The organism is Pseudomonas sp. S49, from assembly GCF_009866785.1.
Lineage (GTDB): Bacteria > Pseudomonadota > Gammaproteobacteria > Pseudomonadales > Pseudomonadaceae > Aquipseudomonas.
On sequence record NZ_CP019432.1, the window covers coordinates 5637501 to 5693844 of the forward strand.

The following is a 56344-nucleotide window of genomic DNA, read 5'->3' on the forward strand; positions in this document are numbered from 1 at the left end:
AGCGCAAACGATAGATACGCTCCTCCAACTGGTAAGGCTTCATGAAGTCTTCCAGCGCATAGCGCCCTGGCTTACCCACCTCCCCGTCGATCACTACGCTCCATGGTTCGGTTTTCAGTGAGCCGGCATTAGCTGCCGGATCACCCTTGTCGGTTCCGAACTCATAGAAGTTGTTGTAATGGGTGGCGTCTTTATAAGGCGTGATCGCCTCATCCTTAACGTTGACCGCTCCCCATTTAGTAGAGGACAGCTTGTCGTTAAACCATGCAGGCGCCTTGCCCGGCTCGACATCGGCATACCGCGCCGCATCGTCGGCATTGGCCCAACGCGGCAGGCTGCTGACGGCGATACCGGCAGCAGTGGCCCCCAACAATTGGCGGCGAGAGAGATAAATGGCTTCAGGCGTGACATCCGACTCATGGCAGTCGGACGCTTTGGGGACTTTGATCAACATGGCAACTCCGCAGCTTTGGAGGACTGATGCACCCATAGACTGCGGAGTATGCGGGAAATTACATCACTCGGCTTTTTTGTGCCGACGAAGATGCAACAGGTACTGCACCGGGCCAGAAGCGGCGTAGGCGAGGAACACCAGCAGCAGAATGCGCGGTGGATCGCTGAAGACCACGGCGAACACCAGCACCACCGCAAGGATCGCCACGAACGGCACGCGACCTTTCAGATCCAGCTCCTTAAAGCTGTTGTACTTGATATTACTGACCATCAGCATGCCGGCCGCCGCAACCATCAGTGCGACCAGGAACGACATCTTCGAACCCTGAATGCCGTAATCGCTGAACGCCCAGACAATCCCCGCGACCACACCGGCAGCAGCCGGACTGGCCAGACCGATGAAATAGCGCTTGTCAGCCGTACCCACCTGAGTATTGAAGCGCGCCAGACGCAACGCCGCGCCCGCCACATAAATGAAGGCGACCATCCAGCCGACCTTGCCCATGTCACCCAGCGCCCAACCGAATGCCAGCAACGCCGGTGCAACGCCGAAAGCGACCATGTCCGACAGCGAGTCGTACTCGGCGCCGAAGGCACTTTGCGTATTGGTCATGCGCGCCACGCGACCGTCGAGGCCGTCGAGCACCATGGCGACGAATATCGCGATCGCGGCGAACGCGAAATACTTGCTCGCATTGGCTGAGTCGCCAGCGCTTAGAGCAGCCTGAGCGCTCATGGAGTTGATGATGGAATAAAACCCTGCGAACAGGTTCGCAGTGGTGAACAGATTCGGCAGCAGATAGATACCACGATGCCGGACTTTACGACCTTCTGCGTCGTGCCCTTCTTCGATGTGTTCATCGATGGGCAGCAGGCTTTCGGCGTCAGAAGCCTTGTTCGGCTCTTCGGGACGTTCGCTCATGGACATTACCTTGCAACGGTTTGGAGAAATTTCGACAGGTGCTTGAGGGCGACAGTTCGGCCACAAACGCTGCAGCTTTATACCAGAACCACACGCTCAAACGAAAAAACGCGGCCGAGGCCGCGTTTTCCGTACAAGAAGGACGACTTAGTTTTTGGCTTTGTCGACGATCTTGTTGGCACCGATCCACGGCATCATGGAGCGCAGTTGCTCGCCGATGACTTCGATACCGTGAGCGGCGTTGTTACGACGCTTGGCGGTCATCGAAGGGTAGCCGGTTGCGCCTTCGCTGATGAACATTTTGGCGTATTCGCCGTCCTGAATACGTTTCAGGGCGTTGCGCATGGCCTGACGGGACTCGGCGTTGATCACTTCCGGACCGGTCACGTACTCGCCGTATTCGGCGTTGTTGGAGATCGAGTAGTTCATGTTGGCGATACCGCCTTCGTACATGAGGTCAACGATCAGCTTCAGTTCGTGCAGGCACTCGAAGTAGGCCATTTCCGGCGCGTAGCCAGCTTCAACCAGGGTTTCGAAACCGGCTTTGACCAGTTCAACGGTACCGCCGCACAGTACGGCTTGTTCGCCGAACAGGTCGGTTTCGGTCTCGTCCTTGAAAGTGGTTTCGATGATGCCGGTACGACCGCCACCAACACCTGCCGCGTAGGACAGTGCAACGTTTTTGGCGTTGCCCGAGGCGTCCTGGTAGATCGCGATCAGGTCAGGGATACCGCCACCCTTCACGAACTCGGAACGTACGGTGTGACCCGGAGCTTTCGGCGCGATCATGATCACGTCGAGGTCGGCACGCGGAACAACCTGGTTGTAATGGATCGCGAAGCCGTGGGAGAAGGCCAGGGTGGCGCCTTTCTTGATGTTCGGCTCGATTTCGTTTTTGTACAGGGAGGACTGGAACTCGTCCGGGGTCAGGATCATGACCAGGTCGGCAGCAGCAACAGCGGAAGCAACGTCGGTCACTTTCAGGCCGTGAGCTTCCGCTTTGGCAACGGTGGCCGAACCTTTACGCAGACCAACGGTAACGTCGACACCGGAGTCTTTCAGGTTGCACGCTTGGGCGTGGCCTTGGGAACCGTAACCGATGATGGCAACTTTCTTGCCCTGGATGATCGACAGGTCGCAGTCTTTATCGTAGAAAACTTTCATGAATTTCCCCTTTATATCCAGGCCGTTCAGGCCATTCGCTAATTTGGTTTAGATGCTGAGTACTTTGTCGCCGCGGGCAATGCCAGTCACGCCGCTACGGACGGTTTCCAGAATCGATGCGGTGCCGATGGACTGAATGAAGCTGTCGAGCTTGTCGCTGGTACCGGTCAATTGAACGGTATACACGCTGGCGCTGACGTCGACGATCTGTCCACGGTAAATATCGGTGGTGCGTTTGATCTCGGCGCGCTGGGCGCCAGTGGCCTTGACCTTGACCAGCATCAGCTCGCGCTCGATGTGAGCGCTTTCCGACAGGTCCACCAGCTTGACCACTTCGATCAGCTTGTTCAGGTTTTTGGTGATCTGCTCGATGACTTCATCGTGGCCCACAGTGGTCAGCGTCAGACGCGACAGGGTCGGGTCTTCGGTCGGGGCCACGGTCAGGCTTTCGATGTTGTAGTTGCGCTGCGAGAACAGGCCGACTACGCGAGACAAAGCGCCGGGTTCGTTTTCCAGAAGCAAGGAAATAATGTGCCGCATGATTAAGTACGCTCCGTCTTGCTCAGCCACATATCGCGCATCGAGCCGTCTTTGATCTGCATCGGATAGACGTGCTCGCTGGTGTCGACCGAAATATCGATCACGACCAGGCGATCCTTCATGGCGAACGCTTCTGCCATCTTCGACTTCAAATCTTTCGATTCGGTGATGCGTACGCCGACGTGGCCGTAGGCTTCAGCCAGCTTGACGAAGTCAGGCAGCGATTCCATGTAGGAGTGCGAGTGACGGCTGCCGTAGCTCATGTCCTGCCACTGACGCACCATCCCCAGAACACCGTTGTTCAGGATGACGATTTTGACTGGCAAGCCATACTGCAGGCAGGTCGACAGTTCCTGGATGTTCATCTGGATACTGCCTTCGCCGGTGACGCAGGCAACGTCGTCATCCGGGAAGCTCAACTTGATGCCCATGGCCGCCGGGAAACCGAAGCCCATGGTGCCCAGACCGCCGGAGTTGATCCAGCGATTCGGCTTGTTGAATGTGTAGTACTGCGCAGCGAACATCTGATGCTGACCCACGTCGGAGGTGATAAAGGCATCGCCCTTGGTCACTTCGCAAAGGGTTTCGATCACGGTCTGCGGCTTGATCAGGCTGCCGTCGCCCTTTTCATAAGGGAACAGGCCGCGATCACCGCGCCATTCATCCACCTGCTTCCACCAACTGGCCACGGACTCCTTGTTCGGGGTCTCGCCGATTTCCTTGAGGATCGCGACCATTTCGGTCAGGACGCTCTCGACCGGACCCACGATTGGCACGTCGGCCTTGATGGTCTTGGAAATCGAAGCCGGGTCGATGTCGATGTGGATGATCTTGGCGTTCGGGCAGAACTTCGCCGCGCCGTTGATCACGCGATCGTCGAAACGCGCGCCGACCGCGAGGATCACGTCAGCGTGGTGCATCGCCAGGTTGGCGGTGTAGCTGCCGTGCATGCCGAGCATGCCGATGAACTGACGATCAGTCCCCGGGAAACCACCCAGGCCCATCAAGGTGTTGGTCACGGGCAGGTTAAGCATTTTCGCCAGCTCGGTCAGCGGTGCGGAACCGTTGCCGAGAATCACGCCGCCACCGGAGTACATGACCGGACGCTTGGCCGCCAGGAGCATTTCTGCTGCCTTGCGGATTTGCCCGGAGTGACCGCGAACGGCCGGGCTGTAGGAACGCAGCTTGGCTTTCTTCGGGAAGATGTATTCGAACTTCTCGGCCGGGTTGGTCATGTCTTTCGGGATATCGACCACGACCGGGCCCGGACGACCGGATTGCGCCAGGTAGAAGGCCTTCTTCATGACTTCCGGGATTTCCGAAGCGTGCTTGATCATGAAGCTGTGCTTCACGATCGGCCGGGAGATACCGATCATGTCGGTTTCCTGGAACGCGTCGGTGCCGACCATAGTGCTTGGCACCTGACCGGAAATGATCACCATTGGAATCGAGTCCATATAGGCGGTCGCGATACCGGTAATGGCGTTTGTGGCGCCAGGACCGGACGTCACCAATACCACGCCGGCTTTACCGGTGGCACGGGCATAACCGTCAGCCATATGGGTTGCGGCTTGTTCGTGACGAACCAGAATGTGAGTCACTTCCGGTTCTTTGAACAGGGCATCGTAAACATGCAGGAGAGCACCACCCGGGTACCCGTAGATATATTTGACGCCTTCGTCACGCAAAAAGCGGACGAGCATCTCACCGCCAGATAAAAGCTCCACGTTGTTCACCTCTAAAACGCCAGAATACCGTCCACAAAAAAGGGGCGGGTCTTAATAGGTTTACTTCTCGGCAGAGCATGAGCGACGGTGGTCGCCGACTACGTCAGCACTGACTGAGCAAGTATTGGGATCGTCCCAAGTGTTGCGGGCCTTTCCCACCCAGCGCGAGGTAACGCGTTGCGGGTGTAACAGGTCGGCGCGGATGTGCGCCTCATGATCTACCGAGTGGGTCTGCTTCTGGCAGTCCCTCTACAGCGGACTTTGGATTCTTCTGTTTCGCCCTCTCCAAGTCAAGTCGTCTATGTGGTTAATTGTGGGTAAGCACATGAGAACGCAAGAAAAAACCTGAAAACCGCTACTCTGTTAGTGTCAATTGCGCATTTTTGCCAAGGAATCAGCATGCGAACGCTCCTCCTTACTCTGCTGATCGGCCTCAGCCCGTGGTGCATGGCCGCTCAAATCTATAAATGGGTCGATGCTCAAGGCGTCACGCACTTTGATGCGCAGCCGCCGCAGGGTCAGCCATCGACGACAATGCAGACGCCCTCCTCGCCTCCGCCGAAACCGGCGGCAATGCCGGGCAGTGGCGTGCTTGGTGATCAGAAGGCGATTGATGACAAGGTGAAGAAACAGGTCGCCGACCAACAGGCACAGCTCAAGCAGTTTTGCGAGCAAGCACGCACGAATCTGGCGCAATTGCAGAACAATCCACGATTGAGGGAGGAAGTGGAGGGACAGTTGCGGAGGCTGAATGATGCGCAGCGGCAGGAGCGCATTGTCGAGGCGCAGAAGCAAATCGCGCAGAATTGTGAATAGACACCTGTAGGAGCTGCCGCAGGCTGCGATCTCTTGATTTTGCTTTCAAAAACAAGATCAAAAGATCGCAGCCTGCGGCAGCTCCTACCTATCCGGTGTCAGTCTGGCTCAGCGCGAGGCAGTGATCAGCAGGTCAAACTCTTTGAGCAGCACCTGCAACCGACGATCCTTGCCACCCAGGTTGCGCTGGGCGAAGACCATTTCAGCCATTTCCTGAATCCCCGAGGCATTCGGCAACGGCAGATCCTGCTCGAGGATCATCTTCATGCGAGGCAGGAAGATCCATTGCAGCCATTGCTCGAAGTCCAGCGTATCGACCGAAAACGGCTCGACACTGCTCAACGCTTCGGCCGACGGCGAAACTTCGTCCCACCAACCCTGAGTGCGCAGTTCACGCTCGATCAGCAATAGCTGATCGGCGATTTTCGGGAAACGAGCATCCATCACAGTGAAACCTTGGCCTTCTGACGGGCCAGAGCAGCACCGGCCGAGTCGCCTTGTTTCTCACGGGACTGGGCAATGATTTCCCACAGGTTGGCTTGCAGGTCCGGGCGACCGTTGGCCATGGTCAGCGCGCGGCGGGCAAACTGCTCGGCTTGCGGCGCATCACCTTGAGCCATGCGCACCTGCGCCAGGCGATAAAGCACTTGCGGCTCACGCGGCGCAACGCGCTGTGCACGTTCAAGGCTGGAAGACGCACCGTTGAGGTCGCCGCCGGCCTGCTGCTGTTGCGCGGTGGTCAGCAAAGCGAGAACCGGGCCGTCAAGTTGCTCATCGGCCGACAAGCCGCCACCACTGCTGGCGGAAGGAATCCCGCTTGGCGTGGATGGCATGCTGTAGCTGCCCGTGTTGACCGGCGCCGAGTCAACCGCTGAAGGGTTGTACGGGCCCGCCGTGATACCACCGGATGCAGGGCCCGGCACGATCGGCGAAGAGCTGATCGGCGCGGACGTTGTTGCGCCGCCACCCGGCACCATGACCACCACGCCGGTATCGCCTTGCGGAATCGCTTGAGTTTGCGCTTGCGCAGGACGCTTTACGGTTGTTTGACGGAAACCGCCATTGGCCGAAATGCGCTCGCTGTTGGACACCGCAGTACCGGAATCGACCACCGGAATCGAACCACGCTGTACGGTAGAGCAGCCGCTGAGCAAAGCCACGGCGGTCACCGCTGGAATCAACCACTTGTTCACTTGAAACCCTCTTTGCTTAATTCATCCAGCCCTTGACCCAATCCATCACCGACTCGCCGGAAGCAGGCGTTTCGCTTGCACAGGCAGCGCCGGGTGGCGGTTCGCTGCCGCGAATATACGGCATCTGTACCGCCCCCGGGCAGTTGGCATCGGAGCCCTGCCCGGTACGCGAATCGACCCATGCCTGCACGACGTTGTCCGGTTGCGGCATGTCCAGCGGCAGCGGATCGGCCTTGCGCATGAAACTGGTCCAGACCTGCAGCGCACCAGTGGCACCGGTGAACGGCGTCTTGCCATTGTCATCGCGGCCCAGCCAGACCACTGCCAGCAAGTCCTGACTGAAACCGGCGAACCAGCTGTCACGGGAATCGTTACTGGTACCGGTTTTGCCGGCCAGTGTCAGAGTCTTGGGCAGCACGTTATAAACCGAGCTGCCGGTACCTTCACGCATCACGCGCTGCATGGCGTTCTGGATCAGATAGATGGACGCCGGATCGAAACGCTGTTCGATCTGGAAAGGATAACGCTTGAGCGGTTCGCCCTCAGCGGTCAGCACGCTGCGAATCCCGCGCATCGGCGTATTGAAACCACCGTTGGCCAGCGTCTGGTACATGGTCGCGACTTCGATCGGGGTCATGCCACCGGCGCCCAGCAACATCGACGGGAATGCCGGGAACTCACGCGTCACGCCCAGACGACCCAAGGTCTTGAGCACGTTAGGCACGCCGACTTCCAGACCCAGACGCGAGGTCGACAGGTTGTAGGAATGCGCCAGGCCTTGATAGAGGAACACGGTACCGTGGGAGCGGCGGTCATAGTTCTGCGGTTTCCACACCTGACCGTTCGCGCCTTTGACCGACAACGGATCGTCGGACAGCCAACTGGTCAGTGTGTACTGGCTCGGTTTTTCCAGCGCGGTCAGATAAACCGCCGGTTTGATCAACGAACCGATCGGCCGCACCGCGTCCAGTGCGCGGTTGAAACCGGCATAACTGGCCTGACGGCTGCCGATCATCGCCTGGACTTCACCGGTTTCCGGATTGGTCACGACCATCGCCGCTTCGACATCATCGGAGCCTTTACGCCCGGACAGACGCTTAAAGGTGTCGTTGACCGACGCCTCGGCTTTCATCTGCAGGATCGGGTCGAAGCTGGTGAAGATGCGCAGGCCTTCTTCGGTCAAGTCTTCGTCGCGGTAGTCTTCACGCAACTGGCGCTTGACCAGATCGATGAAGCCGGGGAACGAGCTGTCGGCGAGCTTGCCGCGCGTGGTCACACCCAGTGGCATTTTCTTCGCCGCTTCGACCTGTTCGGCCGTCGCCACGCCTTGCTGCTCAAGCACATCGAGCACCAGGTTACGCCGCTCCAGCGCGCGCTCAGGATTGCGACGCGGGTTGTAGTAGGACGGACCTTTGACCATGCCGACCAGCATCGCCACCTGATGCAGCTTCAGCTCGGACAATGGCTGGCCAAAGAAGAACTGGCTGGCCAGACCGAAGCCGTGCACCGCACGTTGACCGTCCTGGCCGACAAAGACTTCATTGAGGTAGGCCTCAAGGATTTCCTTTTTGTCGTAATGCAGTTCCAGCAGCATCGCCATCATCGCTTCGGTGAGCTTGCGGCTCAGGCTGCGTTCGTTGGTCAGGTAGAAGTTTTTCACCAACTGCTGGGTCAGCGTACTGCCGCCCTGCGTCATCTTGCCGCCAGAGGTATTAACCCAGACTGCGCGGGCAATCGACTTCGGCGACACGCCCCAGTGGCTATAAAAGTCGCGGTCTTCGACAGCGATCAGGGTTTCGAGCAGATACGGCGGCACCTGATCGAGTTTGATCAGAATGCGGTCTTCGAGATTTTTCGGATAAATGCCGCCGATCATCAGCGGTTCAAGGCGCACCACGGACAGCTTCGACCCGTTGGTCGCCGACAGCTCAGCGACGTAATCACCAGAGAAACGCACGCGCACCGGCTGCGGTTTTTCCAGGCCTTCATAGAACTGGAAGCCACGGGTATTCAGATCGACCGTATTGCCACTGACGGCTGCGGCGCCGGGGCCATTGCTCACGGCTTCGCGGCGATAGCCGAGGGCATCGAGTTCGGTAAGGAAGTCGTCCTTGCTGAGCTTTTGTCCGACGAACAGCTCGAGCGGCCGCGCGTAAACCTTGGCCGGGATGGTCCAGCGCTTGCCGGAGAACTTCTCCTGCACCACGGCATCGAGGTAAACGGCGAAGCCGGCCAGCACCACAAGGCCGACCAGACTGAGTTTAATGGCCCAGCTCAACCATGGGCTGAGGCCCTTGGAGGGTGGTTTTTTCTTGGTACGGGGGGATCGAGTTCGAGTCATGGCGGCGGATTATACGCACTTTATTCATACTCAACAGGAGCGCTCCGAGGTTTGCGTCAGGCTGGCGAGCGGCCATAATGGCGACCTCGAATTTCCCCCAGTCTCTGAAGGATCGCCCGTGAGCCAGTCACTGATCGCTGCCCTGCAAAACCCGGCCCTCTACCCGCACCCTGTCGAAGGGTTTCAGGTCATCGAAACGCATATCTCGTGGGTGATCCTCACCGGTCCCTTCGCTTATAAAGTGAAAAAACCGGTTAACTTCGGCTTCCTCGACTTCACCGGCCTCGAATCACGCGCACATTTCTGCGCTGAAGAGCTGCGTCTGAACCAGCGCCTGACTGATGATTTGTATCTGGAAGTGTTGCCGGTAACTGGCAGCGTTGAAGCACCGCAACTGGGCGGCGACGGCCCGGCCATCGAATATGTGCTGAAAATGCGCCAGTTTCCGCAGACCGGTTTGCTCAGCACCCTGCAAGCCAACGGCGAGCTGACCACCCAGCACATCGACGAGATGGCGCAGCAGATCGCTCACTTCCACCTCACGGCGCCAAAAGTCCCCGCCGAACACGACGCAGGCACCCCGGACAGTGTGATGGCGCCGGTCTCGCAAAACTTCGAGCAGATCCTGCCGTTCCTCAGCGACAAAAACGATCTGCTGCAACTCGATGCACTGAAAGCCTGGGCCGAAAGCAGCTTCGAGCGTCTCAAGCCACTGTTCGCGCAACGCAAGGCCGAAGGTTTCACCCGTGAGTGCCACGGCGATATCCACCTGGGCAACGCCACGGTCATTGACGGCAAAGTGGTGATCTTCGACTGCATCGAGTTCAACGAACCGTTCCGCTTCACCGACGTCTGGGCCGATACCGGTTTCCTCGCGATGGACCTGGAAGACCGTGGCCTGAAATCCCTGGCTCGCCGCTTCATCAGCCAATACCTGGAGCAGACCGGCGATTATCAAGGTCTGGAAGTGCTGAACTTCTATAAAGCCTACCGCGCACTGGTTCGCGCCAAGGTTGCACTGTTCAGCATGCCGGCGGACGCGTCCCCGGTGCAGCGCGCCACCACCCTGCGCCAATACCGCAACTACGCCAACCTGGCCGAAAGCTACAGCACCATTCCTTCGCGTTTCATGGCGATCACTCACGGCGTTTCCGCTGTCGGCAAGAGCCACGTGGCCATGCGCCTGGTCGAAGCGCTGGGCGCGATTCGTCTGCGTTCGGACGTAGAACGCAAGCGTCTGTTCGGTGAGCAGACTGTTGCCAATGATGTGCAGGCCGGCATTTACAGCGCCGACGCCAGCGCCGCCACTTATGCGCGTCTGCATGAGATCGCGGAAGTGATCCTGCACGCCGGTTTCCCGGTGGTGATCGACGCGACTTACCTCAAACGCGAACAACGCGACAACGCGGCGAAGATCGCCGAAGCCACCGGCACGCCGTTCCTGATCCTCGACTGCAACGCGCCGCAAGCGGTGATCGAGAGCTGGCTGGCGATTCGTCAGGCGGACAAACAGGATCCGTCCGACGCCACACTGGCCGTGATCGAAGCGCAGCAGGCCAACCGCGAAGCGCTGACACCAGAAGAAATTCTGCGCAGCAAACGCGTGCAGACCAATGAATCCGGAACCCTGGACACCGTGGTCGCGCAGATCCGTCAGCGCTTGCCGGGCCTGTAAGAAACTATTTCGGCCGTGAAGCCCTCGCTTGCTTCACGGCCGTCAAATAGTGGCACTATACTGGCGTCATAAAACCAACGGTGATATGACATGAGCCAGCCGAAACTTCTCGACACCCCGCTATATGCCTTGCTGCACAAAGACGACATCACAGGCTTCAACAAGGAGCGTCCACAGGACGGCCCGATCGATATGGTCGGTGGCGATTTCCGTGGTCTCGATCTGCGTGAACTGAATGCCGATGGCGTGGATTTCCGGGACGCGTACTTCCGATCCGCCGATTTGCGCGGCATCGATTTCCGTAACGCATCGCTGGAAGGTGCAAGCCTGGCCCATGCGCAGATTTCCGGGGCGTACTTCCCGCCGGAGCTGAGTGCCGACGAGATTCTGATGTCGATGAATTTCGGTACGCGGTTGCGTTATCGCACCCGCTGATCGTCTCATCGCTCCCTGACACAACGCCTTCCCTGTGGGAGTGAGCCTGCTCGCGATAGCGGTTTAAATTCAACACATGTGTGCCTGCCAGTCCGCTATCGCGAGCAGGCTCACTCCTACATTGATTTGTGTTCCCCCCTCCTCATCTGCGTTCGCAGGCCGTTCAAGCGCCATTTCTTAGAAGCGTTTGCGTTGAATCCGACCAAACAACCACGCTTTTCCTACTGATGGCTACACTCCTGAGAAGCTCGCCCACGCACCATTCGGCCGTCGCAAGGAGGCTTGATGAATGATGAACTGCAACACCTGAAGAATCTTGGCAAGACGTCGGCGCAATGGCTGCATGCCGTGGGCATCCACAGCGCCTCGGACTTGCGTCGCCTGGGCGCGGTGGACGCCTACCGGGCCGTGCGTACCCGCGGGTTTCGCGCATCGAAGGTGTTGTTGTATGCGATCGAGGGCGCACTGATGGATGTGCACTGGAATGACATCCCCGCCGAACGCAAAGACGCCCTGAACAAACAGCTTGAAGCCATCTCCTCGCGCCACAAGAACTGAACGGGCATAGACCGTCATGTATTTACTGGGGGAACAATCGGCTCACGTCGATGCCTTGATCAACCGTTTGCAGAGCTTGCCCGCGCTGTGGCTGCGCGATCTGTTGCCTTGCGGGCCGGTTCTGCAACTTGAAGCGACGGACGATCTGATACCGCAGTTACCCGCTGATCAGTTGTTTCTGCTCAATGACGGTGTGATCAATGGCTGCATCGGAACCCGGCCACTGTTTTATTGGCAGGAGGGCGATGTGATCGGCCTTCAGCAGGGAGACGACTGGACGGATTGCCGCTTATGCAGTGAGGGCACGTTACGTTTGACGCCCTATCGACGTCCGGAAGTCTTCCAGCATTTATTTGCTGACTCTCGTCGGGCAGAACAGTTTCTCGAGTATCTGCTGGGGCAAGTGGCGATCCTTGCCCATGCTGTCGCGGAACTGAAGCCGCGAGAGTTTCGCAGTACCAACGGTTTTAAACGGGTTGAGGCGGGGGAAACACTGATCAACCAGGGTGACGCTGCTGACCATGTGTTTGTGATCATCGATGGGCATGCCGAGGCGTTTGTGGACGGACTTAAGGTGGGAGACGTGGCCAAGGACGAGATTTTCGGGGCCATGGCCGTGTTTACCGGCGAGCTGCGCAATGCCACGGTCATTGCCCGGGAGCCAAGTACGGTGATGCTGATTCCCGGTGAGCAATTCTTGAGCATGACCCGCACCAATCCAAAGATCGCACACAGCCTGATCGAGAGCATGGCCCGACGAATCGGCCAACTGAACAAGCAAGTCACCCAATTGAGCGCAAACAAAAGCTAAGGCCACGCCCCTTGTTTTCGAGCCATTGCGGCCATTTCCAAGTCTAATTCAAAGAAATGAGAAAACAGTTGTTGACGCGGTAATGAGAATCGCTATGATTATCACAACTGGTCGCGAGATCAGTCGATATTCTGAAAAGCCCTTGGTTCGGACTCTCAGATTATCTCCTCATCAGGCTAATCACGGTTATTTGACCCGGTTTTTACCGGGTCTTTTTTTTGCCTGTAGAAAAGTCATTTGCCGAACTGTTTGCGCATCTGCTCGCAGTAATCCTGCTTTGGTGTAGCAGGCGTATACCAAACGTAATCAGCCATCACCGCGGTCACTTCGCCGCCCTGCTCTGCCAGCATCAGCACTGTCGGTGACTCAGTGGCGCCCAAATCCACAACGTGCAGCGGCACGCCAACATCCTTGCGCGCATGCCACGCACCGGCCAGCAACAGAGCAGGTTTCGGTGCAGCCAACATGCGTTCGGCCATCCGCCGATCACGCTGTTGCTGAACGGCGAGCATCGCCGGCATCTGTGATTCAGGCAGTAAACCGCAGTGAGATTCTGCGATCTGTTCCAGCAGCGTTTCTTTCACCGACGGCACGTTACTGTACGCACCGTTCAGAACGGGTGGATTGCGGTAAAAGGCGCGGATTTCGCTGCTTTCAAGATTGGCCGCCAGCAGCGGATAAGTTTGCGTAAGGGCGAAACGAATGATCGGGCCATAAAGGTTCCAGTCCCAGCCATCCTGCCAAGCCAATGCGCCAGGGAGGTCAGCGGGTGGCGTTGTCGCCTGGCGCACTAGATCAACGCGAGGCTGCTGATCCGGCGTGAGCATTTCCAGTAGCAGACTGCCCTGCGGCCGCTGCTCACCGAGTGAGCGCAACAACCACAATTGCGCGGCGTGATGATCGGCGTTGTCATGCTGTTCACCGATAATCAGCCGTTCAGACTCGACAAGACGCGTCAGCAACTGCTGTGCCGTCAGCACTTCACCGCTGCGCAGATCGCGAATCTCGCCATTGATCGGCGGCGGCGCCAGAGCATGCTGACACCCCGCAAGCAACACCACCGCCAACAGCCACAAGCCACGCATGCAATCACCTCAATGATCCAGTCAGCGGGCGATAATCAGCGGATGCCCACGCTCCGGGTGCGGCTGCACCAACACTTCGAGACCGAATACGGCTTGGAGCGTGTCCGGACGCAAAACCTGCTGCGGTGTATCCAACGCCACCGGCCGCCCGCCCTCAAGCAGCAGAATGCGATCACAATAACGCGCCGCCAGATTCAGATCATGCAGGATCACCAACACCGCCGCGCCACGATCGGCAAACTCGCGCACAGCCTGCAGCGTCGTGTGCTGATGCAGCGGATCAAGCATCGAAGTCGGCTCATCCAACAGCAACGTCTGCCCGGTCTGACCCGGCCACAATTGCGCCAGCACCCGCGCCAGATGCACACGCTGCCGTTCGCCACCGGACAGCGCCAGATAACTGCGCCCGCTCAAGTGTCCGGCATCCGCCGCGGCCAAAGCCGCCGCGATGATTTCGTCGTCACGCACCCGACCGCTTTGATAAGGCAAGCGGCCCATGCCGACCACTTCTTCAACGCGAAAGGCGAAATCCAGGGTCGACACTTGTGGCAACACCGCCAATCGTTGCGCACGCTGCGGGCCAGACCATTGACTCAATGCCTGCCCGTCGAGCGAAACCTCGCCCGCACTCGCCGCCAACTCACCGCACAAGGCGCCCAGCAAGGTACTTTTGCCAGCGCCGTTCGGCCCTAGCACACCGAGCACTTCACCCGGTTCAAGTTGCAGCGTTACATCGCTGAGCACTGCCTTGCGCCCACGCTGGATGTGCAAATTTTGCGCACGCAACATCAGGCGCGTCCTCGCAGCAGCAAATAAAGGAAGAACGGCGCACCGATAAACGCGGTGACAATACCGATCGGCAACTCCGCCGGCGCCAGCGCCAACCGCGCGACCAGATCAGCCAACAGCAATAGGCTTGCACCCGCCAGCACCGAAGCTGGCAGCAATACTTTGTGATCCGGCCCCGCCAGCAACCGCACCAGATGCGGCACCACCAGCCCGACAAAACCGATCATGCCCGCTGCTGCCACCGCTGCGCCAACACCCAGCGCCGTGCAGAACACCAGTTCACGCTTGAGCCGCTCGACATCAATGCCCAAATGCCCAGCCTCGGACTCCCCGAGCAGCAAGGCATTCAGCGCTTTGGCGCGACGTGGCAACCACAACGCCACGCCGGCGCTGATGATCAGCAATGGCCACAGCCGCGCGTAACTGGCGCCGTTGAGACTGCCGAGGTTCCAGAACGTCAGCGTACGCAGGGTCGCGTCATCCGCCAGATAAGTGAACAGGCCGACCGCCGAACCGGCCAGCGCGGTCAGGGCAATACCCGCAAGCAACATGGTCGCCACATTGGTCTGACCGTTACGGCGACCGAGGCGATAAACCAGCGCCGTCACCCCGAGGCCGCCGAGGAACGCGCAGGCCGACAGCACATACGGCCCGAACCACTCCGGCAAGCCACCAAAAAACGAACCACCGACAATCGCAATCGCCGCACCCAGCGCTGCGCCGCTGGAAACCCCCACCAGCCCTGGATCCGCCAGTGGATTACGGAACAAGCCCTGCATCGCCACACCGGACAGCGCCAGCACACCGCCAACCGCCAACCCGAGCAAGGTTCGCGGCAGACGAATCTGCCCGAGGATCAGCTCAGCCTGCTCCAGACCGTCCGGCGCCAGCGGCACGCCGAGCATGCGCAACGCTGCGCGCAACGTATCGAACAGCGGCAGGCTCACCGGCCCCAGCGCCAATGACAGCCAGATCGCCAGCAGACAGAGAAGCGTCAGGCCAATGAACAAGCCACGGGGTTTGACCAATGTGGTCATTGGCCGCTCTTGGTCGGGTAGAAACCGTCAGACAGGGTTTTCAGCGCTGCCGGCAAGCGTGGTCCAAGACCACCAACCAACAGGGTCGGGTCCAGTTCCAGCACTCGGCCGGCCTTGGCCGCGCGACTTGAATTGAGAATCGGGTTTTCCTTGAACAGCGCCGCTTTCGCCGCGTCTCCGGTCAATGCACGGTCGGCGAATACCAACACTTCAGGATCGAGACTGGCGAGGGATTCCACGGAAAACGGTTTGTAACCGGTATGCGTCGCCAGGTTATGCCCGCCCGCCTGCTGCAGCAGCCAGTCGGCAGCGGTGTCCTTGCCGGCGATCAATGGCTTGCCACCGGCATGCCCGAGCAACAACAGCACACCCGGCGTTTTTTGTTTGGTTTGCACCTGAACCACCCGTGCCTTCTGCGCATCGAGTTGCTGTTGATAACTTTGCAGTAGCTGCTTTGCCTGGGCTTCTGTGCCGAGCAACTGGCCCAGATGGGTGACGTTTTTCTCCAGTGTCGGCAGATCCGGCTGAGCCGAGAACAACTCCACCTGAACCTTGGCGGCCTTGACCTGTGACAGCACCGGCGGCGGGCCCATTTCTTCGGTACCGATAAGAATGTCCGGGCGCAGACTGAGAATGCCCTCAGCGGAAAGGCTGCGCTGATAACCAATGCTCGGCAGCGCCTTCAACGACTCCGGATGCTGGCTGGTGGTATCAACGCCGACCAGCTTCGACTCGCCGCCCAACGCACCGACCCATTCCGACAGCGCACCGCCGGCGCTGACCCAGCGTTGCGGCAACTCGGCCGCGGCAGCCTGATGGCTGACGAACAGTCCGGCACACAGCACAACAACGCGGGTACTCAGGCGCATACACAGCTTCCTTGAAAGACGTTTTTCCCGGGCATCCGGATGGCAGGCCAAGTATCCTCGCCCCTGCCAGCCGCCCTGCGGACGAAGGCCGCCATTTGATAATTGTTTGCATTTAAACGTCAAGCTCGGACATATCCAGACACGAGCGGACATTAGAGGATAGCCATGAAGTTTCTCTGCACGGGCACTGAACTCGCCGAAGCGGCCAGCCGTGGCTTTGAAGTCGACGGGAACAAGCTGTTCGCCGTGCGCCGCAATGGGCAAGCGTACGTTTATCTCAATCGCTGCCCGCACCGGGGCGTTGGTCTTGAATGGCATCCCGACCAATTTCTCGACCCAAGCAACAGCCTGATCCAGTGCGCCACCCACGGCGCACTGTTTCTGATCGAGGACGGTGAATGCGTCGCCGGGCCTTGCGCCGGGCAATCACTCACCGCCATTGCGTGCCGGGAAGACGCGCAAGGCTTGTGGATCGATGTTTAACCGTTGAGCAGCACGTCGAGACGCCGGTCGATGACCATCTCTTCATGGTTCAAGCGAACGCCGTAAGCCAGCACTTCAACACCACACGCCACCGCTTCACGCAGCGCCTCGGCGTAGGCCGAGTCGATCTCCTCGGCCGGTCGCACCGCTTCAATTCCGCCCAGATTGACGCAATACAACTGCACCGCCCGGATCCCGTCACGAGCCAGATGTGCCAGCTCACGCAGATGCTTGGCGCCACGCTGGGTCACGGCATCGGGAAACGCCGCTACTGCCGTTCCGTCGAAGCCCAGGGTGACGCTTTTCACTTCCACATACGCCGGACCGCTTGGGTATTCGAGGCGAAAATCGATGCGGCTTTTTTCCTGCCCGTAGGCCACTTCACGCTTCAACGCGGTAAAGCCGTTCAACTCAGTGATAACGCCAGCCTGCAACGCCTCCTCAACCAAACCGTTGGCCCGGGCGGTATTCACGCAAAACAAGCGGCCCTGCGGTGTTTCACCAATTTCCCAAGTGCCCGGTAATTTGCGTTTCGGGTCATTGGAGCGGCTGAACCAGACCTGCCCGCCTTCGACCTGGCAATTGAGCATCGAACCGGTGTTCGGGCAGTGAATGGTCAGCAACTCGCCGCCAACGGTTTCGATATCGGCGAGAAAACGCTTGTAACGACGGATCAGTCGCGCCTCTTCCAGAGGGGGATAAAAGCGCATCAGCCTTGCCAGCTCTTCAAGCCACGTGCGATGCGCTCCACCGCCTCCTGTAGGCGAGGGAGGTTTTGCGTGTAGGCAAAACGCACATGGTGACTGGCCTGATAGCGACCGAAATCCAGCCCCGGCGTGAACGCGACATGTTCGGTTTCGAGGAAATGTCGGCAGAACGCGAAGGCATCGCCGCCGAACTGGCTGATATCGGCGTACAAATAGAACGCGCCCTCAGGCTCCACGGCGATGTTGAAACCCAACTCGCGCAGGGCCGGCAGAAGGAAATCCCGACGACGGCCGAATTCCGCGCGGCGCTCTTCCAGAATCAAGAGGGTGTCCGGCTCGAAACAGGCCAACGCCGCGTACTGCGCCATGCTCGGCGCGCTGATGTAGAGGTTCTGCGCCAGTTTTTCCAACTCGCTGACCGCCGCATCCGGTGCCACCAGCCAGCCCAGGCGCCACCCGGTCATGCCGAAATACTTGGAGAAACTGTTCAACACAAAAGCGTTGTCATCGACTTCCAGCACGCTGGCGGCATCGGTGCCGTACGTCAGGCCGTGATAGATCTCGTCCACCACCAGATGTCCATGCTTAGCCTTGATGGCTGTGGATAACCCGGCCAGTTCATCGCGAGTCAGAATCGTGCCAGTCGGGTTGGCTGGCGAGGCGACCAGTGCGCCGACGCTGTCGTGATCCCAATGGCGCTCGACCAGATCCGGGGTCAGTTGATAGCGCACGTCCGGACCTACAGGAACAAGCTGCGCCGCGCCTTCGACCAAACGCAGGAAGTGCCGGTTGCACGGGTAGCCCGGATCCGCCAGCAGCCAGTGTTTGCCGGGATCGACCAGCAGCGCGCTAGCCAACAGCAATGCACCGGAGCCACCCGGCGTGATCAGAATCCGTCGTGGATCGATGTTCAAGCCATAACGCGATTGATAAAACCCGGCAATCGCCTCGCGCAGCTCCGGAATGCCGCGCGCGGCGGTGTAGCGGGTCCTGCCTGCCGTCAGCGCCGCTTGCCCGGCACGGATGATCGGCTCGGCGGTGGTGAAGTCCGGCTCGCCGATCTCCAGATGGATCACATCGTGGCCTTCAGCCTGCAATTCATTGGCCCGCGCCAGCAGCGCCATCACATGGAACGGTTCGATCGCACGACTGCGCGCACTGTAGGGCTGAGCCATTGGTTTTCCTTCGGCAGGGAAAAAGAGACGATTCTACCCATCTGCCGGAACGAGCGAGAACCCGCAGCGGTCACAGCCTCAAGAACGCTGGACTGTAACGATATGAGCGTACGCTCCAGGATTGACTAAAATCAGTGATTGAACAGGTCTTCAACACCACCAGACACGGCTTGCCAAACATTTGCAAGCGCCACCCGCCGGGGCCTCGACATCCGGGAGTAGCGCAGGCCGATTTGATCTGGTAAGTTCGCCCGCTTGCAGCCGCAGGGCCGGCAGGTGTCGGTGATGGAGCAATCCTGCGCAATGGATTACAAGAGTAGAGGCGGTCCATTTCATGCCCACCCAAGCAAAGCAACAGCAGCAAACGACGATCAGCGGTTTCGAACCTTACGTTCCGAAAGCCGGTGAAGAGTACATGGGCGCCCCGATGCGTGCGCACTTCACCAAGATCCTGAACAAGTGGAAACAGGACTTGATGCAGGAAGTCGACCGTACTGTTGATCACATGAAGGATGAAGCGGCCAACTTCCCTGACCCGGCCGACCGTGCCAGTCAGGAAGAAGAATTCGCCCTCGAGCTGCGCGCCCGCGACCGCGAGCGCAAGTTGATCAAGAAGATCGACAAGACGCTTGAACTGATCCAGGACGAAGAATACGGCTGGTGCGAATCCTGCGGCATCGAGATCGGCGTCAAGCGCCTCGAAGCCCGTCCTACTGCGGATCTGTGCATCGACTGCAAGACCCTGGCGGAAATCAAGGAAAAGCAGGTCGGCAAGTAATCTCGACCTGAACGAAAAACGGAGCGTGCGAACGCTCCGTTTTTGTTTCTGCCTTTTGCCTTTTGCCTTTTGCCTTTTGTAGGAGTGAGCCTGCTCGCGATAGCGGTGGGTCGGTCAATATCGGTGTTGAATGTCACACCGCTATCGCGAGCAGGCTCACTCCTACAGGTTGACCTGCATATAGCCTGAAAAGTAGTTTCGTTTCCATGACTGCCAAGACACCCCCCGCCTACATCGGCCGCTTCGCCCCAACCCCCAGTGGCCACTTGCACTTCGGTTCGCTGGTTGCCGCCCTCGCCTCGTATCTCGACGCCCGTTCGGTCGGCGGTCGCTGGCTGGTGCGCATGGAAGATCTCGATCCGCCCCGCGAAGAACCCGGTGCGCAGACGGCGATCCTCAAGGCGCTGGAAAGCTACGGCTTTGAATGGGACGGCGAGATGGTGCGCCAGAGCGATCGGCACGATGCCTACGCCGAAGTGCTCAATAGCCTGTTCAATCACGGTCTTGCTTACGCCTGCACCTGTTCGCGTAAACAGCTCGAACCTTACAACGGCATCTATCCGGGCCTGTGCCGCAATGCCGGCCACGACCAGCAGAATGCGGCCATCCGCCTGCGTGTGCCTGAACTGGAATATCACTTCATCGACCGCGTCCAGGGCGAGTACCGCCAGCATCTGGGGCGCGACGTCGGCGATTTCGTGATCCGTCGCCGCGACGGCCTCTACGCCTACCAATTGGCCGTGGTGCTCGACGATGCCTGGCAAGGTATCACCGACATCGTCCGCGGTGCCGACCTGCTCGACTCGACACCGCGCCAGCTCTATCTGCAGGAATTGCTGGGAATGCGCCAGCCGCGTTACTTGCACCTGCCGCTGATTACCCAACCGGACGGCAACAAGCTCGGCAAGTCCTACCGCTCGCCGCCGCTTGAAGCGGATCAAGCCACGCCATTGTTACTGCGAGCCCTGCGCGCCTTGGGGCAAAACCCCGGCGCCGAACTGGCCCACGCTTCGCCGCAAGAGTTACTCAAGTGGGGCAGCGCACACTGGGATGCCAGCAAGATCCCGCGCACACTGACCCTGCCCGAGGCGCAACTGCTATGACGACACTTGCAGTCGTGCGCCCATCCGTTACCATCGCCGCACGTTTTCGGGCACGCGCATAAAAAAGAGAGGCCGGGATGTACATCTATCGCTTGGTCCTGCTTTTAGTCGTGGGGATCTATCTGTTTTCCCCCGCCATCATGGATTGGTGGATCGACGCTACGGGCGCCTGGTATCGCCCCTATCTGCTTTGGCTGATCCTGATTGTCGTGACCTTCATCCTGCAGAGCCAAAAAGATGCCGATGAGCTTTAGCCTGACCCAGATGATCCTGATCAGCGCCGCGTACCTGGCGGTGCTGTTCGGCGTTGCCTGGATCAGCGAACGGGGCATGATCCCGCGCGCGATCATTCGCCACCCGTTGACCTACACCTTGTCGCTGGGGGTTTACGCCAGTGCGTGGGCGTTCTACGGCACGGTCGGCCTGGCTTATCAGTATGGCTACGGCTTTCTGTCCAGTTACCTCGGGGTATCCGGCGCATTTCTGCTGGCGCCAGTGCTGCTCTATCCGATTCTGAAGATCACCCGCACTTATCAATTATCGTCGCTGGCCGATCTGTTCGCGTTTCGCTTTCGCAGCACCTGGGCCGGCGCGCTGACCACGATCTTTATGTTGATCGGCGTGCTGCCCTTGCTGGCGCTGCAGATTCAGGCCGTGGCCGACTCCATTGGCATCCTCACCGGCGAACCGATCCAGAGCCGCGTCGCGCTGGCGTTTTGTGCGCTGATCATTCTGTTCACGATTTTCTTCGGCTCCCGGCATATCGCTACGCGCGAGAAGCACGAAGGTTTGGTGTTCGCGATAGCCTTTGAGTCGGTGATCAAACTGATCGCCCTCGGCGGCGTCGGTCTGTATGCGCTGTACGGTGTGTTCGACGGCCCGCAACAACTGGAACTGTGGCTGCTGCAAAACCAGACCGCCCTCGCCGCGCTGCACACGCCATTGCAGGAAGGCCCGTGGCGTACGTTGTTGCTGGTGTTTTTCGCCTCGGCAATCGTGATGCCGCACATGTATCACATGACTTTTACCGAGAACCTCAATCCGCGCTCACTGGTCAGTGCGAGCTGGGGTTTACCGCTGTTCCTGCTGCTGATGAGCCTGGCGGTGCCGCTGATCTTGTGGGCCGGCCTGAAACTCGGCGCCACGACCAATCCGGAATACTTCACTCTCGGCATCGGCATAGCCGCCAACAGCAAACCGCTGGCATTGCTCGCCTATGTCGGCGGTCTGTCGGCGGCCAGCGGATTGATCATTGTGACCACGCTCGCGCTGTCGGGCATGGCACTGAACCACTTGGTGTTACCGCTCTATCAGCCGCCGGCCGAAGGCAATATCTACCGCTGGTTGAAGTGGACTCGCCGGGCGCTGATCGTCGCGATCATCATGGCCGGTTTCGGTTTCTATCTGATGCTCGGCGCCGAACAGGATCTGGCCAACCTCGGTATCGTCGCGTTTGTGGCGACCCTGCAATTCCTGCCCGGCGTATTGTCGGTGCTGTATTGGCCGACCGCCAACCGTCGGGGTTTTATCGCCGGTCTGCTGGCAGGGATTCTGGTTTGGGTGGTGACGATGTTGTTGCCGCTGGTCGGCAATCTGCAGGGTTTCTACATCCCGCTGCTGAACATGATTTACGTGCTCGACGACACCAGTTGGCACATGGCGGCCATCGCCTCGCTCGCCGCCAACGTGCTGATGTTCACCCTGATCTCGCTGTTCACCAACGCCAGCCCCGAAGAAGCCAGCGCCGCCGAAGCCTGCGCTGTGGATAACGTCCGTCGCCCGCAGCGGCGTGAGCTGCACGCGGCCTCGCCACAGGAATTCGCCACACAACTGGCGAAACCGTTAGGCGCCAAGGCTGCGCAGAAAGAAGTCGAGCAGGCCCTGCGCGATCTTTATTTGCCATTCGACGAACGCCGCCCGTACGCCTTGCGCCGTTTGCGCGATCGCATCGAAGCCAACCTCTCCGGCCTGATGGGCCCGAGCGTGGCGCAGGACATGGTGGAAACCTTCCTGCCTTATAAGGCCGGCGGCGAAAACTATGTGACCGAAGACATCCACTTCATCGAAAGCCGCCTTGAGGATTACCACTCACGCCTCACCGGTTTGGCTGCCGAGCTCGATGCGCTGCGCCGATACCACCGCCAGACCTTGCAGGAACTGCCGATGGGCGTCTGCTCGCTGGCCAAGGATCAAGAGATCCTGATGTGGAACAAGGCCATGGAAGAACTCACCGGGATCGCCGCACAACGCGTGGTCGGTTCACGTCTGAGCACCATTGGTGAGCCGTGGAAAGAATTGCTGCAGGGTTTCATCAACCTGCCCGACGAGCATTTGCACAAACAGCATCTGGCCCTCGACGGCCAGACCCGCTGGCTGAACCTGCACAAAGCGGCGATCGATGAGCCGTTGGCATCGGGTAACAGCGGACTGGTGTTACTGGTCGAAGATTTGACCGAAACGCAGATGCTCGAAGACAAACTGGTGCACTCCGAACGCCTGGCGAGCATTGGTCGCCTCGCCGCCGGTGTGGCCCACGAAATCGGCAACCCGATCACCGGCATCGCTTGTCTTGCGCAAAACCTGCGCGAAGAACGCGAAGACGACGGCGAACTGACGGAAATCAGCGGGCAGATTCTCGAACAGACCAAACGCGTCTCGCGCATCGTGCAGTCGCTGATGAGCTTCGCCCACGCCGGCAGCCATCAGCACAGCGACGAGCCCGTTTGTCTGGCCGAAGTCGCGCAGGATGCAATTGGCCTGCTGGCCCTGAACCGACGCAATTTCGAAGTGCAGTTCTACAACCTGTGCGATCCCGATCACTGGGTCGAAGGCGATCCGCAGCGACTCGCCCAGGTCTTGATCAATCTGCTCTCCAACGCCCGCGACGCCTCGCCGCCGCACAGCGCGGTACGGGTCAAGAGCGAAGCCGGCGAACACACGGTCGATCTGATCGTCGAAGACGAAGGCAGCGGTATTCCGAAGAACATCATGGATAGATTGTTCGAACCCTTCTTCACCACCAAGGATCCTGGCGAAGGCACCGGTCTGGGCCTTGCACTGGTCTATTCCATCGTTGAAGAGCATTATGGACAAATCACCATCGACAGCCCGGCAGATGTACAAAGCCAACGCGGCACCCGTATCCGGGTGACCTTACCGCGTCATGTCGAAGCGACGTCCGCTGTGAACTGAGACCGTCGAGAGTATCGAATCAATGCCGCACATTTTGATCGTCGAAGACGAAACAATTATCCGCTCCGCCTTGCGCCGCCTGCTGGAACGCAACCAGTATCAGGTCAGCGAAGCCGGTTCAGTGCAGGAAGCACAAGAACGCTTCACCATTCCTACGTTCGATCTGATCGTCAGCGATCTGCGTCTGCCGGGCGCGCCGGGCACCGAGCTGATCAAGCTCGGCCAGGGCACACCGGTGCTGATCATGACCAGTTACGCCAGCCTGCGCTCGGCGGTTGACTCGATGAAGATGGGCGCGGTGGACTACATCGCCAAGCCTTTCGACCACGACGAAATGCTCCAGGCTGTCGCGCGGATCCTGCGTGATCGCCAATCGGCCCCTGCTGCCGGCGAGCCCGTTGCCGTGAAAACGACCAACGGCAGCGGCAAATCCGCGGTCGACAACAGCAACGGCGAGATCGGCATCATCGGCTCCTGCCCGCCGATGCAGGACCTGTACAGCAAGATCCGCAAGGTCGCGCCGACCGATTCCAATGTGTTGATCCAGGGCGAGTCTGGCACCGGTAAAGAACTGGTGGCCCGCGCCCTGCACAACCTGTCGAAACGCGCCAAGGCGCCGATGATTTCGGTGAACTGCGCGGCCATTCCGGAAAGCCTGATCGAGTCCGAATTGTTCGGCCACGAAAAAGGCGCGTTCACCGGCGCCAGCGCCGGGCGTGCCGGTCTGGTCGAAGCGGCGGACGGCGGCACGTTGTTCCTCGACGAAATCGGCGAACTGCCGCTGGAAGCTCAGGCTCGCCTGCTGCGTGTGTTGCAGGAAGGTGAAATTCGCCGTGTTGGCTCGGTGCAGTCGCAGAAGGTCGATGTACGCCTGATCGCGGCCACTCACCGGGATCTCAAGAGTCTGGCGAAAATCGGCCAGTTCCGCGAAGACCTTTATTACCGCCTGCACGTGATCGCCCTGAAATTGCCGGCCCTGCGTGAGCGCGGCGCCGACGTCAACGAAATCGCCAACGCCTTCCTTGCTCGCCAGAGTGCGCGCATCAACCGTACCGACCTGAAGTTTGCCGCGGATGCCGAACAGGCCATTCGTCACTACTCCTGGCCGGGTAACGTGCGAGAGCTGGAGAACGCAGTCGAGCGCGCAGTGATTCTGAGCGAAAGCCCGGAAATCTCCGCCGACCTGCTGGGCATCGACATCGAGCTGAGCGATCTGGAAGACGACGAGTTCATCGGCCTGCCGCCACAAACGGCGGGTAACGCCAGCAACAGCAGCCATGAGCCGACCGAAGACCTGTCGCTGGAAGACTACTTCCAGCACTTCGTCCTCGAGCATCAGGACCATATGACCGAGACCGAACTGGCGCGCAAACTGGGCGTCAGCCGTAAATGCCTGTGGGAACGCCGTCAACGTCTGGGCATTCCACGGCGCAAGACCGGGGTCGCCAGCGAGAGCTGAACGTTACCTGTCGAGTGTGCGGGTAACGCTTGAGGATGTGAAAAAACTGTTACCTCAGTCCTTTCACGTAACAGAAGCCGGGGTTATCGGTAACGAAACCCCGGCTTTTTTTCGCCCCGACAAAACGGTTATATCGACCTAACCCCTTGTTTTATTGGGTTTCGCAAAAGTTGGCACGCCCCCTGCTATATGTTTAGTACAAGAACAATAACAAGCAATGCACAAGACAATAAAAATAAGACGAATCGACTCACGCACAATAAAAACAAGACGGCGAGAGGCGCAGCTAACTGATTCTTTTGGAGAGGCGTTGTATTTGGGGCTTGCCCCACGACCAGGCCGAGAACAACAAAAACTGTCCTAAGACAGAGCCTGTACTGGTTGGATCGAGAGATCACTGCAATTCAGCGACCAAAGCAATCCGTTTGCTCTTGGCTCCCGATTGGGAGGGTCACGAAGGAAACACTTCGTGGCGAGGGCACTCAACAAAAACAAGAAGCCCGAATCAATAATAAAAAGAGCACGCAACTACTTCTTGGGGAGCTTCGGCTCCCCTTGTAGTTTCTCCCCCCCGGCAAAATCCTCCATTTTTATCGCCCGCGATGCCTGTAGCCTGCGGCTTGCAGCTCAAATCGGCCGTGTCCTACACCATCCCCCGACTAAATGCTAGAATCTGCGCCCATCATGCGGTCATTCTTTGGTATGGCCGAACATTCCTTCAAACAGTGCATCCCATGCTGAAGAAGTTGTTCCAGTCATTCCGAACTCCCGTGCGTCGTACGCAACACATCCGCAGCACCCCTGAAGTGCTCAACAGCGGTCAACATTCGCTGCAGAAAACGCAGTTCAGCCGCTATGCGGTGAATATCGTCGAACGCCTGCAAGGTGCCGGTTACCAGGCTTATCTGGTCGGCGGTTGCGTGCGTGACATGCTGCTGGGCATCACGCCCAAGGATTTCGACGTCGCCACCAGCGCCACCCCCGAGCAAGTCCGTGCCGAATTCCGCAATGCGCGGATCATCGGTCGCCGCTTCAAACTGGTGCATATCCATTTCGGTCGCGAAATCATTGAAGTCGCGACTTTCCGCGCCAATCACCCGGTCAACGAAGACGACGAAGACAGCAACCAGTCTTCGCGTAATGAGAGCGGGCGGATTCTGCGCGACAACGTTTACGGCACCCTGGAAGAAGACGCGCAACGCCGCGACTTCACCATCAATGCCCTGTATTACGATCCGGTCAGCGAGCGCATTCTCGACTACGCCAACGGCGTACACGACATCCGCAATCACCTGATCCGTCTGATCGGCGATCCGAAGCAGCGCTACCAGGAAGACCCGGTGCGTATGCTGCGTGCCGTTCGTTTTGCCGCCAAGCTCAACTTCGGCATCGAGAAGCACACCGTGCAGCCGATCCGTGAACTGGCACCGATGCTGCGCGAGATCCCCTCGGCACGCCTGTTCGAAGAAGTGCTCAAGCTATTCCTCTCGGGCCACGGCGCGATCACCTTCGAAATGCTGGTTGATCTGCAACTGTTCGCCCCGCTGTTCCCGGCCAGTGCCGATGCGCTGGAACACAACCCGGAATACACTCACACGCTGATCAGCGAAGCGCTGACCAACACCGACCTGCGCATCAAGCAGAACAAACCGGTAACCCCGGCGTTCCTGTTTGCCGCGCTGCTGTGGCCTGCCCTGCCGGCCCGCGTGCTGCGCCTGCAAGAACGTGGCATGCCGCCGATTCCGGCGATGCAGGAAGGCGCCCACGAGCTGATCGCCGAACAGTGCCAGCGCATTGCGATTCCGAAACGTTTCACCATGCCGATCCGCGAGATCTGGGACATGCAGGAGCGCTTGCCACGCCGCAGCGGCAAACGTGCCGATCTGTTGCTGGACAACCCGCGCTTCCGCGCCGGATACGACTTCCTGCTGCTGCGTGAAAGCGCAGGCGAGGAGACCGATGGCCTGGGCGAGTGGTGGACCGACTATCAGGACGCCAACGACAGCGAGCGCCGCGACATGATTCGCGACCTCAGCGGTAAAGGTGATGACGCCAGCGGTGCTCCGCGCAAACGTCGCCGCAGCAGCGGTTCCAAACGCAAACGCGCCGGCGCACCGAGCGCTTCGACCGGCGAGTAAAGGCATGGAACGCATCTACATCGGCATGGGCAGCAACCTCGCGGACCCGGCCGAACAGTTGCGCAGCGCCGTTGAGGCGCTGGGGCAATTGCCGCAGACCACGCTGGTTGGCGTTTCCGCCTTCTACCAAAGCGATTCCCTGTTGCCTGGCCAGCCGCGTTACACCAACGCGGTCGCTGCGCTCGACAGCTCACTTGCACCACTGGAACTGCTCGACGCCTTGCAAGCTATCGAGAACGATCAGGGCCGTGAACGTCTGGAACGTTGGGGCCCACGCACACTGGATCTGGACATTCTGCTGTTCGGTGATCGACTGATCGATGAACCGCGCCTGAAAATCCCGCATTACCAGATTCAGGAACGCGCGTTCGTGCTCTATCCCCTCGCTGAACTGGCCCCACAAGATTTGCGTCTTGCCGATGGCCGCAGCCTGTCCGATCTGCTCACCGCCTGCCCGTTCGTCGGCCTGGAACGCCTCTCGACAGATTGATTGCAATCCCCTGTGGGAGCGAGCCTGCTCGCGAAAGCGGTGTGTCATTCAACACTGTGTTGACTGATTCGCCGCCTTCGCGAGCAGGCTCGCTCCCACATTGGTTTATTCCACACCCAGGATTTTTGTCGGACAAAAAATCGCCGAATCAGCCCTGCCGCGCCGCTGAATCGCATCAGTAACGCCGGTAACACTCCCCTCGTAACAATGCGGTAACACACGCAATTGACTTCCTGTTGGCTCATCACGACTATAGGCGTCCCGCTGCCGCCAACCCGGCACATACGGGCGCAATCCAGGCCTTATAAGCACGACAAAAGAGCGTGCGCCTGAGTAGATGACGAATCACGCGCGTTACTCGCAGTAGTTTCCAGAGCGCCTGAACGAGGATTTTTTACATGCCAGCCATCACCCTGACCACGCTCCAGAGCCTCAAGCAGAAAGGTGAAAAGATCACCATGCTGACCTGCTATGACGCGACCTTCGCCCACGCCTGCAACGAGGCCGGTGTCGAAGTGCTGCTGGTGGGCGACTCCCTCGGCATGGTCCTGCAAGGTCACGACAGCACCCTGCCGGTGACCACCGCAGAAATGGCCTACCACACCGCGTGCGTCAAACGCGGCAACACTGATGCCCTGATCCTCGCCGACCTGCCGTTCATGGCCAACGCCACCCTTGAACAAACCATGACTAACAGCGCCATGCTGATGCAGGCTGGTGCGCACATGATCAAGGTGGAAGGTCAGTTGTGGCTGGCCGAGTCGATCCGTCTGCTTGCCGAGCGCGGTGTACCGGTTTGCGCGCACATGGGTCTGACCCCACAAGCGGTGAACATTCTCGGCGGCTATAAAGTGCAGGGTCGCAACGAAAACCAGGCGCGGCAGATGCGTGCTGATGCGATTTCGCTGGAACAGGCCGGCGCGGCGATGCTGCTGCTCGAATGCGTACCGAGCGAACTGGCCGCTGAAATCAGCCAGGCCGTGAAGATTCCGGTGATCGGCATCGGCGCCGGTAACGCCACCGACGGCCAGGTTCTGGTACTGCACGACATGCTCGGCCTGTCGATCACTGGCCGTGTGCCAAAATTCGTCAAGAACTTCATGCACGGTCAGGACAGCATTCAGTCCGCGCTGAAGGCTTACGTCAGTGAAGTCAAAGCCACCACGTTCCCTGGCATCGAACACGGATTCTCTGCATGAACACCGTTAAAACCGTACGCGAACTGCGCGCCGCCGTAGCCCGCGCCCGCAGCGAAGGCAAGCGCATAGGCTTCGTGCCGACCATGGGCAACCTGCACAGCGGTCACGTTGCACTGATCACCAAAGCCACGCAGCGCGTCGATTTCGTGGTCGCGAGCATTTTCGTCAACCCGCTGCAGTTTGGCGCCGGCGAAGACCTCGATAAGTACCCGCGCACGTTGGCAGCGGACCAGGAAAAACTGCTCGAAGCCGGTTGTTCCCTGCTCTTCGCTCCGACTGTCGAGGAAATGTACCCCGACGGCATGGCCGGACAGACTCGGGTCAGCGTGCCGCAATTGTCCGAAGGCCTGTGCGGCGCCAGCCGTCCGGGGCACTTTGAAGGCGTGGCGACCGTGGTCAGCAAGCTGTTCAACATGGTCCAGCCGGATCTGGCGATTTTCGGTCAAAAGGACTACCAGCAACTGGCGGTGATCCGTGCGCTGGTGCATGACCTGAACATGCCGATCCAGATCATTGGCGAGCCGACCGTACGCGCCGCCGATGGCCTGGCGCTGTCCTCGCGCAATGGCTTCCTCAGCGAAGAACAACGTGCGGTGGCTCCGGTGGTCTATCGCTCGCTGAGCAACATTGCCGAGTCGATCAAGCAAGGTGAACGCGACTTCCCGGCGCTGATCGCTGCCCAGTTGCAGCAGCTTGAAGCCGCAGGTCTGCGCCCGGATTACCTGGAAATCCGCCACGCCTTGACCTTGCGCCCGGCAACGGCAGAAGACCGTGACCTGGTGATTCTGGTGGCCGCGTTCCTCGGCACCACGCGGTTGATCGATAACCTGCACCTGAATCTCGATACCCCGGTTTAAAGACACCGCAATACCCCCTGTAGGAGTGAGCCTGCTCGCGATAGCGGTGTGTCAGTCAGCATTAGTGTTGAATGACACACCGCTATCGCGAGCAGGCTCACTCCTACAGTGTTTTTCAGCGTCATGAAGATTGCATTCCAGCTGTATTGCCGCCCTCAAAGCCTTCGGGCACACTGCCCGCCGTTCGATTCCAACCCGGGAAAACCCCTAATGCACGCGATCATGCTCAAGGCCAAACTGCACCGCGCCGAAGTCACCCATGCGGTGCTCGATTACGAAGGTTCGTGCGCCATCGATGGCGAGTGGCTGGACTTGTCCGGCATTCGTGAATACGAGCAGATCCAGATTTATAACGTCGACAACGGCGAGCGTTTCACCACCTACGCGATTCGTGGCGAAGAAGGCTCGCGGATGATCTCGGTCAATGGCGCCGCTGCGCACAAGGCCAAGGTCGGCGACCGCGTAATCATTTGTGCCTACGCCCATTACAGCGAAGCGGAGCTGGTCAATTTCAAGCCGCGCATGCTCTACATGGCGCCGGGCAATGAACTGAGCCACACCAGCAACGCCATCCCGGTTCAGCTCGCCTGATCCCGATTTCGCCCCGCCCCCTCCGTTTGTCGGCCAGTTCCCGGTCTCGATGTTAAAAAAGTACAGGGATCTGGTCAGACAAAGTCAAGACAGAACGCAGCGCGAGGTTTACTGTATTCGCCCTGTGTCCGGAAATCGTGTCGACGCAGTTGATCCCATGCCCAAACATGGCGTGCCGGGTCTGTTCAGTGTTCAAAGGCCGTTCAAGTAAAAAGGAAAACCGCAGCGATGGCGTATTACCTCACTCCTCAAGACGTTACCGCTCTGCCCGCCTGGCAAGCGTTGAAAGACCACCGCCAAGCCATGCAGGATTTCAGCATGCGCGAAGCCTTCAACGCCGATCCGCAGCGCTTCAATCAGTTCACCCTCAGCAGCTGTGGACTGTTTCTCGATTATTCGAAGAATTTGATCAACGCCCAGACCCGCAACCTGCTGGTCGGTCTGGCCAATGAAGTCGATCTCAAAGGCGCCATCAAAGCGCTGTTTGAAGGCGAAATCGTCAACACTTCCGAAGGCCGCCCGGCGCTGCACACCGCCCTGCGTCGCCCGGTGGGCGACAAGCTGTCGGTCAATGGCGTCAACGTGATGCCGGAAGTCCACAAGGTTTTGAACCAGATCACCGATCTGGTCGGCCGCATTCACGACGGTCTGTGGCGTGGTTATACCGAGAAGCCGATCACCGACGTGGTCAACATTGGTATCGGTGGCTCGTTCCTCGGCCCTGAGCTGGTGTCCGAAGCGCTGCTGTCGTACGCGCAGAAAGGCGTGCGTTGCCATTATCTGGCGAACATCGATGGCAGCGAATTCCACGAGCTGACGCAGAAACTGCGCGCCGAGACCACACTGTTCATTGTTTCGTCGAAGTCGTTCAACACCCTCGAAACCCTGAAGAACGCTCAGGCCGCACGTGCCTGGTACCTGGCGCAGGGCGGTTCGGAAGCCGAGTTGTATCGTCACTTCATCGCCGTTTCGAGCAACAACGCTGCTGCCGTAGCGTTCGGTATCCGCGAAGAAAACATCTTCCCGATGTGGGACTGGGTCGGTGGTCGTTATTCGCTGTGGTCGGCCATCGGTTTGCCGATTGCCCTGGCCATCGGCATGTCCAACTTCAAGGAATTGCTGTCCGGTGCCTACACCATGGACCAGCATTTCCAGACCGCGCCGTTCGAACAGAACATGCCGGTGCTGCTGGCCCTGCTCGGTGTGTGGTACGGCAACTTCTGGGGCGCGCAAAGCCACGCGATCCTGCCGTACGACCATTACCTGCGCAACATCACCAAGCACCTGCAACAACTGGACATGGAATCCAACGGCAAGAGCGTGCGTCAGGACGGCACGCCGGTGTCGACCGATACCGGCCCGGTGATCTGGGGCGGCGTCGGCTGCAACGGTCAGCACGCTTACCACCAGTTGCTGCATCAAGGTTCGCAGTTGATCCCGGCCGACTTCATTGTGCCGATCGTCAGCTTCAACCCGGTTTCCGACCACCATCAGTGGCTGTACGCCAACTGCCTGTCGCAAAGCCAGGCGCTGATGCTCGGCAAGACCCTGCCGGAAGCCGAGCAGGAACTGCGCGACAAAGGCATGAGCGAAGCAGAAGTGCACAAACTCGCACCGCACAAGGTGATCCCGGGCAACCGTCCGAGCAACACCATCGTGGTCGAGCGCATCAGCCCGCGCCGTCTCGGCGCACTGGTGGCGATGTATGAACACAAAGTGTTCGTGCAAAGCGTGGTCTGGGGCATCAACGCCTTTGACCAATGGGGCGTTGAGTTGGGCAAGGAATTGGGTAAAGGCGTTTACAACCGTCTGGTCGGCAGCGATGAAAGCACTGCTGATGATCCATCTACCCAGGGCCTGATCAACTACTTCCGCGGTCGTCACCGCGGTTGATGTGAATGGGTTGCCCACAATTCCAGTGGGCAACCCATTTCCAATGTGGGAGCGAGCCTGCTCGCGAATGCGGTGTGTCATTCAGCCTCTTTGTTGACTGACTCACCGCATTCGCGAGCAAGCTCGCTCCCACAGTTGTTTTACACATGACTTGAACCTCTGCATCGCTCGGCGCATCTTTATTCCTGTCGCACCACAAGAATAAGGAACCGTCATGTTCGATATCAGCACGTTCCCCAAAGCCGATGCCGTCCGCCGGGCTGCGCAGTTGAGTCAGGAAGACTATCGGCGCCTGTACCGCGAATCCATTGAACACCCCAATACCTTCTGGGCCGAACAGGCCACGCAGTTCCTCGACTGGAGCACGCCGTGGCAGACCGTCCAGCGCTATGACCTGAAAACCGGTGAAGCCGCCTGGTTTTCCGGGGCCAAACTGAATGTCAGTTACAACTGCATTGACCGCCACCTGGAAAAGCGCGGCGAGCAGACCGCCCTGCTCTGGGAAGGCGACGACCCGGCCGAATCGGCACAAATCACTTACAAAAAACTCCATCACCATGTCTGCCGCCTGGCCAACGTGCTGAAAAGCCGTGGCGTGAAGAAAGGCGACCGGGTGTGCATCTACATGCCGATGATCCCCGAAGCCGCTTACGCCATGCTCGCGTGTTCGCGGATCGGCGCTATCCATTCGGTGGTGTTCGGCGGTTTCTCCCCCGATTCCCTGCGTGACCGCATTCTCGATGCCGATTGCCGCACGGTGATCACGGCGGATGAAGGCGTGCGCGGCGGCAAGTTCGTGCCACTGAAACAGAACGTCGACAAAGCCCTGCAGAGTTGCCCGGACGTCAGCACCGTCGTGGTGGTCGAGCGCACCCAAGGCAAAGTCGATTGGGTTGAGGGCCGTGACCTCTGGTATCACCAGGCTGTGCGCGACGTCAGCGACGATTGCCCGCCGGAACCAATGGACGCCGAAGATCCGCTGTTCATCCTCTACACCTCCGGCAGCACCGGCAAACCCAAAGGCGTGCTGCACACCACCGGCGGTTACCTGCTGCAAGCGGCGATGACCTTCAAATACGTGCTCGATTACCGCGACGGCGAAGTGTTCTGGTGCACCGCCGATGTCGGCTGGGTCACCGGCCACAGTTACATCGTCTACGGCCCATTGGCCAATGGCGCAACCACGCTGATGTTCGAAGGCGTGCCGAGCTACCCGAGCAGCTCACGATTCTGGCAGGTCATCGATAAACACAAGGTCAACATTTTCTACACTGCTCCCACAGCTCTGCGCGCGTTGATGCGCGAAGGTGCCGAACCGTTGCAGGAAACGTCGCGCGCCAGCCTCAGATTGCTCGGCAGCGTCGGTGAGCCGATCAACCCGGAGGCGTGGGAATGGTATTTCAATGTCGTAGGAGAACAGCGCTGCCCCATCGTCGACACCTGGTGGCAGACCGAAACCGGCGGCATCATGCTCAGCCCGCTGGTCAGCGCACAACGGATCAAACCGGGCTGCGCCACGCAGCCGATGTTCGGCGTGCAACCGGTGTTGCTCGATGAGCACGGCAAGGAAATCAAAGGCGCCGGCAGCGGCGTGCTGGCGATCAAATCGAGTTGGCCGGCGCAGATCCGCAGCGTCTATGGCGACCCGCAACGCATGGTCGACACCTATTTCAAACCCTACCCCGGCTACTATTTCACTGGCGACGGCGCACGCCGCGACGAGGACGGCGATTACTGGATCACCGGGCGCATCGACGACGTGATCAACGTTTCCGGCCACCGTATCGGTACGGCTGAAGTGGAAAGCGCACTGGTGTTGCACGACAGCATCGCCGAGGCTGCCGTGGTCGGTTACCCGCACGACGTCAAAGGTCAGGGCATCTACGCCTTCGTCACCCCGATGAACGGCACCGAGCCGAATGATGAATTGAAGAAAGAACTGCTCGCCCACGTCAGCAAGGAAATCGGCAGCTTCGCCAAACCGGACCTGATCCAGTGGGCGCCGGCCTTGCCGAAAACCCGTTCAGGCAAGATCATGCGGCGCATCCTGCGCAAGATCGCCTGCAACGAACTCGACAGCCTCGGCGACACCTCGACCCTGGCCGACCCGAGCGTGGTGCAAGGCCTGATCGACAAGCGCCTCAATCAGTAACACTACGGGCGCGGTCAACCGGTCGCGCCCGCTCTTCTTCACTGAGTAGTCATGGAATTCATCCGTAGTCGTATCGAAAACCAACTGATGAGCCTGACCGGGCTGTCACTCGGCCAACTCGACCTGGAAAACCCCAAGGGCGATCCCGGCCTGTTCGGCCCCGACTCGGTCAGTTGGCAAGTGCACGGCGATTTCAGCAGCATGTTGATCGGCGGCATCAGCGCGTTGTTGCTGCAAGCCTTGCATCCACTGGCATTGGCCGGGGTTTGGGATCATTCGAATTTCCGTGAAGACATGCTCGGACGCTTGCGGCGCACCAGTCAGTTTGTTTCCGGCACCACCTTCGGTTCGCGGCGGGATGCCGACTGGCTGATCGAGAAGGTGCGCACCATTCACCTGCAAGTGGTCGGCACTGCTCCGGATGGCCGGCCCTATGCGGCAAGTGATCCAGACTTGCTGACGTGGGTGCATGTGGCCGAGGTCAGCAACTTTCTCGCGGCACATTTGCGTTATCGCAATCCGCAGTTGTCGGGGGCGGATCAGGATCGTTATTACGCGGAAATCGCCGTGATTGCCGAACGACTCGGTGCTCAGGATGTGCCGAAATCGCGTCAGGCCGTAGCCGATTATCTGCAACGCATGCGCCCGCAGTTGCTGTGCGATGAGCGCAGCCGAGAAGTATTGCGCCTATTGCTGGCCGCACCGGCGCCCAGTGTTCTGGCGCGACCGTTTGGCGATTTGATGATGAAGGCCGGTATTGATCTGCTGCCGGACTGGGCCAGCGATATGCTCGATGTCCGCCAGAGTTCGCTGCAACGCCAGTTGATTCGCGCCAGCGTCAGACGCAGCGCGCCGATGCTGCGCTGGGCGATGCGCAATGGTTCGGTGCAACGAGCCAAACGCAGGATGGGTTTGCTGACCTGAAAACTTCGCGAGCAGGCTCGCTCCCACATTTGGAATGCATTCCCATGTGGGAGCGAGCCTGCTCGCGAAGGTCGCAACTCGATTGCTCGCCAAACTGCTAAACTCCCGCGCCCCCATTCTCTCCAGCAAGGCGCCCGCATGTCTTCCTTGAATCAGGCGCTGCGCGCCGCCCTCGATCAACGCCAGGACTTGCTCGCCGAGTTGCACCGCCAGGGCACCGATTGTTATCGGCTGTTCCACGGCAGCCAGGAAGGCGCTGGCGGTCTGACCATCGACCGCTACGGCCCGCAACTGCTGGTGCAGAGCTTCCACCAGACCCTCGAGCGCGATGACCTGCTGCAACTGCACGCCATGGTCAATCAAACATTGGGCCTGGAAACGTTGCTGGTTTACAACGACCGCTCCCGTGGCAATTCGCGTATTGATCGTGAAGACAGCGTCTACAAAGCCGAAGACGCCGCGCTGGCCGATCTGGTCGGTCACGAATGGGGTCTGAACTACCGTGTGCGCGGGCGTCATGCCGGGCAGGACCCGCTGCTGTTCCTCGACCTGCGCAACACCCGTGGCTGGGTCAAGGATCACGCCAAAGGCAAATCCGTGCTCAACCTGTTCGCTTACACCTGCGGCGTCGGCCTCAGCGCAGCCGCCGGTGGCGCGCGTGAAGTGTGCAACCTGGATTTCGCCGAAGGCAATCTGGCGGTCGGCCGCGAAAACGGTCTGCTCAACCCGCAGTTGCCGCAGATGCAGTTCATCCAGTCGGACTACTTCCCGGCCATCCGCCAACTCGCCGGGCTGCCGATCAGCCAGCGCCGGGGGCAGAAACTGCCGAGCTACCAGCGCCTCGATCAGCGCCAATATGACCTGGTCCTGCTCGATCCACCGGCCTGGGCCAAGAGTGCATTCGGCACCGTCGACCTGCTGCGCGACTACCAGAGCCTGCTCAAACCGGCCCTGCTGACCACCGCCGACAACGGCGTGCTGATCTGCTGCAACAACCTGGCGAAAGTCAGCATGGACGACTGGCGCGAGCAGGTGCTGCGCTGTGCCGAGAAGGCCGGGCGACCGGTACGTGAGTGGAGCGTGATGACACCGGGCGCCGACTTCCCGTCCATGGACCAGCAACCGCCGCTGAAAACCCTGATCCTGCAGCTCTGAACCGCTCGCGCGGCTGACAACTATCTAATGTGGGAGCGAGCCTGCTCGCGAAAGCGGTGTATCAGCCAACGAATAGAGCGACTGATATGACGCCTTCGCGAGCAGGCTCGCTCCCACATGGAAAGCGTTCCTACAGAAGAATCTGAACAATCCTGCTCCATGCGAGGTACTTCGGAACCAGAATCGCGTGCCATACTCCAAGGCACTCCGATTCAGACAGATGAAGCCGCACATGCCCAAAGGATTGATTCGCGCGATTGGCGCCTTGTTGACTGCTCTGGCCCTCTACAGCCTGCTGGGGTTTCTGATTTTGCCGGGCATCGCCCTGCGTGTGGCCAATCAACAACTGGCCAATTACGCAACGGTGCCTGCGCATATCCAGCGTATCGAGCTCAACCCGTTCAGCCTTGAAGTCACCCTGTGGGGACTGGTCATCGGCGAGCCGGGCAAGGAACAGGTCGGCTTCGATCGCCTGTACGCCGACCTGCAAATCGACAGCCTGTGGACCAAAGCCCTGCATCTGGCCAACATCGAGCTGGACAAACCGAAGACCGAAATCCTTTTCGCCAAAGACGGCAAACTCAACCTGCTCGGCCTGTTCAATGTGCCGGCCAGTGAGCCGACACCAGCCGACCCGGACGCCAAACCGTTCCCGCTGCGCATCGACAACATCAAACTGGCCGGCGGCGTCGTGCACTTTGAGGACGTGCGCCCGAGCGAGCCCATCGAGTTTCTCTACGACGACCTCAGCTTCGAACTGAAAAACCTCAGCACCCTGCCCGAAGACAGTGCCGACATGACCCTGGTCGCCATCGGCCCGGCCGGTGGGCGGATCGACTGGAGTGGCAATTTCAGCCTGATCCCGTTCACTTCCGAAGGCACCCTGAAAGTCACCGACGGCAAGATGAAAGCGTTCTGGCCCTACGTGCGTGATTCGGTGCCGCTGGTCCTGGAAGACGGTGTGATCAGCCTCAGCAGCGAATACAAACTCAATCTGTCGAAAGAAACCGAGCTGCAACTGAACAACGTGGCGGTGAGCATCGCGCCGTTCGCCATCAAGGCTCCGGATGGGCGGCCACTGGCGAAACTCGAACGCCTGGACGTCAGCGAAACCTCGGTGGATCTGGCCAAGCAACAAGTCGTGGTCGGCAAGATCCGCAGCAACAAACTGGAAACCTGGGCTGCCCTTGAAGCCGACGGCCAGCTGGACTGGCAGAAACTGTTCGCCAGCCAACCGTCCAAACCTGCCGCCAAAGCCGCCGCAGAACCGGCGAACACGCCAGCCGCTGCCGACTCGCCGAAAGCTGAACCGACTGCGCCGAGCAAGCCATGGCAAGTGCTGCTCAAAGACGTGCAATTGCGCAACTACACCGTGCATCTTGCCGACCGCTCGGCCAAACCGGCAGTAGCACTGGACATCACCCCGCTGAACGTCGACCTGCAGGATTTCGACAGCCTCAACGGTTCGCCCTTCCAGCTCAAGCTCGACAGCGGCGTGGGCAAGCAAGGCAAGATCACGGCCGACGGCACCGTCAATCTCGCCCCGGTCAACGCCCAGCTCAATGTGAAAACCCAGGACATCGACCTGCGTGTCGCGCAGTCCTATATCAATCCGTTCATTCGCCTGGAACTGCGCAGCGGCATGCTCGGCAGTGACCTGAAGGTCAATCTCAAGAGCACCGAACCACTGGCACTCAGCGTCACCGGTCGCGCACAAATCGATCAACTGCACACCCTCGACACCCTGAAAACCCGCGACTTCCTCAAATGGCAGCAAGTGGTGGTCGAAGGCCTGAACTATCAGCACGGCGACAGTCTGTCGATCGACAAGGTCAACCTGTTCCAGCCTTATGTGCGGTTCATGATCAACGACGATCGCACCACCAACATCGACGACCTGCTGATCCCGCAACCGGCCGACAGCGGCGCGAAAACCACGACAGCGAAACCGGCCAGCAACGAGAAACCGTTGGGCATTCACATCGGTGGCATCGCGATCAATGACGGCTCGGCCAACTTTGCCGACTTCAGCCTGACGCCGAACTTCGCCACCGCCGTGCAGCAGCTCAACGGCCAGATCGGCACCATCGACAGCCGTCAGGCGAAACCGGCCAGCGTCGATATCAAAGGCAAGGTCGACCGCTACGCACCCGTGACCATCAAGGGCGCGGTCAATCCTTTCGACCCGATGGCCAGCCTCGACATCGCCACCAGTTTCAAACGCGTCGAGCTGACGACACTGACGCCCTACTCCGGCAAATTCGCCGGCTACCGTATCCGCAAGGGCCGGCTCAACCTTGACCTGCATTACCTGATCACCAAGGGCCAGCTCAAAGCCGAAAACAAAGTGGTGGTCGAGCAATTGCAGCTCGGCGAAAAAGTCGACAGCCCGGATGCCGTGAGCCTGCCATTGAAACTGGCAATTGCCCTGCTCAAGGACGTTGACGGCAAAATCTCCATCGAATTGCCGGTAACCGGCGACTTGAACAACCCGCAATTCAGCGTAATGCCGATTGTCTGGCAGACCCTGCGCAACCTGATCGTCAAAGCCGCTGCCGCACCGTTCAAAATGATTGGCGGGCTGATCAGTGGCGGCGGTTCGCAAGACCTCGGCACCGTGTCGTTTGCGCCAGGTTCCAGCGACTTGAGCAAAGATGCCGAAGCGGCGCTGATCAAACTGTCCCAAGCACTGAAGGAACGTCCGGCACTGCGCCTGGAAATCGAAGGCACGGCCGCCAAAAGCAGTGACGGCCCGTTGCTCGCCGAGCAGCGCCTGGAACGTGAATACCAGTACAACTACTACAAGATGCTCCAGCGGCGCGGCGATAAAGTCCCGGCGCAAGCGTCGCTGCTGCAAGTACCAGAGGGCGAGAAAGGCCCACTGCTCGAAGGCATCTACCGCACCCGTCTGAAAACCCAGCCACCGGCCGAATGGAAGGATCTGGGCAAGGAAGAACGCACAGCGAAGATGCGCGATGGCGTGATCCAGTTCTGGAGTGGCAGCGACGTGCTGCTGCGTCAGTTGGGTCAGGACCGTGCCAGCAGCATCAAGGATTATCTGGTCGATAAAGGCCAGCTGGCAGACGACCGCGTGTACTTCATCGACGCCAACCTTGGCGAGGCCGAAAGCGATGGCCGCGTGGTCACGCAAATGCATCTGGATGCCGAGTGATGAAGCGTCAATGGCTGGCCGCGCTGACACTGGCGCTCGCTGCCAGCCATGCCGATGCGTCCGAGACCCTGCGCTGCGGCAGTCAATTGATCAGCCTTGGCGACCGCTCCAGCGAAGTCCTGCAAAAGTGCGGTGAGCCGGTCAGCCGCGATGTGCTGGGCTACAAGCGCAGCGCCAATCGCCGGGAGGAGTTTCAGGTAGAGGAATGGACTTACGGCCCGAGCAACGGCATGTATCAATACCTGCGCTTCGAAGGCAATCGCCTGCGGCAGATCAGCAGCAAACGCGGTAACTGACCCGACACCGATTCCCCTGTAGGAGTGAGCCTGCTCGCGATAGCGGTCTGTCAGCTAATCAAATTGCTGACTGACACACCGCTATCGCGAGCAGGCTCACTCCTACATTTGTTTTGTGTTGTCTCTGAAATAGAACAAGCCCCGACACAAGTGGCGGGGCCTGTAATGGTCACATCCGTGTGACCGTTCGCATGAACTCTAAAGTTGCGGCAGACGTATTGCTCGGCCCGTCTGTCGCGTCTTCTCCCGGTCCAGGCGAGAAGTCATGCCTTACTCGGCTTTCAGGCCGTCAGCGGAGACCGCTTTAACGCCTTTGATTTTCTTGGCGATTGCAACAGCAACGTCTTTCTGCGATTCAGTTACAGCAGTAGTCGACGACAGCGATACAACGCCTTTGTTGGTTTCTACTTTGATGTCGGTACCTGGAATGCCTTTTTCGGTGACCAGGTCAGCTTTGACTTTGGTGGTGATCCAGGTATCGGAAGTAGCTTCTTTAGCCTGGGTGACTTCACCGGCAGCCAGAGTCATTGGAGCCTGGGTAGCCTGGGTGGATTGTGCGAATGCACCGGAAGCCATGGTCAGGGTCAGCGCGGTAGCAGCAGCGGCAGTGATAGCGAACTTCTTCATACGAGTAACTCCTGTTTTTCTGGAAAGTCTGCTGGTTGTCTTGTCAGCAGGGTTACCAAGGTAGTTGCGAACGCTGTGCCAACTTTTGAGAATCGATAATTTCCTTATAAATCAATAAGTTATCAATTAGCAAAATTTTCGAAATCATGCAATTTGCATGACCTTCGAATTATCGACATGCAAGTTACGGTTTTTCGGAAAGTTCCTAAGGCGCTGAAATTATTGAAGCTTTTGTGAAGTGCCGCGCAATGAAAAATGCCCCGCAGTGCGGGGCATTTTCGAGTACATCACTGACCGCTTATGTACCGCTGGCGGTGCAGCCTTTAGGGGAATAATCCGGAGCAACGGTGGTACCGCAGGTCCATACACCCGCGCCGGTACCTGAAGAACGAGTCAGGGTGATGGTCTTGCTCAGCACCGGACCCGGGGCATTGAGCAGTGTGCAAGTGATGGTTCCGGCACCGGTGGATGCAGTACCGGATGCGGCGAGTGTGCAGTTGGATGTCGCCGCCGTCGCACTACCCGCAACCAATGTCAGCGTTGGATCGGTGCCTTGATTGATGGTGTCTTCAAACGGCACCTTCAGCGCACTGATCTCCGCCAGCCCCGCCGTTACCTTCGACCGCGCCTGATACTTGGAATACTGCGGCAAGGCGATGGTCGCCAGAATCCCGATGATGGCCACCACGATCAGCAGTTCGATCAGAGTAAAACCTTGTTGTTTTTTCATAGACACGCTCCATGCATGAGTCGAAATCTCATGATCTGAAAGGGAAGCAGCATAGGCCATGCCAATGCCTTCGAAGCCCCGCCCCTTGGGCGCGAACCACATACATCGCCATTTCCTACAACCCGCAACCGCACTATCTGACACTTTTTGTCACCTGCACTGGCCGTGTTTGGCGCTGTCACTTGACTAGGCTATAAGTCATGAACTGCAAGCGTGCGGAATCCCCATGAACGACATCGCTCTGAGCGGTCTGGCCAAGCAATTGGTGCAGGCCGAACTGCTCACGGAAAAAAGCGCCCAGCAAGCCTCGCAACAGGCCCAGCGTAATCGCTTGTCGCTGGTCAGCTATCTGGTGCAGAACAAACTGGTCAAGAGCTCACAGGTCGCCGAAATCGCCTCCGAGCATTTCGGCATGGCCTTGCTTGATCTCAATTGCCTGGACAAGGAAACCCAGCCCAAAGGCCTGGTCAGCGAAAAACTGGTGCGCCAGCATCACGCCCTGCCCCTGTGGCGACGTGGCAACAAGCTGTTCGTAGGCATTTCCGACCCGAGCAATCATCAAGCGATCAACGACATTCAGTTCAGCACCGGGCTGAGCACCGAAGCCATTCTGGTCGAGGACGACAAGCTCAGCGATGCCATCGAAAAATTCTTCGACACCAACGCCAGCGGTCTGGAGGACATGGCCGATGTCGATCTCGATGGCCTCGATGTCGAATCCATCGACGACAGCAAACAGGACGCCATCGCAGGCCTCGACGCCGACGATGCACCGGTGGTGCGCTTCGTGCACAAGATGCTGCTCGACGCGATCAAAAGCGGCTCATCCGACTTGCACTTCGAACCTTACGAGAAGAACTACCGGGTGCGGGTGCGCACCGACGGCATCCTGCGCGAGGTGGCCAAGCCACCAATTCAACTGGCCGGGCGCATCGCCGCACGCCTGAAAGTCATGGCCAGCCTCGATATTTCGGAACGGCGCAAACCGCAGGACGGGCGGATCAAGATGCGCCTGTCGAAAAGCAGGTCGATCGATTTTCGGGTCAACACGCTGCCGACCCTGTGGGGCGAAAAAGTGGTGATCCGGATCCTCGATCCGTCCAGCGCACAGATCGGCATCGACGCGCTCGGTTACGAACCCGCGCAGAAAGAACTGTACATGGCCGCGCTCAAGCAGCCCCAAGGCATGATTCTGGTCACTGGTCCCACCGGCTCGGGGAAAACCGTGTCGCTGTACACCGGCCTGAATATCCTCAACACCGTCGACATCAATATCTCCACCGCCGAAGACCCGGTGGAAATCAACATGGAAGGCATCAACCAGGTCAACGTCAATCCCAAACAAGGGCTCGACTTTGCCCAGGCACTGCGCTCGTTTCTGCGTCAGGATCCGGACGTGATCATGGTCGGCGAGATCCGCGATCTGGAAACCGCCGAGATCGCGATCAAAGCCGCGCAGACCGGTCACCTGGTGCTCTCGACCCTGCACACCAACAGCGCCGCGGAAACCCTGACGCGCCTGCACAACATGGGCATTCCCGGCTTCAACATTGCCACCTCGGTCAGCCTGATCATCGCCCAGCGCCTGGCACGCAAGCTCTGTAGCCATTGCAAGAAAGCCATCGAGATCCCCCGCGAAACCTTGATCAAGGAAGGCTTCCCCGAGGAACGCATCGGCCATTTCACGATCTACGAGCCGGTCGGTTGCGATCACTGCAACGGCGGCTACAAAGGACGCGTGGGGATTTATGAAGTGGTAAAGAACACACCAGAGCTGCAACGTTTGATCATGGCCGAAGGCAACTCGCTGGAAATCGACCTGCAGATGCGCCGCGACGGCTTCGACGACCTGCGCACCTCCGGGCTGCACAAGGCCATGCAAGGCATCACCAGCCTTGAAGAAATCAACCGGGTCACCAAGGACTGAACATGGCGGTCAAGGCAGCGAAAATCAGTATTTATGCCTGGGAAGGTACGGACAGGAAAGGCAGCAAAGTCACCGGTGAACTCAGTGGACAGAATCCGGCACTGATCAAGGCCCAACTGCGTAAACAGGGGATCAGTCCCGGCAAGGTACGCAAAAAATCCGCGTCGTTGTTGAGTTTTGGCAAACGCATCAAGGCCCAGGACATCGCCCTGTTCACCCGGCAGATGGCGACCATGATGAAGGCCGGCGTGCCGCTGCTGCAGTCGTTCGACATCATTGGCGAAGGTTTTGAAAACCCGGCCATGCGCAAGCTGGTGGACGAGGTCAAACAGGAGGTCGCGGCCGGTAACAGCTTCGCCACAGCCCTGCGCAAGAAGCCGCAGTATTTCGACGAGTTGTATTGCAACCTGGTCGATGCCGGCGAGCAGTCCGGCGCCCTCGACACGCTGCTGGAACGGGTCGCAACCTATAAGGAAAAAAGCGAACGGCTCAAGGCCAAGATCAAGAAAGCCATGACCTACCCCACCGCCGTCGTACTGGTCGCAGCGGTCGTGACCGGAATTCTGCTGGTTAAAGTGGTGCCGCAATTCCAGTCGGTATTCTCGGGGTTCGGTGCAGAGTTACCGGCCTTCACCCTGATGGTGATCAGCCTTTCGGAATTCATGCAGCAATGGTGGTGGGCGATTCTCGGCGCGCTGGTCGCGGCGATTTTCGGCACCCGTCACGCACTGAAAACCTCCCAGGCGCTACGTGATCGCAAAGACACCTGGCTGTTGAAACTGCCCTTGGTCGGCACGCTGATGTACAAGTCAGCGGTAGCCCGTTTCGCTCGAACCCTGTCGACCACGTTTGCTGCCGGTGTGCCATTGGTGGAAGCGCTCGACTCGGTGGCCGGCGCTACCGGCAATGTGGTGTTCAAGCGTGCCGTGCTGCGCATTCGCCAAGACGTCTCCACCGGCATGCAGCTGAATTTTTCGATGCGCAGCACCGGAGTCTTTCCCAACATGGCCGTGCAGATGACCGCGATTGGCGAAGAGTCGGGGGCGCTAGATGAAATGCTCGACAAGGTTGCAGGCTTTTACGAGGAAGAAGTGGATAACATGGTCGACAATCTCACCAGCCTCATGGAGCCGTTCATCATGGTCGTGCTGGGGGTGATCGTCGGCGGGCTGGTGGTAGCCATGTACCTGCCGATTTTCCAACTCGGCTCAGCGATCTGACATGCCTATCGACGAACTGTTCGCCCTGTATCCGCTGGCCTTTGTCTTTACCGCCCTGCTGCTCGGTCTGGTGGTCGGCAGCTTCCTCAATGTGCTGATCTGGCGCCTGCCGAAAATGCTCGAACGCGATTGGCGTCAGCAAGCCCACGACGTGCTCGGTTTGCCCGGCGAAACGCCGCTGCCCACCTACAACCTGATGCTGCCGCACTCTGAATGCCCGCACTGCGCCCACCGGATCCGCGCGTGGGAAAACATTCCGCTGCTCAGTTATCTGTGGCTGCGGGGGCGCTGTTCGGCGTGCGCTGCACCTATCAGCAAACGCTATCCGCTGACCGAACTGGCCTGCGGGCTGCTCTCGGCATTCATTGCCTGGCACTTCGGTTTCGGCTGGCCGGCGTGCCTGCTGATCGTCCTCACCTGGGGTTTGCTGGCGATGAGTCTGATCGACACCGAACATCAACTGCTGCCCGATGTGCTGGTGCTGCCGTTGCTGTGGCTGGGGTTGATCGTCAACAGTTTCGGCGTCTTCGTACCGTTGCACGATGCACTGTGGGGCGCGGTGGCCGGTTATATGGCGCTGTGGTCGGTGTTCTGGCTGTTCAAGCTGCTGACCGGCAAGGATGGCATCGGCCACGGTGATTTCAAGCTGTTGGCGCTGCTCGGTGCCTGGGGTGGCTGGCAGATTCTGCCGCTGACGATTCTGTTGTCATCACTGGTCGGCGCCATTATCGGGGTGGTTTTGCTACGCCTGCGCGAACAGAAAACCTCGACGCCGATCCCCTTCGGCCCCTATCTGGCCATTGCCGGCTGGATTGCCTTGCTCTGGGGTGGTCAAATAACCGACTTCTATTGGCAGTTTGTCGGTTTGAAATGAATACCCCTGTGGAAAAACCCTGGACTCTCGGCCTCACCGGCGGCATCGGCAGCGGCAAAAGCGCGGCGGCCCAGCACTTCATCGACCTTGGCATTCATGTGGTTGACGCCGATCACGCGGCGCGCTGGGTGGTTGAGCCGGGGCGCCCGGCGCTGGCAAAAATAGCCGAACACTTCGGGCCTGGCGTTTTGCAGGGCGACGGCACGCTGGATCGCGCCGCCCTGCGCAAACTGATCTTCGAAGTGCCGGAAGAACGCCGCTGGCTCGAAGCCCTGCTGCATCCGTTGATCGCCGAGGAAATCGCTCATCATCTGGCGCTGGCAAAATCGCCTTACGCGATACTGGTTTCGCCGCTGTTGATCGAATCCGGGCAATACGCAATGACCCAGCGCATCCTGGTGATCGACGCTCCGCAACAACTGCAAATCGAACGCACCTTGCAGCGCGACCAGACCAGCGAGCAGCAGGTTCAGGCGATCCTCAAGGCCCAGTCGAGCCGCGAAGACCGTTTGAGCCGTGCCGACGACGTAGTGGTCAACGACCGCGACCTCGCCTGGCTGCACAGTGAGGTCGAGCGCCTGCATCACTTTTACCTGACTTTATCCGGAGGCCAAGCATGAGCCAGATCCCCACCGTTGAATGCCCGACCTGCGGCGCCCCCGTGGAATTCACCGCCGAAAACAAGTTTCGGCCGTTCTGCTCTGATCGCTGCAAGCTGATCGACCTCGGCGCCTGGGCATCGGAAGAACACAAGATTCCGGTCGCACCGGATGCCGAGGATGAACTGTTTTCCGGCGATTTCGATCCGCGTCACTGACCCTGATCAGGGCCGCATAAAGCCGTAGTCCTGATCGTCGTCGAGGTTTTCCGCGAGAAAACGCAACTCGTCGGCCAGGTCTTCGGCGTTGCGCACGGCCTTGCTCTGCTGCACCACCGCACTGAGCAAGGCGCGCAAACTCAACCCCGGGTCAAAGCCCACCTCCTGCGCCATGTCCAGACTCTGCCGGGTTTCCTGCCTCGCCCACTCGTAAACACTCATGCCGCTGCTCCTGAAGGGATTTGCGCGAGCATGAAATCTCCCGCGCATGGCGGGTTTGATATGGATCAAGACTTGGGATCGTCGTCCTTCCACGGCGCCGAAAGGTAGCGCGTGCGATTGAACGTCTCCAGCCATTCCGGGCAGAACACCACCAGCGCGCTGACGACCATGCCGTTGATGAACGCCTCGGGAAACAGCAGCAGCCACAGATAACCGACGAAATCTTCCAGCCACTCCGGCATGGCGAAAATACCGTCGTACCACAGCAGCGTCAGGCTCAGGATCAGGCACAACAACGCTGAAAGCGCGGCGGCAAAAAAACCGGAGCAGAAGATATAAACGAACGGATTACGTGGCTGTGCGCGCTCGACAACGATCGCCACGCATTCGGTGATCAACACCGGTAACAGAATCAGCAGCGAACCATTGACCCCGATGGCCAGCAGATCCTGACGGCCCAGTAGCACCAGACCGATCTGCGCGACCAGACCACCGACAATCGCCAGCGGCCAGTCCAGCAGCAATGTAACTGCCGTCATGCCGATGAAGTGATAGGACACACCCGTGTCGAAATCCCTGCGCACCAGCCACAACAGAAACAACGCGAACACCGTCCCGAACAGCAGGTGCTGACGCCGACTGTCGCTGAACAACTCGACCCACGGCGCGCGCACAATCGCCCAGAGCAGCACCGGCACATAAATCAGCCAGCCGAGCGTCAGGCTCGCCGAGGACAACAGTTCAGCTCCAATCATGACCCTCACCTTTGCGACGACGCATTCCCTGCAGGAGCTGCCGAAGGCTGCGATCTTTTGATCTTGCTCCTTTAAAGTCAAAAGATCGCAGCCTTCGGCTGCTCCTACAAGAGCTCGATGACGCGGCGGTTTGTAAGCATCAGCCCAAGCAAAGCTTTCTGCTTGTCGCATTTGAACGCTAAGCTTGGGCCTATGGATGACTCAGATTATTTACGCCTGCTGACCATCGCGGCCGAGCAGGCCAACGCCTTTCTGTCCAATGCCCGCAAATGGGAGCGTGAGCGTTGGGTCTGCCAGCGCCTGCTGCAAGGCCTGAACATTCCCTACCGCGTCGACGAATTCGCGCCGGCCGGCGAACCGCCGGACGTACTGTTTCGCGACGCCAATTTCGAGGTGTTCTTCGTGCTCGACGAGGGGCGCCGGCTCAACGACGAATGGCGCGATGAATTGCAGCGACGACGCAGCGCCTTTTCCCTCAGCCAACTGGTGCGCCGCGAAGCCAAGCCTAAACGGATCCCGGCCAACGAGTTTTTGCTGCGACTGGCGCCGACCTTGCGCAAGAAAGCGCACAACTACAAGGAACGCGGCATGGATCTGGGCGAACTGGACATCATCGCCTTCGCCAGCCTTAAACGTGAGGTGCTGGATCTGAACAGCCATTTTCCGCCGCCGACCGAATACCTGCGCCAAGGCTGGCGTTCGTTGTCTCTGGTCGGCCCGACCTTTGCCCGCGTGCTGTTCGCCCACCCGGATGCGCCGGATTTTCTGCGCAGCAACCTTGGTCGCAGCATCGTCTTCGATGTCGGGATCAGCCTGTGACGCCGCTGCAGCAATTGATTGCCGATGTGCCACAGACCGGGTGTGTGCGCTGGATCGGCGTGCGTCCCGAATCCCGTGGGCCGATGATCGAACTCGATGCAGTGGAGGCGCGGCTGGAAGCAGGGCTGACTGGCGACCACGCTCGCCCCGGAGTGCGCAACGCACGGCAGGTGACGCTGATTCAGTGGGAACATCTGGCGGTGATCAACGCCTTGATGGGGCGCCCCGACAATCAACCGGTGAAACCTGAAGATCTGCGGCGCAATCTCGTTATCAGCGGTATCAATTTGTTTAGCCTCAAGGGTCGGCGCTTTCGCATCGGTCAGGCAATATTCGAAACCACGGGCTGGTGTCAGCCTTGCGCACGTTTGCAGAACAACCTTGGCCCCGGCACCTTTCAAGCCGTGCGCGGGCATGGAGGAATTACCGCGCGGGTGTTACAAAGCGGGATTATTCGCCTTGAAGACCGGGTCAGCGTCGAGCCGGTTCCGGACAGCGGCTATGCTGCGTTCAACCCCGGATAAAAACCGCTGTAGCTTCTGCCCATTCAGCAACGTCTACCTGACGAGGCAAATATGACCAGCCGCCTGAACCCTGAAGACCAGAAACATGTCGAAGAGTACCTGCAACTGTCCCAACACCGAGTCGAGCGCCGGCCTTTCCGGCCGTGGATGCTCCTCGTGCTGGTGCTGGCAGTGACCATTGGTCTGGGCTTGTTGAGCCGCTTTATCAGTTACCTGACGCTATGAGCAGCTTGGCGCTCGCTTGGGTAACCGCACCGATTTCCTTTAAAAACCTTGCGAGTTATCCCTATGTCCCATCGTATTGTTATTGTCGGCGGCGGCGCCGGCGGTCTGGAGTTGGCTACCCGCCTGGGTAAGACTCTGGGCAAGCGCGGCACAGCCAGTGTGATGCTGGTCGACGCCAACCTGACGCACATCTGGAAACCGCTGTTGCACGAAGTGGCCGCCGGATCGCTGAACTCCTCCGAAGACGAACTCAACTATGTTGCCCAAGCGAAATGGAACCACTTCGAGTTTCAGTTGGGGCGCATGAGCGGGCTTGATCGCGCACAGAAGAAAATCCAGCTGGCAGCGACCTACGACGAAAACGGCGTAGAACTGGTGCCTGCACGCGAAGTGCAATACGACTCGCTGGTGATCAGCGTCGGCAGCACCACCAATGATTTCGGCACGCAGGGCGCGGCGCAGCATTGCCTGTTCCTCGATACCCGCAAACAGGCCGAGCGCTTCCACCAGCAGCTGCTGAATCACTATTTGCGTGCCCACGCCGGGCAAACCGATGTGGTCGAGCAGATCAGCGTGGCGATTGTCGGCGCTGGTGCGACGGGCGTTGAACTGGCTGCCGAACTGCACAACGCCGCCCATGAACTGGCGGCGTATGGTCTGGACCGGATCAAACCGGAAAACATGCACATCACCCTGATCGAAGCCGGGCCACGGGTGTTGCCTGCCCTGCCGGAGCGCATCAGCGGGCCGGTGCACAAGACCCTGGAAAAGCTCGGGGTCAATGTGATGACCAACGCTTCGGTCAGCGAAGTGACCGCCGACAGCCTGATCACCGCCGACGGCAACGAGATCAAGGCCAGCCTGAAAGTCTGGGCAGCGGGCATTCGCGCGCCGGGTTTCCTCAAGGACATCGATGGCCTGGAAACCAACCGCATCAATCAACTGCAAGTATTGCCGACCCTGCAAACCACCCGCGACGAGAACATCTTCGCCTTCGGTGACTGCGCCGCGTGCCCTCAACCGGGCACCGATCGCAACGTACCGCCACGTGCACAAGCGGCGCACCAACAGGCGTCGCTGCTGGCCAAATCGCTGAAGCTGCGCATCGAGGGCAAGACCCTGCCGGAGTACAAGTACACCGACTACGGCTCGCTGATCTCGCTGTCGCGTTTTTCGGCTGTGGGTAACTTGATGGGCAACCTGACCGGCAGCGTGATGCTCGAAGGCTGGCTGGCGCGGATGTTTTACGTGTCGCTGTATCGCATGCACCAGATGGCGCTGTACGGGCCGTTCCGCACGGCGATGTTGATGCTGGGCAGCAAGATTGGCCGTGGCACTGAGCCGCGTCTGAAACTGCACTAAAACCTGTGGGAGCGAGCCTGCTCGCGAATGCGTTCTGTCAGTCGTTATTGATGCGACTGATCTGACGCTTTCGCGAGCAGGCTCGCTCCCACATTATTTTGTGTTCATCGAAAGATCTGTTTCGTACTGTATCCCGCCTCGCTTTCCCCACCTTCGCTTACAAACTCCCCCGCTGCGCGACACAGTCGCGATACACCGCCACCGCTTAATGGCCACACCCGAGCAACACCTGCTCAGGCAATCGTCCTTAACGTGTGGTTGCGCAGTGCAGCCCAGGAGAATCCAAATGTCCCGTACTTCGACCCTAGGTAAAAAATCCATTGGCCTGATCGGCGCCGCACTGGCTGGCGGCCTGATGTTGTCCGGTTCGGTGTTTGCCGCTCAACCACTGGCGCAGGGCTACATGGTCGCTTCGGCGGAAACCTCGGTGAAAGCGCCGGAAGGCAAATGCGGTGAAGGCAAATGTGGCGATGCTTCGATGGCCAAGACGGACAGCGATGGTGACGGCAAGGTTTCCCGCGCCGAATTTCTGAAAGTCGCGCCGAAGTCCGACTTCGACAAGATCGACACCAACCATGACGGCTTCATTGACGAGCAAGAGGCCTACGACAACGTGAAGGCCAACTTTGAAGCCAACGGCAAGAAGATGCCAAAAGGCCTGTTCGAACACCTGAAAGATCAAGACGGCGCCTGATCAGCGGAAAAAACCAAGCCGCGCTTCTCCTGAGAGAAACGCGGTTTTTTCACGTCTGCCGTTTTACAACTGAAAGCGCCGCACCATGCCTTGCAAGGCGTTGGCCAGTTGCGACAACTCGTGGCTGGAGGCACTGGTCTGGTCGGCACCGGCGGCCGAGCGTACCGACAAATCCCGAATGTTCACCAGGTTGCGATCCACTTCTCGCGCGACTTGCGCTTGTTCTTCCGCAGCGCTGGCAATGACCAGATTGCGCTCATGGATCTCATGCACCGACGCGGTAATGGTCTGCAGCGCCTCACCGGCACGCTCAGCCAACGCCAGGGTGGTCGTCGCACGCGCGGTACTGGCCTGCATCGAATCCAGCGCCAGGCTCGAACCATTGCGCATGCCCTGGACCATCTGTTCGATCTCCTGAGTCGATTGCTGCGTACGATAAGCCAAAGCCCTTACTTCATCGGCCACTACGGCAAAGCCTCGCCCGCTCTCGCCGGCCCGCGCGGCTTCAATCGCTGCGTTGAGCGCCAGCAGGTTGGTCTGCTCGGCAATCGCCCGAATCACGTCCAGCACTTTGCCAATGTCCTGCGACTGGTTGGCCAGTGATTGCACCAACTCACCGGTCTGTTGCACATCGCTGGCCAAGGCGTTGATGGCCGTGGCGGTCTCACTGACGCGCACTTGCCCCAGATGTGCCGACTCGCTGGATTGACGGGTTGCGTCAGACGTCGATACCGCATTGCGTGCGACTTCTTCCACTGCGGCCGTCATCTGGTTGACCGCGGTCGCGGCCTGTTCGATTTCGTTGTTCTGCTGCTGCAGCCCCTGCGTGCTGTCGAGCGTTACCGCGTTAAGCTCATCGGCAGCGGTGGCCAGTTGCGTGGCCGAGCCGCTGATGCTTTGCAGCGTCTCACGCAGGTTCTGCTGCATGGTCGCCAGAGCCTTGAGCAAGCGACTGACTTCATCGTTGCCATGGGTCTCGATCGGTCGGGTCAGATCACCCTGCGCGACACTTTCTGCTGCACTCACGGCACTGCTCAGCGGCCGAACGATGCTGCGCGTGAGCATCATCGCCAGTGCCACCGTGGCCAGTGCGGCCAAGGCAATGAACAAACTGACAATCGTCCGCGAATTTTCGTAGTGCGCAGCGGACTTATGGCTTTCGGCGGCGACCTGTTTGGCGAACAGATCCGCCAGGTCGTTGAGTTGCTTGCCGGAGCCATCGACCACGGTTTTCATGTCGACCAGCAACAACCTGGTCAGCTCATCACGCTTGCCTTGCTCGGCGAGGGCGAAGGATTGAGCGATGCCACTGCGATAGGCAGCGAAGGTTTTCTTGAACTGGTCGTATAGCTGCTGGCCTTCCGGGGTGTTGACCAGTTTGTCGTAAGCGGCGATTTTCTCGCTCAGCTCTTTGTCGCGGGTGTCCATCTGGCTGCGGTAAGTCGCAATGTTGGCCGGATCCTGATCCAGCGCCATGCGCAGCGAGATGGTGCGGATGCGCAGCATGATCTCGCGAATTTCGTCGCCGCCACGAATGCTCGGCAACCACTGATTTTCTACCGCGACCTCACTGTCGCGAATACTCGACATCTGCCCCAGCGCAAAAACGCCAAGCAAGGCCACCAACACCGCGATCAGGGCGAACCCCAGGGCCGCCCGGGGAGCAATATTCAACTGACGAAGCAACATGACGAACGCCCTTATTCTTGTATTGGCCAGATTCAAGGGGCGAAGCCATGGCAGTCCCCTCGTGTTAGCGGGCTATCGGCAGGTTGTATGATGACTTGAAGGGGAAATGAGTTTTTGTCGGACAAAAAAAATCCCCGTATCTTTCGATACGAGGATTTTTAATATGGTCGGGGTAAGGGGATTCGAACTCCTGACATCCTGCTCCCAAAGCAGGCGCGCTACCGGACTGCGCTATACCCCGGTAAAAAAAAGGCGACCTTTCAAAGATCGCCTTCTTCGATCAGCGCTTTTGGCCTCTGATCTTAAGATTCGATCCCAGCGTTAACTGGTTTCAAAAATGGTGGGTCGTGTGGGATTCGAACCTACGACCAATTGGTTAAAAGCCAACTGCTCTACCAACTGAGCTAACGACCCAAAAATGGTCGGGGTAAGGGGATTCGAACTCCTGACATCCTGCTCCCAAAGCAGGCGCGCTACCGGACTGCGCTATACCCCGGTTTGAAATTGGCTCCGTGACCAGGACTCGAACCTGGGACCCAATGATTAACAGTCATTTGCTCTACCGACTGAGCTATCACGGAACTACATATTTCAATTTACAACGGTGAAACTTGTTGCTTCCAGTCACTCGTTCGCATCGCTGCGTTCGTGTGTCTGAGGCGCGCTATTCTACAACCTAGAACACCTCTGTCAACCCCCTAAATTGCTTTCAAGTTAATGATTTGCAACTTATTTCAGATTTCAACTCAGTGAGCTGAGACCGTCTTGGCGACTGACTGCGGGGCGCACTTTACAAGCCTTTTCCTTTGAGTTCAACAGCCTAACGAAAAAAAAGGCCCCACAATGTGGGGCCCTCCTTTTTTCATTGGCGTTTGGACTCAGTTGAAAACGATTTCGTCGCTCTCGACCTTGCCGGTCGCCGTGTCGCCTGGCATGAAGTGACCCGAGAGGATCAACTGTGCCAACGGGTTTTCGATCCAGCGCTGAATCGCCCGTTTCAAAGGACGTGCGCCATACACCGGGTCGTAACCCACCGCGATCAGCTTGTCCATCGCTTCCGGGCTGAGCTCCAGCTTCAGCTCGCGCTCGGCCAGACGGCTGCGCAGACGACCCAACTGGATCTCGGTAATGCCCGCGATCTGATCCCGTGCCAAAGGCTCGAAGATCACCACTTCGTCGACCCGGTTGATGAACTCCGGACGGAAGTGCGACGTCAGCGCATCCATGACTGCAGCACGCTGCGCCTCGCGATCACCGACCAGCTCCTGAATCTGCACAGAGCCGAGGTTCGAGGTCATGACGATCACGGTATTGCGGAAGTCCACCGTGCGACCATGGCTGTCGGTCAGGCGACCATCTTCAAGCACTTGCAGCAAGATGTTGAACACATCCGGGTGCGCCTTCTCGACTTCGTCCAGCAGGATCACCGAATAAGGCTTACGACGTACCGCCTCGGTCAGGTAACCGCCCTCTTCGTAACCGACGTATCCCGGTGGCGCACCGATCAGACGCGCCACGGAATGTTTCTCCATGAACTCGGACATGTCGATCCGCACCATTGCCTCTTCAGTATCAAAGAGGAATTCGGCCAGCGCCTTGCACAGCTCGGTTTTACCGACACCGGTCGGGCCGAGGAACATGAACGAGCCGCTCGGACGATTCGGATCGGACAACCCGGCACGTGAACGCCGTACTGCGTTAGCGACGGCGACCACCGCTTCTTCCTGGCCGATAACGCGTTTGTGCAACAGGCTTTCCATCTTCATCAGTTTGTCGCGCTCGCCTTCGAGCATTTTCGACACGGGAATGCCGGTCCACTTCGACACGACTTCAGCGATTTCTTCTTCAGTCACCTTGCTGCGCAGCAACTGGTTTTCGCTCTTGCCGTGCTGATCGACCATTTGCAGGCTGCGTTCCAGATCCGGGATCACCCCGTACTGCAATTCGGCCATACGATTGAGGTCGCCTTTGCGGCGCGCGGCCTCCAGCTCCTGACGCGACTGTTCGATCTTCTGCTGAATCTGTGCAGAACCCTGTACCTCGGCTTTTTCCGAGTTCCAGATTTCTTCCAGATCCGAGTACTCACGCTCGAGACGGACGATTTCTTCCTGGAGTTTTTCCAGACGTTTCATCGCCGCTTCGTCGCTTTCTTTCTTCAGCGCCTGAGATTCCACCTTCAACTGAATCAGGCGACGCTCCAGACGATCGAGCACTTCCGGCTTGGAGTCGATTTCCATGCGGATACGGCTGGCAGCCTCGTCGATCAGGTCGATGGCCTTGTCCGGCAACTGCCGGTCAGTGATGTAGCGATGGCTGAGCTTGGCCGCCGCAATGATCGCGCCGTCAGTGATCGCCACCTTGTGGTGAACCTCGTAACGCTCTTTGAGGCCGCGCAGGATCGCGATGGTGTCTTCTTCGCTCGGCTCATCCACCAATACTTTCTGGAAGCGTCGCTCGAGCGCCGCGTCCTTCTCTATATATTGGCGGTACTCGTTGAGCGTGGTCGCGCCAACGCAGTGCAACTCGCCGCGAGCCAGTGCTGGCTTGAGCATGTTGCCGGCGTCCATCGAGCCTTCGCCTTTACCCGCGCCGACCATGGTGTGCAGTTCGTCGATGAACAGAATGATCTGCCCTTCCTGCTTCGACAGCTCGTTGAGCAGCGATTTCAGGCGTTCTTCGAACTCACCGCGATACTTGGCACCGGCAATCAGCGCGCCCATGTCCAGCGAGAGCAGACGCTTGCCTTTAAGGCCGTCCGGCACTTCGCCGTTGATGATGCGCTGGGCCAGACCTTCGGCAATCGCGGTTTTACCCACGCCAGGCTCACCGATCAGCACCGGGTTGTTCTTGGTGCGGCGTTGCAGAACCTGAATGGTGCGACGGATTTCGTCGTCACGACCGATCACCGGATCGAGCTTGCCGTCCTCGGCGCGCTTGGTCAGGTCGACGGTGTATTTATCCAGCGCCTGCCGCGACTCTTCATGGTTGGCATCATTCACCGCTTCGCCGCCACGCAGATTGTTGATCGCGTTTTCCAGGGCTTTCTTGCTTACGCCCTGGCCGAGCAGCAACTTGCCGAGCTTGCTGCTCTCGTCCATCGCCGCGAGCAGCACCAATTCGCTGGAGATGAACTGGTCACCCTTCTGTTGAGCCAGACGGTCAGCCTGGTTAAGCAGGCGCGCCAGATCCTGCGACATGTTGACGTCGCCGGTGGGGTTCTGGATTTTCGGTAATTGGTCGAGCTCTTTGGTCAGCTCTTTACGCAAGCTGTTGACGTCGAAGCCCACCTGCATCAGCAGAGGTTTGATCGAACCACCCTGCTGTTCAAGCATGGCTTGCATCAAGTGCGCCGGCTCGATGGCCGGATGATCGTGGCCGACTGCCAACGACTGGGCGTCGGACAAGGCCAACTGTAATTTGCTGGTTAAACGGTCTATTCGCATAAGTCACCTTCCTTTTGAGCAGGCCGGACCTAAAAACCATCCTGAATAAAGAAACCTGCCAGATACCGCTATAGATGCGGTCGATTCTGCAAGATTCAAGCGTCAGGCAGTTGATGCAGATCAGACAGTCTAGCGGGTGAGCCAAACCAAGGAGGCGAAGCGACCGGTGCGTGAGGCACGACGATAGGAGAAGAAGCGCGGATCGGTCACGGTGCAGAAACCACCGCCATAAACAGC

General features: G+C 59.1%; 53 protein-coding genes and 4 tRNA genes (2 of these 57 only partly in view). 32 read left to right on the forward strand and 25 right to left on the reverse strand.

Annotated features, from left to right (window positions below; genetic code table 11):
- The 5 genes from msrP to PspS49_RS24855 all read right to left on the reverse strand — a co-directional run.
- On the reverse strand, positions 1-454 hold the 5' end (the start) of the coding sequence (gene msrP / locus PspS49_RS24835; RefSeq protein WP_160041848.1) for a protein-methionine-sulfoxide reductase catalytic subunit MsrP. It extends 560 nt beyond the left edge of the window; only the first 454 of its 1014 coding nucleotides appear in the window; the start codon lies at positions 452-454; its stop codon lies off the left edge, out of view.
- 63 nt (positions 455-517) lie between these two features.
- On the reverse strand, positions 518-1375 hold the full coding sequence (gene pssA / locus PspS49_RS24840; protein ID WP_016983477.1) for a CDP-diacylglycerol--serine O-phosphatidyltransferase: 858 nt from the start codon (positions 1373-1375) through the stop codon (positions 518-520).
- A 147-nt stretch (positions 1376-1522) separates the two neighbouring features.
- On the reverse strand, positions 1523-2539 hold the full coding sequence (gene ilvC / locus PspS49_RS24845) for a ketol-acid reductoisomerase (protein ID WP_007909969.1): 1017 nt from the start codon (positions 2537-2539) through the stop codon (positions 1523-1525).
- 48 nt (positions 2540-2587) lie between these two features.
- Complete coding sequence (ilvN, locus tag PspS49_RS24850) at positions 2588-3079, reverse strand: acetolactate synthase small subunit (RefSeq protein WP_003176102.1); 492 nt, start codon at positions 3077-3079, stop codon at positions 2588-2590.
- A gap of 2 nt (positions 3080-3081) precedes the next feature.
- Positions 3082-4806, reverse strand: coding sequence for an acetolactate synthase 3 large subunit (locus tag PspS49_RS24855; RefSeq protein ID WP_093434972.1), 1725 nt, complete (start codon positions 4804-4806; stop codon positions 3082-3084).
- 399 nt (positions 4807-5205) lie between these two features.
- On the opposite strand from PspS49_RS24855, the gene PspS49_RS24860 reads away from it, so the two are divergent.
- Positions 5206-5622 carry a DUF4124 domain-containing protein gene (locus tag PspS49_RS24860; protein ID WP_127929789.1) on the forward strand — a complete coding sequence of 139 codons (417 nt, stop codon included), beginning with the start codon at positions 5206-5208 and terminating at the stop codon, positions 5620-5622.
- A 108-nt stretch (positions 5623-5730) separates the two neighbouring features.
- Here PspS49_RS24860 and PspS49_RS24865 read toward each other — a convergent pair whose 3' ends face one another.
- Genes PspS49_RS24865 through mrcB form a run of 3 tightly spaced genes read right to left on the reverse strand, consistent with a single transcriptional unit; the run spans position 5731 to position 9156 of the window.
- Positions 5731-6066, reverse strand: coding sequence for a YqcC family protein (locus PspS49_RS24865; protein WP_127929790.1), 336 nt, complete (start codon positions 6064-6066; stop codon positions 5731-5733).
- Positions 6066-6815 (reverse strand): tetratricopeptide repeat protein, encoded by a 750-nt coding sequence (locus tag PspS49_RS24870; RefSeq protein WP_127929791.1) that lies wholly within the window; start codon positions 6813-6815, stop codon positions 6066-6068. The genes PspS49_RS24865 and PspS49_RS24870 overlap by 1 nt, the downstream gene beginning before the upstream one ends.
- Before the next feature lie 16 nt (positions 6816-6831).
- Positions 6832-9156, reverse strand: a complete 2325-nt coding sequence (mrcB, locus tag PspS49_RS24875) for a penicillin-binding protein 1B (RefSeq protein WP_127929792.1) — start codon at positions 9154-9156, stop codon at positions 6832-6834.
- A gap of 118 nt (positions 9157-9274) precedes the next feature.
- On the opposite strand from mrcB, the gene PspS49_RS24880 reads away from it, so the two are divergent.
- The 4 genes from PspS49_RS24880 to PspS49_RS24895 all read left to right on the forward strand — a co-directional run bounded on the left by PspS49_RS24880 (position 9275) and on the right by PspS49_RS24895 (position 12635).
- The gene (locus tag PspS49_RS24880) at positions 9275-10831 is read left to right on the forward strand and encodes a bifunctional aminoglycoside phosphotransferase/ATP-binding protein (protein WP_095121812.1); all 1557 of its coding nucleotides are present in this window, start codon (positions 9275-9277) and stop codon (positions 10829-10831) included.
- A gap of 90 nt (positions 10832-10921) precedes the next feature.
- Entirely contained in the window at positions 10922-11266 is a 345-nt protein-coding gene (locus PspS49_RS24885; RefSeq protein WP_007909940.1) for a pentapeptide repeat-containing protein, read from the forward strand.
- Between the two features lie 285 nt (positions 11267-11551).
- Positions 11552-11824 carry a TfoX/Sxy family protein gene (locus tag PspS49_RS24890; RefSeq protein ID WP_003228231.1) on the forward strand — a complete coding sequence of 91 codons (273 nt, stop codon included), beginning with the start codon at positions 11552-11554 and terminating at the stop codon, positions 11822-11824.
- Between the two features lie 16 nt (positions 11825-11840).
- Complete coding sequence (locus PspS49_RS24895; protein WP_127929794.1) at positions 11841-12635, forward strand: cyclic nucleotide-binding domain-containing protein; 795 nt, start codon at positions 11841-11843, stop codon at positions 12633-12635.
- A 233-nt stretch (positions 12636-12868) separates the two neighbouring features.
- Here the strand turns inward: PspS49_RS24895 and PspS49_RS24900 are convergent, their stop codons facing one another.
- Genes PspS49_RS24900 through PspS49_RS24915 form a run of 4 tightly spaced genes read right to left on the reverse strand, consistent with a single transcriptional unit; the run spans position 12869 to position 16415 of the window.
- Entirely contained in the window at positions 12869-13720 is an 852-nt protein-coding gene (locus tag PspS49_RS24900; RefSeq protein WP_160041850.1) for a ChaN family lipoprotein, read from the reverse strand.
- Between the two features lie 21 nt (positions 13721-13741).
- Positions 13742-14509: a heme ABC transporter ATP-binding protein gene (locus tag PspS49_RS24905; protein ID WP_127929796.1), complete on the reverse strand. Its 768-nt coding sequence runs from the start codon at positions 14507-14509 to the stop codon at positions 13742-13744.
- Complete coding sequence (locus tag PspS49_RS24910; protein ID WP_174245139.1) at positions 14509-15492, reverse strand: iron ABC transporter permease; 984 nt, start codon at positions 15490-15492, stop codon at positions 14509-14511. The genes PspS49_RS24905 and PspS49_RS24910 overlap by 1 nt, the downstream gene beginning before the upstream one ends.
- A 50-nt stretch (positions 15493-15542) precedes the next feature.
- Complete coding sequence (locus PspS49_RS24915) at positions 15543-16415, reverse strand: ABC transporter substrate-binding protein (RefSeq protein WP_160041854.1); 873 nt, start codon at positions 16413-16415, stop codon at positions 15543-15545.
- A gap of 165 nt (positions 16416-16580) precedes the next feature.
- Between PspS49_RS24915 and PspS49_RS24920 the strand changes: the two genes are divergently transcribed.
- Complete coding sequence (locus tag PspS49_RS24920) at positions 16581-16898, forward strand: Rieske (2Fe-2S) protein (RefSeq protein WP_127929798.1); 318 nt, start codon at positions 16581-16583, stop codon at positions 16896-16898.
- Here PspS49_RS24920 and sfsA read toward each other — a convergent pair.
- Together sfsA and PspS49_RS24930 are read right to left on the reverse strand one after the other, a co-directional pair.
- Positions 16895-17608, reverse strand: coding sequence for a DNA/RNA nuclease SfsA (gene sfsA / locus PspS49_RS24925; protein ID WP_127929799.1), 714 nt, complete (start codon positions 17606-17608; stop codon positions 16895-16897). The two genes, PspS49_RS24920 and sfsA, sit on opposite strands and share 4 nt — an antisense overlap.
- Positions 17608-18780, reverse strand: a complete 1173-nt coding sequence (locus PspS49_RS24930; protein WP_160041856.1) for a pyridoxal phosphate-dependent aminotransferase — start codon at positions 18778-18780, stop codon at positions 17608-17610. The genes sfsA and PspS49_RS24930 overlap by 1 nt, the downstream gene beginning before the upstream one ends.
- A gap of 334 nt (positions 18781-19114) precedes the next feature.
- Between PspS49_RS24930 and dksA the strand changes: the two genes are divergently transcribed.
- The 16 genes from dksA (at position 19115) to PspS49_RS25010 (ending at position 40179) form a co-directional block, all read left to right on the forward strand.
- Positions 19115-19558, forward strand: a complete 444-nt coding sequence (gene dksA, locus PspS49_RS24935) for an RNA polymerase-binding protein DksA (RefSeq protein WP_064118688.1) — start codon at positions 19115-19117, stop codon at positions 19556-19558.
- Positions 19559-19764: 206 nt separating this feature from the next.
- A complete protein-coding gene (gene gluQRS / locus PspS49_RS24940; RefSeq protein ID WP_150751684.1) occupies positions 19765-20661 on the forward strand; it encodes a tRNA glutamyl-Q(34) synthetase GluQRS in 897 nt (298 codons plus the stop codon).
- Between the two features lie 77 nt (positions 20662-20738).
- Complete coding sequence (locus tag PspS49_RS24945) at positions 20739-20915, forward strand: hypothetical protein (protein ID WP_003176118.1); 177 nt, start codon at positions 20739-20741, stop codon at positions 20913-20915.
- Positions 20899-23853: a sensor histidine kinase gene (locus PspS49_RS24950; RefSeq protein ID WP_174245087.1), complete on the forward strand. Its 2955-nt coding sequence runs from the start codon at positions 20899-20901 to the stop codon at positions 23851-23853. The genes PspS49_RS24945 and PspS49_RS24950 overlap by 17 nt, the downstream gene beginning before the upstream one ends.
- 22 nt (positions 23854-23875) lie before the next feature.
- Positions 23876-25312, forward strand: a complete 1437-nt coding sequence (locus tag PspS49_RS24955) for a sigma-54 dependent transcriptional regulator (RefSeq protein ID WP_127929802.1) — start codon at positions 23876-23878, stop codon at positions 25310-25312.
- A gap of 734 nt (positions 25313-26046) precedes the next feature.
- Positions 26047-27450, forward strand: a complete 1404-nt coding sequence (locus tag PspS49_RS24960; RefSeq protein ID WP_038369032.1) for a polynucleotide adenylyltransferase PcnB — start codon at positions 26047-26049, stop codon at positions 27448-27450.
- 4 nt (positions 27451-27454) lie between these two features.
- A complete protein-coding gene (gene folK, locus PspS49_RS24965) occupies positions 27455-27940 on the forward strand; it encodes a 2-amino-4-hydroxy-6-hydroxymethyldihydropteridine diphosphokinase (RefSeq protein WP_150751686.1) in 486 nt (161 codons plus the stop codon).
- 398 nt (positions 27941-28338) lie between these two features.
- Positions 28339-29139 carry a 3-methyl-2-oxobutanoate hydroxymethyltransferase gene (panB, locus tag PspS49_RS24970; protein WP_122599704.1) on the forward strand — a complete coding sequence of 267 codons (801 nt, stop codon included), beginning with the start codon at positions 28339-28341 and terminating at the stop codon, positions 29137-29139.
- The gene (gene panC / locus PspS49_RS24975; RefSeq protein WP_077574569.1) at positions 29136-29996 is read left to right on the forward strand and encodes a pantoate--beta-alanine ligase; all 861 of its coding nucleotides are present in this window, start codon (positions 29136-29138) and stop codon (positions 29994-29996) included. Before panB ends, panC begins: the two co-directional genes overlap by 4 nt.
- 210 nt (positions 29997-30206) lie before the next feature.
- Entirely contained in the window at positions 30207-30587 is a 381-nt protein-coding gene (gene panD, locus PspS49_RS24980) for an aspartate 1-decarboxylase (protein WP_003205654.1), read from the forward strand.
- A gap of 228 nt (positions 30588-30815) precedes the next feature.
- Positions 30816-32480 carry a glucose-6-phosphate isomerase gene (gene pgi, locus PspS49_RS24985; protein ID WP_160041858.1) on the forward strand — a complete coding sequence of 555 codons (1665 nt, stop codon included), beginning with the start codon at positions 30816-30818 and terminating at the stop codon, positions 32478-32480.
- Positions 32481-32694: 214 nt separating this feature from the next.
- Complete coding sequence (gene acs, locus PspS49_RS24990; RefSeq protein WP_160041860.1) at positions 32695-34632, forward strand: acetate--CoA ligase; 1938 nt, start codon at positions 32695-32697, stop codon at positions 34630-34632.
- A gap of 51 nt (positions 34633-34683) precedes the next feature.
- Positions 34684-35556, forward strand: coding sequence for an oxygenase MpaB family protein (locus PspS49_RS24995; protein WP_150774957.1), 873 nt, complete (start codon positions 34684-34686; stop codon positions 35554-35556).
- A 138-nt stretch (positions 35557-35694) separates the two neighbouring features.
- Positions 35695-36711 carry a class I SAM-dependent methyltransferase gene (locus PspS49_RS25000; protein WP_160041862.1) on the forward strand — a complete coding sequence of 339 codons (1017 nt, stop codon included), beginning with the start codon at positions 35695-35697 and terminating at the stop codon, positions 36709-36711.
- Between the two features lie 220 nt (positions 36712-36931).
- Positions 36932-39883 (forward strand): DUF748 domain-containing protein, encoded by a 2952-nt coding sequence (locus tag PspS49_RS25005; protein ID WP_160041864.1) that lies wholly within the window; start codon positions 36932-36934, stop codon positions 39881-39883.
- Complete coding sequence (locus PspS49_RS25010) at positions 39883-40179, forward strand: DUF2845 domain-containing protein (RefSeq protein ID WP_160041866.1); 297 nt, start codon at positions 39883-39885, stop codon at positions 40177-40179. The genes PspS49_RS25005 and PspS49_RS25010 overlap by 1 nt, the downstream gene beginning before the upstream one ends.
- 270 nt (positions 40180-40449) lie before the next feature.
- Here the strand turns inward: PspS49_RS25010 and PspS49_RS25015 are convergent, their stop codons facing one another.
- Positions 40450-40806 carry a BON domain-containing protein gene (locus PspS49_RS25015; protein WP_047600285.1) on the reverse strand — a complete coding sequence of 119 codons (357 nt, stop codon included), beginning with the start codon at positions 40804-40806 and terminating at the stop codon, positions 40450-40452.
- Between the two features lie 298 nt (positions 40807-41104).
- Entirely contained in the window at positions 41105-41536 is a 432-nt protein-coding gene (locus PspS49_RS25020; protein WP_034153877.1) for a pilin, read from the reverse strand.
- 226 nt (positions 41537-41762) lie between these two features.
- Between PspS49_RS25020 and pilB the strand changes: the two genes are divergently transcribed.
- The 5 genes from pilB to yacG are packed head-to-tail and all read left to right on the forward strand — an operon-like array spanning position 41763 to position 46374.
- Positions 41763-43463, forward strand: coding sequence for a type IV-A pilus assembly ATPase PilB (pilB, locus tag PspS49_RS25025; protein WP_160041868.1), 1701 nt, complete (start codon positions 41763-41765; stop codon positions 43461-43463).
- 2 nt (positions 43464-43465) lie between these two features.
- Entirely contained in the window at positions 43466-44683 is a 1218-nt protein-coding gene (locus PspS49_RS25030; RefSeq protein WP_127929816.1) for a type II secretion system F family protein, read from the forward strand.
- Position 44684: 1 nt separating this feature from the next.
- Positions 44685-45557 (forward strand): A24 family peptidase, encoded by an 873-nt coding sequence (locus PspS49_RS25035; RefSeq protein ID WP_150774963.1) that lies wholly within the window; start codon positions 44685-44687, stop codon positions 45555-45557.
- Positions 45554-46177, forward strand: a complete 624-nt coding sequence (gene coaE, locus PspS49_RS25040; protein ID WP_160041870.1) for a dephospho-CoA kinase — start codon at positions 45554-45556, stop codon at positions 46175-46177. The genes PspS49_RS25035 and coaE overlap by 4 nt, the downstream gene beginning before the upstream one ends.
- Positions 46174-46374, forward strand: coding sequence for a DNA gyrase inhibitor YacG (gene yacG / locus PspS49_RS25045; protein ID WP_007909902.1), 201 nt, complete (start codon positions 46174-46176; stop codon positions 46372-46374). The genes coaE and yacG overlap by 4 nt, the downstream gene beginning before the upstream one ends.
- A gap of 6 nt (positions 46375-46380) precedes the next feature.
- Here yacG and PspS49_RS25050 read toward each other — a convergent pair whose 3' ends face one another.
- The gene (locus tag PspS49_RS25050) at positions 46381-46596 is read right to left on the reverse strand and encodes a hypothetical protein (protein WP_007909901.1); all 216 of its coding nucleotides are present in this window, start codon (positions 46594-46596) and stop codon (positions 46381-46383) included.
- Between the two features lie 65 nt (positions 46597-46661).
- Entirely contained in the window at positions 46662-47351 is a 690-nt protein-coding gene (locus tag PspS49_RS25055) for an energy-coupling factor ABC transporter permease (protein WP_150774964.1), read from the reverse strand.
- Positions 47352-47543: 192 nt separating this feature from the next.
- Here PspS49_RS25055 and PspS49_RS25060 point away from each other — a divergent pair, with 192 nt between their 5' ends.
- The 5 genes from PspS49_RS25060 to PspS49_RS25080 all read left to right on the forward strand — a co-directional run bounded on the left by PspS49_RS25060 (position 47544) and on the right by PspS49_RS25080 (position 50975).
- Complete coding sequence (locus tag PspS49_RS25060) at positions 47544-48170, forward strand: DUF1780 domain-containing protein (protein ID WP_127929820.1); 627 nt, start codon at positions 47544-47546, stop codon at positions 48168-48170.
- Entirely contained in the window at positions 48167-48694 is a 528-nt protein-coding gene (locus PspS49_RS25065) for an MOSC domain-containing protein (RefSeq protein ID WP_127929821.1), read from the forward strand. The genes PspS49_RS25060 and PspS49_RS25065 overlap by 4 nt, the downstream gene beginning before the upstream one ends.
- A 51-nt stretch (positions 48695-48745) precedes the next feature.
- Complete coding sequence (locus PspS49_RS25070) at positions 48746-48919, forward strand: DUF3094 domain-containing protein (protein WP_007909875.1); 174 nt, start codon at positions 48746-48748, stop codon at positions 48917-48919.
- A 63-nt stretch (positions 48920-48982) separates the two neighbouring features.
- On the forward strand, positions 48983-50281 hold the full coding sequence (locus PspS49_RS25075) for an NAD(P)/FAD-dependent oxidoreductase (protein WP_016986237.1): 1299 nt from the start codon (positions 48983-48985) through the stop codon (positions 50279-50281).
- Positions 50282-50567: 286 nt separating this feature from the next.
- Positions 50568-50975, forward strand: a complete 408-nt coding sequence (locus tag PspS49_RS25080) for an EF-hand domain-containing protein (protein ID WP_127929823.1) — start codon at positions 50568-50570, stop codon at positions 50973-50975.
- A gap of 63 nt (positions 50976-51038) precedes the next feature.
- Here the strand turns inward: PspS49_RS25080 and PspS49_RS25085 are convergent, their stop codons facing one another.
- The 7 genes from PspS49_RS25085 to pgeF all read right to left on the reverse strand — a co-directional run.
- Entirely contained in the window at positions 51039-52664 is a 1626-nt protein-coding gene (locus tag PspS49_RS25085) for a methyl-accepting chemotaxis protein (RefSeq protein WP_160041872.1), read from the reverse strand.
- A 164-nt stretch (positions 52665-52828) separates the two neighbouring features.
- A tRNA-Pro gene (locus tag PspS49_RS25090) sits at positions 52829-52905 on the reverse strand.
- A gap of 97 nt (positions 52906-53002) precedes the next feature.
- Positions 53003-53078 (reverse strand) — tRNA-Lys (locus PspS49_RS25095).
- Positions 53079-53083: 5 nt separating this feature from the next.
- A tRNA-Pro gene (locus PspS49_RS25100) sits at positions 53084-53160 on the reverse strand.
- A 9-nt stretch (positions 53161-53169) separates the two neighbouring features.
- Positions 53170-53245, reverse strand: a tRNA-Asn gene (locus PspS49_RS25105).
- 297 nt (positions 53246-53542) lie between these two features.
- Complete coding sequence (gene clpB / locus PspS49_RS25110) at positions 53543-56107, reverse strand: ATP-dependent chaperone ClpB (RefSeq protein ID WP_127929824.1); 2565 nt, start codon at positions 56105-56107, stop codon at positions 53543-53545.
- Positions 56108-56236: 129 nt separating this feature from the next.
- A protein-coding gene (pgeF, locus tag PspS49_RS25115) for a peptidoglycan editing factor PgeF (protein WP_160041874.1) crosses the window boundary here: on the reverse strand, positions 56237-56344 show its final stretch. 615 nt of this gene lie beyond the right edge of the window; the window shows 108 of its 723 coding nt (coding positions 616-723); the start codon falls outside the window, past its right edge — the gene reads right to left on this strand; it ends in the stop codon at positions 56237-56239.

What these genes read in the sequence shown, in the direction of transcription:
- PspS49_RS24885 (WP_007909940.1), top strand. Translation starts at nt 10,922, where the DNA reads ATGAGCCAGCCGAAACTTCTCGACACCCCGCTATATGCCTTGCTGCAC.
- PspS49_RS25085 (WP_160041872.1), bottom strand. Translation starts at nt 52,664, where the DNA reads ATGTTGCTTCGTCAGTTGAATATTGCTCCCCGGGCGGCCCTGGGGTTC.
- PspS49_RS25070 (WP_007909875.1), top strand. Translation starts at nt 48,746, where the DNA reads ATGACCAGCCGCCTGAACCCTGAAGACCAGAAACATGTCGAAGAGTAC.
- PspS49_RS25050 (WP_007909901.1), bottom strand. Translation starts at nt 46,596, where the DNA reads ATGAGTGTTTACGAGTGGGCGAGGCAGGAAACCCGGCAGAGTCTGGAC.
- PspS49_RS24920 (WP_127929798.1), top strand. Translation starts at nt 16,581, where the DNA reads ATGAAGTTTCTCTGCACGGGCACTGAACTCGCCGAAGCGGCCAGCCGT.
- acs (WP_160041860.1), top strand. Translation starts at nt 32,695, where the DNA reads ATGTTCGATATCAGCACGTTCCCCAAAGCCGATGCCGTCCGCCGGGCT.
- PspS49_RS24945 (WP_003176118.1), top strand. Translation starts at nt 20,739, where the DNA reads ATGTACATCTATCGCTTGGTCCTGCTTTTAGTCGTGGGGATCTATCTG.
- sfsA (WP_127929799.1), bottom strand. Translation starts at nt 17,608, where the DNA reads ATGCGCTTTTATCCCCCTCTGGAAGAGGCGCGACTGATCCGTCGTTAC.
- PspS49_RS24960 (WP_038369032.1), top strand. Translation starts at nt 26,047, where the DNA reads ATGCTGAAGAAGTTGTTCCAGTCATTCCGAACTCCCGTGCGTCGTACG.
- ilvC (WP_007909969.1), bottom strand. Translation starts at nt 2,539, where the DNA reads ATGAAAGTTTTCTACGATAAAGACTGCGACCTGTCGATCATCCAGGGC.
- PspS49_RS25000 (WP_160041862.1), top strand. Translation starts at nt 35,695, where the DNA reads ATGTCTTCCTTGAATCAGGCGCTGCGCGCCGCCCTCGATCAACGCCAG.
- PspS49_RS25035 (WP_150774963.1), top strand. Translation starts at nt 44,685, where the DNA reads ATGCCTATCGACGAACTGTTCGCCCTGTATCCGCTGGCCTTTGTCTTT.
- PspS49_RS24900 (WP_160041850.1), bottom strand. Translation starts at nt 13,720, where the DNA reads ATGCGTGGCTTGTGGCTGTTGGCGGTGGTGTTGCTTGCGGGGTGTCAG.
- folK (WP_150751686.1), top strand. Translation starts at nt 27,455, where the DNA reads ATGGAACGCATCTACATCGGCATGGGCAGCAACCTCGCGGACCCGGCC.
- PspS49_RS24890 (WP_003228231.1), top strand. Translation starts at nt 11,552, where the DNA reads ATGAATGATGAACTGCAACACCTGAAGAATCTTGGCAAGACGTCGGCG.
- PspS49_RS25080 (WP_127929823.1), top strand. Translation starts at nt 50,568, where the DNA reads ATGTCCCGTACTTCGACCCTAGGTAAAAAATCCATTGGCCTGATCGGC.
- pssA (WP_016983477.1), bottom strand. Translation starts at nt 1,375, where the DNA reads ATGAGCGAACGTCCCGAAGAGCCGAACAAGGCTTCTGACGCCGAAAGC.
- PspS49_RS25005 (WP_160041864.1), top strand. Translation starts at nt 36,932, where the DNA reads ATGAAGCCGCACATGCCCAAAGGATTGATTCGCGCGATTGGCGCCTTG.
- PspS49_RS25030 (WP_127929816.1), top strand. Translation starts at nt 43,466, where the DNA reads ATGGCGGTCAAGGCAGCGAAAATCAGTATTTATGCCTGGGAAGGTACG.
- yacG (WP_007909902.1), top strand. Translation starts at nt 46,174, where the DNA reads ATGAGCCAGATCCCCACCGTTGAATGCCCGACCTGCGGCGCCCCCGTG.
- PspS49_RS24950 (WP_174245087.1), top strand. Translation starts at nt 20,899, where the DNA reads ATGCCGATGAGCTTTAGCCTGACCCAGATGATCCTGATCAGCGCCGCG.
- PspS49_RS25055 (WP_150774964.1), bottom strand. Translation starts at nt 47,351, where the DNA reads ATGATTGGAGCTGAACTGTTGTCCTCGGCGAGCCTGACGCTCGGCTGG.
- panD (WP_003205654.1), top strand. Translation starts at nt 30,207, where the DNA reads ATGCACGCGATCATGCTCAAGGCCAAACTGCACCGCGCCGAAGTCACC.
- PspS49_RS24895 (WP_127929794.1), top strand. Translation starts at nt 11,841, where the DNA reads ATGTATTTACTGGGGGAACAATCGGCTCACGTCGATGCCTTGATCAAC.
- PspS49_RS24995 (WP_150774957.1), top strand. Translation starts at nt 34,684, where the DNA reads ATGGAATTCATCCGTAGTCGTATCGAAAACCAACTGATGAGCCTGACC.
- PspS49_RS24955 (WP_127929802.1), top strand. Translation starts at nt 23,876, where the DNA reads ATGCCGCACATTTTGATCGTCGAAGACGAAACAATTATCCGCTCCGCC.
- PspS49_RS24930 (WP_160041856.1), bottom strand. Translation starts at nt 18,780, where the DNA reads ATGGCTCAGCCCTACAGTGCGCGCAGTCGTGCGATCGAACCGTTCCAT.
- PspS49_RS25010 (WP_160041866.1), top strand. Translation starts at nt 39,883, where the DNA reads ATGAAGCGTCAATGGCTGGCCGCGCTGACACTGGCGCTCGCTGCCAGC.
- pilB (WP_160041868.1), top strand. Translation starts at nt 41,763, where the DNA reads ATGAACGACATCGCTCTGAGCGGTCTGGCCAAGCAATTGGTGCAGGCC.
- gluQRS (WP_150751684.1), top strand. Translation starts at nt 19,765, where the DNA reads ATGACTGCCAAGACACCCCCCGCCTACATCGGCCGCTTCGCCCCAACC.
- PspS49_RS25015 (WP_047600285.1), bottom strand. Translation starts at nt 40,806, where the DNA reads ATGAAGAAGTTCGCTATCACTGCCGCTGCTGCTACCGCGCTGACCCTG.
- panB (WP_122599704.1), top strand. Translation starts at nt 28,339, where the DNA reads ATGCCAGCCATCACCCTGACCACGCTCCAGAGCCTCAAGCAGAAAGGT.
- panC (WP_077574569.1), top strand. Translation starts at nt 29,136, where the DNA reads ATGAACACCGTTAAAACCGTACGCGAACTGCGCGCCGCCGTAGCCCGC.
- coaE (WP_160041870.1), top strand. Translation starts at nt 45,554, where the DNA reads ATGAATACCCCTGTGGAAAAACCCTGGACTCTCGGCCTCACCGGCGGC.
- mrcB (WP_127929792.1), bottom strand. Translation starts at nt 9,156, where the DNA reads ATGACTCGAACTCGATCCCCCCGTACCAAGAAAAAACCACCCTCCAAG.
- PspS49_RS24865 (WP_127929790.1), bottom strand. Translation starts at nt 6,066, where the DNA reads ATGGATGCTCGTTTCCCGAAAATCGCCGATCAGCTATTGCTGATCGAG.
- PspS49_RS25075 (WP_016986237.1), top strand. Translation starts at nt 48,983, where the DNA reads ATGTCCCATCGTATTGTTATTGTCGGCGGCGGCGCCGGCGGTCTGGAG.
- PspS49_RS24915 (WP_160041854.1), bottom strand. Translation starts at nt 16,415, where the DNA reads ATGCGCCTGAGTACCCGCGTTGTTGTGCTGTGTGCCGGACTGTTCGTC.
- pgi (WP_160041858.1), top strand. Translation starts at nt 30,816, where the DNA reads ATGGCGTATTACCTCACTCCTCAAGACGTTACCGCTCTGCCCGCCTGG.
- clpB (WP_127929824.1), bottom strand. Translation starts at nt 56,107, where the DNA reads ATGCGAATAGACCGTTTAACCAGCAAATTACAGTTGGCCTTGTCCGAC.
- PspS49_RS25060 (WP_127929820.1), top strand. Translation starts at nt 47,544, where the DNA reads ATGGATGACTCAGATTATTTACGCCTGCTGACCATCGCGGCCGAGCAG.
- PspS49_RS24860 (WP_127929789.1), top strand. Translation starts at nt 5,206, where the DNA reads ATGCGAACGCTCCTCCTTACTCTGCTGATCGGCCTCAGCCCGTGGTGC.
- ilvN (WP_003176102.1), bottom strand. Translation starts at nt 3,079, where the DNA reads ATGCGGCACATTATTTCCTTGCTTCTGGAAAACGAACCCGGCGCTTTG.
- dksA (WP_064118688.1), top strand. Translation starts at nt 19,115, where the DNA reads ATGCCCACCCAAGCAAAGCAACAGCAGCAAACGACGATCAGCGGTTTC.
- PspS49_RS24905 (WP_127929796.1), bottom strand. Translation starts at nt 14,509, where the DNA reads ATGTTGCGTGCGCAAAATTTGCACATCCAGCGTGGGCGCAAGGCAGTG.
- PspS49_RS25020 (WP_034153877.1), bottom strand. Translation starts at nt 41,536, where the DNA reads ATGAAAAAACAACAAGGTTTTACTCTGATCGAACTGCTGATCGTGGTG.